Consider the following 57,671-nt stretch of genomic DNA (forward strand, 5'->3'; position numbering starts at 1 on the left):
CGGGGGTGTAGCTCAGTTGGTTAGAGCGCCGGCCTGTCACGCCGGAGGCCGCGGGTTCGAGCCCCGTCACTCCCGCCATCCTCTTCCGAGATTGTGTTATCTCACGGACTCCGCGGGGTGTATAAGGCACTTGGGCGGAGTCGACACCCTGCGGGGGTGTAGCTCAGTTGGTTAGAGCGCCGGCCTGTCACGCCGGAGGCCGCGGGTTCGAGCCCCGTCACTCCCGCCACTCCTCATCTTCATCGAAGAACTTGCCTGCACGCCAGAGGTGCCGTGCTGTCCGCTCCGGCTCGGCAGGCACCCCCAAGGGCCGAATGCGAGTCGGGGGCGGCCCGTCGTGGCATGCAGCCACGACAAGACAGGGCACCGCATCCGGCGCGGAACGCGCGAAGAATGAAGGGAAGGGTGGCCGAACGGATTCGGGCCCTGCCATTGCCCGGGGGAAGGCCCGCACGGCAGCGCGGGTCGCGGCCGGCGATGGCGAAGGGCGCTTCCGGTATGCGGTTCCTTCACCAAGTGGCCGGCGACATACGAACGCGGCACGATTGCGGCACCGCAGCACTTGCCACCCGGGAAACGCTGGGATAAGCCTCGCCGCGCACATGCGAACCGGTCTAAGGCGGGCGATTTCGCAGGATTTTCCTGCAGTTTCGTCGCCATGCCCGTCCCTGCATGGGGAATCGCATGCGCGCGTGTCGAGCTGCGCGACGTTCCGCGTCGAGCCATTCCAGCGAGTGCCGGATGCAGAGCCTTCTCTCCGACTATCTGCCTCTCGTGATCTTCATCGGCGTGTCGCTCGTCATCGGACTGGCGCTGCTGATCTCGCCGTTCATCGTGGCCTACTCGAAGCCCGATGCGGAGAAGCTGTCGGCCTACGAGTGCGGATTCAACGCCTTTGACGACGCGCGCATGAAGTTCGACGTCCGGTTCTATCTGGTGTCGATTCTGTTCATCATCTTCGACCTCGAAGTGGCCTTCCTCTTCCCGTGGGCCGTGACGTTCGGCGAGCTCGGCTGGTTCGGCTTCTGGTCGATGATGGTGTTTCTCGCCGTGCTGACCGTCGGCTTCATCTACGAGTGGAGAAAGGGAGCCCTGGAATGGGATTGATCGCCGAGACCCGCGGCCCTGCCGTCGCGCCGGCGGCCAGGGGCATCATCGATCCGAGAACCGGCAAGCCGGTCGGCGCCGATGATCCGTTCTTCGTCGGGCTCAATGACGAGCTCGCCGACAAGGGCTTCCTCGTCACCACGACCGACGACCTCATCCAGTGGGCGCGCACAGGTTCGCTCATGTGGATGACCTTCGGCCTGGCCTGCTGCGCCGTCGAGATGATGCAGCTCTCGATGCCGCGCTACGACGTCGAGCGCTTCGGCTTCGCTCCGCGCGCCAGCCCGCGCCAGTCGGACGTGATGATCGTCGCCGGTACGCTCACCAACAAGATGGCGCCGGCTTTGCGCAAGGTCTACGACCAGATGCCGGAGCCGCGGTACGTCATCTCCATGGGCTCCTGCGCCAACGGTGGCGGCTACTACCACTACTCCTATTCCGTGGTGCGCGGCTGCGACCGCATCGTGCCCGTGGACATCTACGTGCCCGGTTGCCCGCCGACCGCGGAAGCGCTGCTCTACGGCGTCCTTCTTCTGCAGAAGAAGATCCGCCGCACCGGCACCATCGAACGTTGATTTGCGAAGCTGAACGGACGCGATTGATGAGCGCGGATCTCGAAAGCCTCGGTGCGCATATCGCCGCCTCGCTGCCCGGCGCGGTGACCGGCACGAGCATCGCCTTCGGCGAGCTGACCGTGCAGGCCGAAGCCGCCGAGATCGTGCGGGTGCTGACCTTCCTGCGCAACGATCCGAAGTGCCTGTTCGTGAACTTCACGGACCTGTGTGGCGTTGACTATCCGCAGCGCGAGCGGCGCTTCGACGTCGTCTATCACCTCCTGTCGCCGCGCCATAACGTGCGCGTGCGCGTCAAGGTGCAGACGGACGAGGTGACGCCGGTGCCTTCCGTCATTTCGGTGTTTCCCGCGGCGAACTGGTTCGAGCGGGAGGCCTACGACTTCTATGGCGTCATCTTCTCCGGTCATCCGGACCTGCGCCGCATCCTGACCGACTACGGCTTCGAGGGGCACCCCCTGCGCAAGGACTTCCCGCTCACGGGTTTCGTCGAGGTGCGCTACGACGACGAGCAGAAGCGGGTGGTGTACGAGCCCGTGCGGCTCAACCAGGAGTTCCGCAACTTCGACTTCCTCTCGCCCTGGGAGGGCACGGACTACGTGCTCCCGGGCGACGAGAAGGCCAAGGCGAACTGATCGGGAGGGAGCCTTGGGAGAGCATCAGATCCGCAATTTCTCGATTAACTTCGGCCCGCAGCATCCGGCGGCGCACGGCGTGCTGCGCCTCGTGCTGGAGCTCGACGGCGAGATCGTCGAGCGTGTCGATCCGCATATCGGCCTCCTGCACCGCGGCACCGAGAAGCTGATCGAGTACAAGACCTATCTTCAGGCCGTGCCCTATTTCGACCGGCTCGACTATGTCGCGCCGATGAACCAGGAGCATGCCTTCGCGCTCGCGGTGGAGAAGCTCCTCGGCATCAAGGTGCCGAAGCGCGGCCAGCTCATCCGCGTGCTCTATTCCGAAATCGGCCGCCTGCTCTCGCATCTCCTCAACGTCACGACCCAGGCCATGGACGTCGGCGCGCTCACGCCACCGCTCTGGGGCTTCGAGGAGCGCGAGAAGCTGATGATCTTCTACGAGCGGGCCTCGGGCGCGCGCATGCATGCCGCCTATGTGCGTCCGGGCGGCGTGCACCAGGACCTGCCGCCGCAGCTCCTCGACGACATCTGGGACTTCTGCGATCCCTTCCTCAAGGTCTGCGACGATCTCGAGGGGCTCCTCACCGACAACCGCATCTTCAAGCAGCGCAACGTCGACATCGGCGTCGTCAAGCTGGAGGATGCCTGTGCCTGGGGCTTCTCGGGCGTCATGGTGCGCGGCTCGGGGGCGGCCTGGGACCTGCGCAAGACGCAGCCCTACGAGTGCTACGAGGAACTCGATTTCGACATTCCCGTCGGCAAGAACGGGGACTGCTACGACCGCTACTGCATCCGCATGGAGGAGATGCGCCAGTCGGTGCGCATCATGAAGCAGTGCCTCGAGAAGCTGCGCTCGCCCGAAGGGCAGGGCCCGGTGTCCACCGCCGACGGCAAGGTCGTGCCGCCGAAGCGCGGCGAGATGAAGCGCTCGATGGAGGCGCTCATCCACCACTTCAAGCTCTACACCGAGGGCTACCACGTACCGGCCGGCGAGGCCTATGCCGCTGTCGAGGCGCCCAAGGGCGAGTTCGGCGTCTACCTCGTGTCGGACGGCAGCAACAAGCCCTACCGCTGCAAGATCAAGGCGCCGGGCTTCGCGCATCTGCAGGCCATGGATTTCATGTGCCGGGGCCACATGCTGGCCGACGTGTCCGCGATCCTGGGCTCGCTCGATATCGTGTTCGGTGAGGTCGATCGCTGAGCCGCCGCCTCCGGGTCGGTTGCTCCTTTGATTGGGTGTTGGAATGGCTGTTCGCAGGCTCGCGCCGAAAGAGATCCAGCCCGACAGCTTCGCCTTCACGGCGGAGAATGCCGCTTGGGCGGGGCAGCAGATCGCCAAGTATCCGGAGGGGCGGCAGGCGTCCGCTGTCATCCCGCTCCTGTGGAAGGCGCAGGAGCAGGCCGGCGGCTGGCTGCCGGAGCCGGCCATCCGCATGGTCGCCGATCTCCTGAAGATGCCCTACATCCGGGTGCTGGAGATCGCGACCTTCTACACGATGTTCAACCTCGAGCCGGTGGGGACGCACTTCATCCAGCTGTGCGGCACCACGCCCTGCATGCTGCGCGGTGCCGAGGACTTGAAGAAGCTGCTCAAGGCCAGGATCGGCGATGAGAAGCACGTTACCCCGGACGGCAGGTTCTCGTGGATGGAGGTCGAGTGCCTCGGCGCCTGCTGCAATGCGCCGATGGTGCAGATCAACGCGGACTATTACGAGGACCTGACGCCCGACAGCCTCGGGAAGATCATCGACGACCTCGCCGCCGGGCGCCCGGTGAAGCCCGGGCCGCAGAACGGCCGGCGCGCCTCGGAGCCGGAGGGGGCGATCACGACGCTCTCCGATCCGTCGCTTTACGACGGCTCCCTCATCGGCGCCTGGCGCAAGCGTTTCGAGGAAGAGACGGTGAAGGCGAATGCCGTAGGCGCGCCCGCCGGTGATGCGCCCGCCAAGGACAAGCCCGCCACGGGCGCCGGCGAGAAGCCGAAGGAGTGAGCGGCCATGCTTGCCGACAAGGACCGCATCTTCACCAATCTCTACGGGCTGCACAGCCCGGGGCTGAAGGCCGCGCGCCTGCGCGGCGCCTGGGACGGGACGAAGTTCCTCCTCGACAAGGGCCGCGACTGGATCGTCGAGGAGATGAAGAAGTCGGGCCTGCGCGGCCGCGGCGGCGCGGGCTTTCCGACCGGCCTGAAATGGTCGTTCATGCCCAAGCAGTCAGACGGGCGGCCGCACTATCTCGTCATCAACGGCGATGAGTCCGAGCCCGGCACATGCAAGGATCGCGAGATCCTGCGCCACGACCCGCATCTGCTCATCGAAGGCGCAATGCTCGCCTCCTTCGCCATGGGGGCGCATGCGGCCTATATCTACATCCGCGGTGAGTTCATTGCCGAGCGCGAGGCGCTGCAGCGCGCCGTGGACGAGGCCTACGAGGCCAAGCTCATCGGCAAGGACAATGTCCACGGCTATCCGTTCGATTTCTACGTCCACCACGGCGCCGGCGCCTATATCTGCGGCGAGGAGACGGCCCTCCTCGAAAGCCTCGAGGGCAAGAAGGGCATGCCGCGGCTCAAGCCGCCGTTCCCGGCCAATATGGGCCTCTACGGCTGCCCGACGACGGTGAACAACGTCGAGTCGATCGCGGTTGCCGGCACCATCCTGCGACGGGGCGGGGCGTGGTTCGCGGGCCTCGGGCGCCCGAACAATACCGGCACCAAGCTCTTCTGCATCTCCGGCCACGTGAACAAGCCCTGCAACGTGGAGGAGGAGATGGGCATCCCCTTCCGGGAGCTCATCGAGCGCCATTGCGGCGGCATCCGCGGCGGCTGGGACAACCTGCTCGCCGTCATCCCGGGCGGTTCATCGGTGCCCTGCGTGCCGGCGAACGAGATCATCGACTGCCCCATGGACTTCGATAGCCTCCGGGCGCTCAAGTCCGGCCTCGGCACGGCAGCGGTGATCGTCATGGACAAGTCCACCGACATCGTCCGGGCGATCGCGCGGCTGAGCTACTTCTACAAGCACGAGAGCTGCGGGCAGTGCACGCCGTGCCGCGAGGGCACGGGCTGGATGTGGCGCGTCCTCAACCGCATGGCCGAGGGGCGCGCCCAGAAGCGCGAGATCGACATGCTTCTCGACGTGACCTACCAGGTCGAGGGTCACACCATCTGCGCCCTGGGCGATGCAGCCGCCTGGCCGGTGCAGGGTCTCATCCGGCACTTCCGGCACGAGATCGAGAAGCGCATCGACGACTATGCCGCGAACCCGCATCTGGAGCCGGTGCTCCAGGCCGCGGAGTAGCATTCATCGGCCCCCGGCCTCCCGGACGAACAATCCGGGGCCCGGAGCCTGGACGAAGAGAGTTCCTGCAGCCCGGACCGCATGCCCACGGGGGCGGCGGCCGGGATGACGAAAGACGAGAACGGACAGCGCGATGGCAAAGCTCATCGTCGACGGCAGCGAGATCGAGGTTCCGGCGGAGTTCACGCTCCTGCAGGCCTGCGAGCAGGCGGGCGCGGAGGTGCCGCGCTTCTGCTTCCACGAGCGCCTGTCGATCGCCGGCAACTGCCGCATGTGCCTCGTCGAGGTGAAGGGCTCGCCCAAGCCCGTCGCCTCCTGCGCCATGGCCGTGCGCGACCTGCGTCCGGGGCCGAACGGCGAGCCGCCCATCGTCAACACGCGCACGCCGCTCGTCAAGAAGGCGCGGGAAGGGGTGATGGAATTTCTCCTCATCAACCACCCGCTCGATTGCCCGATCTGCGACCAGGGCGGGGAATGCGACCTGCAGGACCAGGCCATGGCCTACGGCGTCGACTCCTCCCGCTTCCACGAGAACAAGCGCGCCGTCGAGGACAAGTACATTGGCCCGCTCGTGAAGACGGTGATGACGCGTTGCATCCATTGCACGCGCTGCGTCCGCTTCACCACCGAGGTCGCCGGCGTCTGCGACCTTGGCGCCATCGGCCGCGGCGAGGACATGGAGATCACGACCTACCTCGAGAGCGCCATGCACTCCGAGCTGCAGGGCAATGTGATCGACCTCTGCCCGGTGGGCGCGCTCACCTCCAGGCCCTATGCCTTCCAGGCGCGGCCCTGGGAGCTGAACAAGACCGAGTCCATCGACGTGATGGACGCGGTCGGCTCCGCCATCCGCGTCGATGCGCGCGGCCGCGAGGTCATGCGCGTCATGCCGCGCGTCAACGACGCAGTGAACGAGGAGTGGATCTCCGACAAGACCCGCTTCATCTGGGACGGGTTGCGCACGCAGCGCCTCGACCGCCCCTACCTGCGCGAGAACGGCCGCCTGCGCCCGGCCTCGTGGAGCGAGGCCTTCGCGGCGATCGCCGCCTTCGTGAAGGCGACGAAGCCCGAGCGCATCGGCGCCATTGTCGGCGATCTCGCCGCCATCGAGGAGAGCTTCGCCCTGAAGCTCCTCATGGAAGCGCTCGGCACGAAGAATGTTGACGGCCGCCAGGACGGGACGGCTCTCGATCCCCGCTTCGGCCGCGCGTCCTACCTGTTCAATGCGACGATCGCCGGCATCGAGCGGGCGGATGCCATCCTCATCGTCGGCGCCAATCCGCGCCGCGAGGCGGCGGTGCTCAACGCCCGCATTCGCAAGAACTGGCGGGGCGGACGCACGCCGATCGGCCTCATCGGCGAACGCGTCGACCTGACCTACGACTACGAGCATCTCGGCGCGGGCGGCGAGACGCTGGCGGGCATCGCGGCGGGCACGCATCCCTTCGCCGAGGTGTTGCGGCGCGCCGAGCGCCCGCTCGTCATCCTGGGGCAGGGGGCGCTGACCCGCGCCGACGGCCGCGCCGTGCTCGCGCTCGCGGCCAAGGCCGCGGTGGCTGTGGGCGCCGTGAAGGACGGCTGGAACGGCTTTTCCGTGCTGCATACGGCGGCCGCGCGCGTCGGCTCGCTCGATCTGGGCCTCGTGCCGGGCGAGGGCGGCCTCGATGCGAAGTCCATGGTTCAGCCGGGCGCGCTCGACCTGCTCTTCCTCCTTGGCGCCGACGAGGTCGAGGTCCCGGCAGGCCCCTTCGTCGTCTATCAGGGCACGCACGGCGACCGGGGCGCGCATCGCGCCGACGTCATCCTGCCGGGCGCGGCCTATACGGAGAAGTCGGGCACCTACGTCAACACGGAAGGGCGTGTGCAGCTCGCCAACCGCGCCGCCTTCCCGCCGGGCGACGCACGCGAGGACTGGGCCATCCTGCGCGCCCTCTCCGACGTCCTCGGCCACAGGCTTCCCTTCGACTCGCTACTCGAGCTGCGGCGCAAGCTCTATGCCGACTATCTGCACTTCGCCGGGATCGACGCGATTGCCGCCGGCGATGCGGCCGCCATTGCGGCCCTCGCCGGTCTGGATGGGGAGACGGACAGAACGCCCTTCGCCTCGGCAGTGAAGGATTTCTACCTGACCAACCCGATCGCCCGGGCCTCGGCGGTCATGGCCGAGTGCTCGGCGCTGGCCAACGGCGCCCTGCGCCAGGCGGCCGAGTAAGGAGTGCCCACGATGGAATGGCTGACCACCGTCGCGATCATCTTGGGCAAGAGCCTCCTCCTGCTCGTCGCGCTCCTCGTCTTCATCGCCTACATCCTCTATGCCGACCGCAAGATCTGGGCGGCCGTGCAGCTTCGCCGCGGCCCGAACGTCGTCGGCCCGTGGGGGCTGCTGCAGTCCTTCGCCGACCTCCTCAAGTTCGTGCTGAAGGAGCCCGTGATCCCGGCCGGAGCCAACAAGGGCATCTTCCTGCTGGCGCCGCTCGTCACCTGCGTGCTGGCACTCGCGGCGTGGGCTGTGATCCCTGTGGCGGAGGGCTGGGCGATCGCCGACATCAATGTCGGCGTGCTCTACATCTTCGCCATCTCCTCGCTCGGCGTGTACGGCATCCTGATGGGCGGCTGGGCGTCGAACTCGAAATATCCCTTCCTCGGCGCCCTGCGCTCGGCGGCGCAGATGGTCTCCTACGAGGTCTCCATCGGCTTCGTCATCATCACGGTGCTTCTGTGCGTCGGCTCGCTCAACCTCAGCGACATCGTGAAGGCGCAGGAGACGCGCGGGCTCGCCACCATGCTCGGCGTGCCTTGGCTGACCTTCCTCAACTGGTACTGGCTGCCGCTCTTCCCGATGTTCGTCGTGTTCTTCATCTCGGCGCTCGCGGAGACGAACCGGCCGCCCTTCGACCTGCCGGAGGCGGAGTCCGAGCTCGTCGCGGGCTTCATGGTGGAATACGCCTCGACGCCCTACCTCCTGTTCATGCTCGGCGAGTACGTGGCGATCATGACCATGTGCGCGCTGACCACCATCCTCTTCCTCGGCGGTTGGACCTCGCCCATCGGGATCGCGCCCTTCACGTGGGTCCCGGGCGTCGTCTGGTTCGTGATCAAGGTTTCGCTCGTCTTCTTCATGTTCGCCGTGGTGAAGGCGATGGTGCCGCGCTACCGCTATGACCAGCTCATGCGGCTCGGCTGGAAGGTCTTCCTGCCGCTGTCGCTCGCTGCGGTGATCCTTGTCGCCGCGGTCCTGCAGGTCACGGGCTGGGCGCCGGGCGTGTGAAGTTTCATGCGGCCTGCGCTCCGGTGGGCGCGGCCGCGATCGGATCGGGTGGCATGCGCCGGCCGGACGGCGGCGGATGCCGGGACATGAAAGACGGAGTCGGGCGGATGAGGCTCGATCAGGCCGCGAAATCGCTCTTCCTGAAGGAGTTCGTGTCGGCGTTCTTCCTGTCGATGCGCTACTTCTTCAAGCCGAAGGCGACGCTCAACTACCCCTTCGAGAAGGGCGTGCTCAGCCCGCGCTTCCGCGGCGAACATGCGCTGCGCCGCTATCCCAACGGCGAGGAGCGTTGCATCGCCTGCAAGCTTTGCGAGGCGATCTGCCCGGCCCAGGCCATCACTATCGAGGCCGGGCCGCGCCGCAACGATGGCACGCGCCGGACGACCCGCTACGACATCGACATGGTCAAATGCATCTACTGCGGCTTCTGCCAGGAAGCCTGTCCGGTGGACGCCATCGTCGAGGGGCCGAATTTCGAGTTCGCGGTCGAGACGCGCGAGGAGCTCTACTACGACAAGGATAAGCTCCTCGGGAACGGCGCGCGGTGGGAGCGCGAGATCGCGCGCAACATCGCGATGGATGCGCCATACCGGTGAGGATGGTGTCGTGGGAAACGGTGTTCACAGCCCGGCCGTCCGGCCGGCGCTGCAACTGACGGGGCTCGAAGCATGACGGTCGCTGCGGCCTTCTTCTATCTCTTCGCATGCGTCTGCATCGCGTCGGCCTTCATGGTCATCGCGTCGCGCAATCCCGTGCACTCGGTGCTCTTCCTCATCCTCGCCTTCGTCAATGCGGCAGGGCTGTTCCTGCTCATGGGCGCCGAATTCCTGGCGATGATCCTCGTCGTCGTCTATGTCGGCGCCGTGGCGGTGCTCTTCCTCTTCGTCGTGATGATGCTCGACGTCGATTTCGTGGAGCTTCGGCAGGGCTTCCTGCAGTACCTGCCCATCGGTGCCGCGATCGGCGTGATCTTCCTCATCGAGCTCCTGCTCGTCGTGGGGTCGATGGCCATCGACCCGAACATCCTGAAGTCGCCGGTCGCGGCCATTCCGCCGGCCGACCAGGTGACGAACACCGCCGCGCTGGGGCGCGTGCTCTACACCCAGTATCTCTACTTCTTCCAGGCCGCCGGCCTCGTGCTCCTCGTCGCCATGATCGGAGCCATCGTGCTGACGCTGCGCCACAAGGCAGGCATCAAGCGTCAGGACGTGGCGGCCCAGGTGGCACGGACGAAGGCCACGGCCATCGAGGTGCGGAAGGTGCCCTTCCGCCAGGGCGTCTGAGGCGCGGAGGGCAGGAGAGACCATGATCATCGGGCTCGCGCATTATCTCACCGTCGCCGCAGTGCTCTTCACGCTCGGCGTCTTCGGCATCTTCCTGAACCGGAAGAACGTCATCATCATCCTGATGTCGATCGAGCTCATCCTGCTCGCCGTCAACATCAATCTCGTCGCCTTCTCCACGCACATGGGCGACATCGTCGGGCAGGTCTACGCCCTCATGGTGCTGACGGTCGCCGCCGCGGAGGCTGCGATCGGGCTCGCCATCCTCGTCGTCTACTTCCGGAACCGCGGCACCATCGCGGTCGAGGACATCAACATGATGAAGGGCTGAGGCCGCCGATCATGTATCAAGCGATCGTTTTCCTGCCCCTCGTCGGCTTTCTGATCGCCGGCCTCCTCGGCCGGTTCATCGGCGCGCGCGCGAGCGAAGTCGTCACCACCTCGCTCCTCTTCGTCTCCTGCGCCCTGTCGTGGATCGCCTTCACCCAGGTCGGCTTCGGCGGCGGCACCACCCGCGTCCAGGTCGCCAACTGGCTTGTCTCCGGCGACCTCGTGGTCGACTGGGCGCTGCGCATCGACACGCTGACGGCGGTGATGCTCGTCGTCGTCACGACCGTGTCGTCGCTCGTGCATCTCTATTCCGTCGGCTACATGCACGAGGACACATCGCGGCCGCGCTTCTTCGCCTATCTGTCCCTGTTCACCTTCGCCATGCTGATGCTGGTGACCTCGGACAACCTGGTGCAGATGTTCTTCGGCTGGGAAGGGGTCGGCCTCGCGAGCTACCTGCTCATCGGCTTCTGGTACGACAAGCCGTCGGCGAACGCCGCAGCCATCAAGGCCTTCATCGTCAACCGCGTCGGCGATTTCGGCTTCTCGCTCGGCATCTTCCTCGTCTTCACCCTGTTCGGGACGATCGCCTTCGAGGGCATCTTCCCGCGGGTGGGCGAATTCGCGAGCCAGACCTTCCGTTTCCTCGGCTACGACTGGAACGCCCTGACCATCACCTGCCTGCTGCTCTTCATGGGGGCCATGGGCAAGTCGGCACAGTTCCTGCTGCATACCTGGCTGCCGGACGCCATGGAGGGCCCGACCCCGGTGTCGGCGCTGATCCACGCCGCGACCATGGTCACCGCCGGCGTCTTCATGGTGGCGCGCCTGTCGCCGCTCTTCGAGCTCGCGCCGACAGCGCTGTCGGTCGTCACCGTGATCGGCGCCACGACCGCCTTCTTTGCCGCCACCGTCGGCCTCGTGCAGAACGACATCAAGCGCGTCATCGCCTATTCGACCTGCTCGCAGCTTGGCTACATGTTCGTCGCGCTCGGCGTCGGAGCCTATTCGGCCGGCATCTTCCACCTCTTCACGCACGCCTTCTTCAAGGCGCTGCTCTTCCTCGGCGCCGGCTCGGTGATCCATGCGATGCACCACGAGCAGGACATGCGCCACATGGGGGGCCTGCGGAAGCACATCCCCTTCACGGCGGCGATGATGGGTATCGGCACGCTGGCGCTCACGGGCTTCCCCTTCACCGCAGGCTATTTCTCCAAGGATGCGATCATCGAGGCGGCCTATGCGGGCAAGGTGCCGGGGGCGAACTTCGCCTTCCTCATGACGGTTGCCGCGGCGCTGATGACGTCCTTCTACTCCTGGCGCCTCTACTTCATGACCTTCGAGGGCAGGCCGCGCTGGTCGCACAACGGCCATGCCCACGCCCACGGCCATATCGCCCCCGCGGCGGGCGGCCACGAGCACGAGCATGCCGAAGAGCACCACGGCCGCGCGCATGCCCTGCATGCGCCGCACGAGAGCCCGCTCGTCATGCTGATCCCGCTCGCCGTGCTGGCGGTGGGGGCGGTGGCCGCCGGCTTCCTCTTCAAGGAGGCCTTCATCGGCCATGACTACGATCACTTCTGGAAGGGCGCGCTTTTCACGGCCAAGGACAACCACATCCTGCACGACATGCACGAGGTGCCTGGCTGGGTCGTGGCCTCGCCTTTCGTGATGATGGTCGTCGGCTTTCTGGTGGCCTTCTGGTTCTATGTCATCGACCCCAAGAAGCCCGTGCAGCTCGCCAAGGCGAACCCGCTACTCTACCGCTTCCTCTTCAACAAGTGGTATTTCGACGAGCTCTACGACGTGCTCTTTGTGCGTTCGGCGAAGTGGCTCGGCTTCTTCCTCTGGCGCAAGGGTGACGGCTGGCTGATCGACGGTTTCGGACCGGACGGTGTTTCGGCGCGTGTCGTCGACGTGACCAACAGGGTCGTGCGCCTGCAGACGGGCTACGTCTACCACTACGCCTTCGCGATGCTCATCGGCGTTGCGGCTTTCGTCACCTGGTACCTCTTCGGGGGCGTGCTCTGATGTTCGGCCTCGGCATTCTCTCCGGCCTTCTCGTCCTGCCGCTCGTCGGCGCGGCCTTCATCCTGACGCTGCGCGGCGAGGAAGAGGCGGTGCGCTCCAACGCCCGCTGGGCGGCGCTCGTCACGACGGTCGCGACCTTCGTGCTCTCGGTTGTCGCCTGGCAGCGCTTCGACGGCGGCAATGCGGCCTTCCAGCTCGTCGAGACGCACGCCTGGCTCACGGATTCGATCCGCTTCAAGCTCGGCGTCGACGGCTTCTCGATGCCCTTCGTGCTGCTCACGACCTTCCTGATGCCCTTCTGCATCATCGCCTCGTGGCAGCCCATCGAGACGCGCGTGAAGGAGTACATGGTCGCCTTCCTCGTGCTCGAGACGACCATGATCGGCGTCTTCGTGGCGCTCGACCTCGTGCTCTTCTACCTCTTCTTCGAGGCGGGCCTCATCCCGATGTTCCTCATCATCGGCGTGTGGGGCGGCAAGCGGCGCGTCTACGCGGCCTTCAAGTTCTTCCTCTACACGCTGCTCGGCTCGGTGCTGATGCTGCTCGCCGTGATGGCGATGTACTGGGATGCCGGCACCACCGACATCGCGGTGCTGCTCAAGCACAGGTTCGCGCCGGCCATGCAGACGTGGCTGTGGCTCGCCTTCTTCGCATCCTTTGCGGTGAAGATGCCGATGTGGCCGGTGCACACCTGGCTGCCGGACGCCCACGTCGAGGCGCCGACGGCCGGCTCCGTCATCCTGGCCGCCATCCTCCTCAAGATGGGCGGCTACGGCTTCATCCGCTTTTCGATCCCCATGTTCCCGGACGCGTCGGTCTATTTCACGCCGCTCGTCTACGCCTTGTCGATCGTCGCGATCATCTACACCTCGCTCGTTGCGATGATGCAGGAGGACATGAAGAAGCTCATCGCCTATTCGTCCGTCGCCCACATGGGCTTCGTGACCATGGGCCTCTTCACGATGACGCCGCAGGGCATCCAGGGCGCGATGTTCCAGATGGTGAGCCACGGGCTCGTCTCGGGCGCGCTCTTCCTCTGTGTCGGCGTGGTCTACGACCGGCTGCACACGCGCATGATCGCCGACTACGGCGGCCTGGTGCACCGCATGCCGGTCTATGCAACCTGCTTCATGGTCTTCACCATGGCGAACGTCGGCCTGCCGGGCACGTCCGGCTTCGTCGGAGAGTTCCTGACGCTCACGGGCGCGTTCAAGGTCAACTCCTGGGTCGCCTTCTTCGCCACCACGGGCGTCATCCTGTCGGCGGCCTATGCGCTGTGGCTCTACCGGCGCGTGATCTTCGGCAAGCTCGAGAAGGAAAAGCTCAAGTCGATGCCGGATCTCAACTACCGCGAGGTGCTGGTGCTCGTGCCGCTCCTTCTCCTCGTGATCTGGTACGGCGTGCAGCCGGGCGCGGTGCTCGATGCCTTCGCCGCGCCCACCACCGAGCTCCTGAAGAGCACGCAAGCCGCCCTCTCGGCCGCGAAGACCGCGGCGCTGACGCTCCACTGAAGGCCTGACCGATGCCTGCCTTGACCGTGCCCGCCATCGCGCCCGCCCTGCCGGAGCTCCTGCTCGCCGCCGGCGCGCTCGTGCTCGTGCTGATCGGAGCCGTCCAGGGCGACCGTTCGCGGGGCCTCGTCGGCGCGCTCGCCCTGGCGCTGCTCGTCGCCGCCGGCCTTGCCGTGGCGATGCAGCCGGCCGGGCGCATCGAGACCTTCAACGGCGCCTTCGTCGTCGACGGCTTTGCGCGCTTCATGAAGCTGCTGACGCTTCTCGGCGCCGCCGCCTCGCTCATCCTGTCCTCCGACTATCTGAAGCGCGAAAGGCTCGATCGCTACGAGTATCCCATCCTCGTCGTCCTCGCGACGACGGGCATGCTGATGATGATCTCGGCGAACGATCTCATCGCGCTCTACGTCGGCGTCGAACTGCAGAGCCTCGCGCTCTATGTCATCGCGGCGATGGATCGGGACAATGCGCGCTCGAGCGAGGCGGGGCTGAAGTACTTCGTGCTCGGGGCCCTGTCCTCGGGCATGCTCCTCTACGGCGCCTCGCTGACCTACGGCTTCTCCGGGACAGTGTCTTTCCCTGGAATCGCCGCTGCGCTGCAGAACGGCCATTCGGCCGGCATCGTCTTCGGCGTCGTCTTCCTCGCTGCGGGCCTCGCCTTCAAGATCTCGGCCGTGCCGTTCCACATGTGGACGCCGGACGTCTATGAAGGCTCGCCGACGCCCGTGACGGCCTTCTTCGCGGCGGCGACCAAGATGGCGGCCATGGCCATGACGGTCAGGGTCTTCGTCGGCGCCTTCCCGGGCATCGTGCCGCAGTGGCAGCAGATCGTCGTCTTCATTGCCATCGCCTCGATGGTGCTCGGCGCCTTCGCCGCCATCGGCCAGCGCAACATCAAGCGCCTCATGGCCTATTCCTCGATCGGCCACATGGGCTATGCGCTCGTCGGCCTCGCGGCCGGGACGGAGCAGGGCGTCAACGGCGTACTCGTCTACATGGCGCTCTATCTCGCCATGACGCTCGGCGCTTTCGCCTGCATCATCGCCATGCGGCGCGAGGGCGGCATGGTGGAGGAGATCGACGATCTCGCCGGGCTCGCCCGCTCGCAGCCGGCGCTCGCCTTCTGCCTGGCGATGCTGCTCTTCTCGCTCGCAGGCATCCCGCCGCTCGCCGGCTTCTTCGCCAAGTTCTATGTCTTCGCCGCCGCCATCCAGGCAAAGCTCGTGACGCTCGCCGTCATCGGCATCGTGGCGAGCGTGGTGGGCGCCTACTATTACATCCGCATTGTCAAGGTGATGTATTTCGACGAGCCGCGCGGCGCCTACCTGCCGATGGCGCCCGGGTTGAAGCTCGTGCTCGGTGTGTCGAGCGCGGTCGTCGTCCTGTTCTGGCTCGCGCCGGCTCCGCTCGTCGGTGCCGCGGCGGCCGCGGCGAAGTCGCTCTTCTGATCCCGGCCGGCGATGGACAGGGCGGCGCTCGCAGCGGAGGCCCGGGACGCGGGCTTCCGCCTTCTGTCCCTCGATGCCACGCCCTCGACCAACGACGAGGCGTTGCAGCGCGCGCGTGAGGGTGATCCGGGCAAGCTGTGGATCCTGGCGCGCGAGCAGACGAAGGGCAGGGGGCGCCACGGCCGCGCCTGGGCCTCGCCACCGGGCAACCTCTACGCGAGCCTTCTCCTCGTCGAACCCTGCGACCTGACGGACGCACCACAGCTCGGCTTCGTCGCCGGGCTCGCGCTCTACGACGCCATCGGCGCCGTGGCTGGCCTCACCGCGCCACGGCTCACGCTGAAATGGCCGAACGACCTCCTGCTCGACGGCGCCAAGATTTCGGGCATCCTGCTCGAGGGACATCGCATCGGCACGCCACCGCGCTTCGTCGTCATCGTCGGCATGGGCCTCAACGTCGGCTTCGCCCCGAGCGACACGCCCTATCCGGCGACGAGCTTGGCGCAGGCGGTGGGACCCGTGGAGGTCGCGGCCGTCTTCTCCGCCTTGTCGGCGGCCTTCGCCACGCGGCTCGCACAATGGGACAAGGGCCTGGGCTTCGCCCGGCTGCGCGAGGCGTGGCTCGCGCGCGCCGCCGGCCGGGGACAGCGCGTCACCGTGCGCCTGCCGGGCCGGGAGGTGAGGGGAACCTTCGTTGGGATGGACTCGGCCGGGCGTCTCCTGCTTGATGGCGAGGCGGGGCGCGAGACGATCGACGCCGGCGACCTCTTCTTCGGTTCCCTGCGCTCGGCGTGAGCCGGTGCGCCAACAGCATTGCATAGAAACGGATTGTGATGGCGCCTCGCACGGACAGCCTCGTCTTCGTCGCTCTTGGCGGTCTCGGAGAGATCGGCATGAACGCCGGCCTCTACGGCTTCGGGCCGGAGGGGCGGCGCAAATGGCTCCTGGTCGACTGCGGGGTGAGCTTCGCCGGGGAGGATCTACCCGGCATCGACCTCGTGCTGCCGGACATCCGCTTCCTGGAGGAGGAGCGGAAGAACCTCGTCGGCATCGTCATCACGCACGCGCATGAGGACCACATCGGCGCGCTCGCGGAGCTGTGGCCGCGGCTCGAGGCACCAGTCTACTGCACGCCCTTTGCCGCGGGCCTGCTGGAGCTGCGCCGCCTGTCGGAGCCCGGCGCGCCCAGGATTCCGCTCAACGTCGTCGAGCAGGGCGGGCGCATCGCTCTGCCGCTCTTCGACGTGGAGTTCGTGCCCGTCTCCCACTCCATTCCGGAATCGAACGCGCTCGCCATCCGCACGCCACTCGGCATGGTCCTCCATACGGGCGACTGGAAGATCGACCCGACGCCGCGCGTCGGCCTGCCCACGGACGAGGCCCGGTTCAGGGCGCTGGGCGACGAGGGTGTGCTCGCCCTCGTCTGCGACTCGACCAACGTGGTGCGCGACGGCATCAGCCCGAGCGAGGCGGACGTGGCGGTGTCACTCGCCGACATCATCAAGGCCTCGCCCCACCGCGTCGCCGTCACCACCTTTGCCTCCAACGTGGCGCGTATCCGTGCGGTGGCGGAGGCGGCCATGGCCTGCGACCGGGAGGTCGTCGTCGTCGGCCGGGCGATGGAGCGCGTCATCGATGTGGCGACCGAATGCGGCTATCTCGCGGGCCTGCCGCCGTTCCGCGCTGCGGAGACCTACGGCTATCTGCCGCGCGACAAGGTGGTGGCGCTGCTCACCGGCAGCCAGGGAGAACCCCGAGCCGCCCTCGCGCGCGCCGCGCTCGACGAACATCCCGACATCGCCCTGTCGCCGGGCGACCGCGTGATCTTCTCCTCCCGCACCATTCCCGGCAACGAAAAGGCGGTCGGCCGCATCATCAACAACCTCATCCGCCAGGGCGTCGAAGTCATCACCGACCGAACCCATTTCGTGCACGTCTCCGGGCATCCACGCACGGGCGAGCTCGAGCAGATGTACGCCTGGACGCGCCCGCGCATCGCCATTCCGGCGCACGGCGAGGCGCTGCATCTCGACGAACATGCGAAATTCGCGCGGCGGCAGGGCGTGCCTTCGGTCGTCAAGGCGGCCGACGGCGATCTCGTCGAGATCGCCCCGGGCAAGCCTGGCATCGCTGACGACGTGCCCACCGGCCGCCTCTACAAGGACGGCATACTGCTCGTCGGAGCGGGCGAGAAGACCGTGCCGGAGCGCCGGCGCCTGTCCTTCGCCGGCGTCGTGTCAGTGGCGATCGCCGTCGACGACAAGGGCAATATTGCCGGCGATCCGGAGATCGCGCTCACCGGCCTGCCGCCGCGCACCCGCGCCGGCGAGGCGATGGACGCACTCGTGAGCGATGCTGTCGCCGACGTCCTCGACGGGCTCCCGAAGGCCAAGCGTCGCGATCCCGACGCGATGGCGCATGCGGTCGAGCGGGCCGTGCGCGCGGAAGTGCAACATGCCTGGGGCAAGAAGCCCACGTGCCACGTGCTCGTCGTCGCGATATGAGGGGCCGCAGCGCTACGGGAGGAAAGGAATGATCGGTCGGCTCAACCATGTCGCCATCGCGGTCAGGGACATCGCGGCCGCGTCCAGGATCTACCGCGATACGCTCGGCGCACGGGTCTCCGAGGCGGTTGCACAGCCGGAGCATGGCGTGACGACAGTCTTCGTCGAGCTGCCGAACACCAAGATCGAGCTGCTCGAACCGCTCGGCGACGGGTCCCCGATCAACAAGTTTCTCGAGCGCAATGCTGACGGGGGCATTCACCACGTCTGCTACGAGGTGGACGACATCCTCGCCGCACGCGACCGCCTGCTGGCTACGGGCGCGCGCGTGCTCGGCTCGGGCGAGCCCAAGATCGGGGCACACGGCAAGCCCGTGCTCTTCCTGCACCCGAAGGACTTCTGCGGCACGCTCGTGGAGCTGGAGCAGGCCTGAGGCTGAGACCGTGCGACCCGAAGCAGGGCGAGAGAGATGATGACCGTTTCGGGCGCACTCGCCCTTTATTTCGTGATCTGGTGGATCGTGCTGTTCGCCGTTCTGCCGTTCGGCGTCAGGAGCCAAGCCGAATCGGGCGAGGTGACACATGGCACGGAGCCCGGGGCACCCGTGCGCCCGGGGCTCTTGCGCAAGGCGCTGATCACCACGGCGATTTCGGCGGTGATCTTCGCCATCGTCATGGTGGCGATCAACACGATCGAGCTTTGATCGGCGAAAGCGGGGCGCTGCTCGCGCGCAGGTTGCGGTTGCTGCGGCCCAAGAAAAAAGCAAGGCCATAAGCCTTGCTTCAAGTCTTCCTCTCGAACCCTTCCCGCCTTACCGCCACTTGCGGCCGGGGCACTCGTGCACCTCTCGCGCGGGTCTGATGGGCTTCCTCCCGAGACCTGGACCGCCGCCCGCGCCGTCACTTCCTGCAGCGCCTGGGACAATCAGCCGCAAAATTGTTAGTCGATCATTGGGGGCTTGTCATCATTTAGTGCAGATGCAGCCTCTCTTTTTTGCAGGGTGGCCCAAAGGCGGTCGCGACTTGGGCAAGGGGGCCCCGGGGACGGCACACCTGCGCTTGTCTTTTCGAAGCGGTCGGTGTTGTCTCAGCGGCCGACTCGCCCGTCGAAAATCCCGGCAATCCCAAGGTTCCGATGCGCCTCAGCCGCTATTTCCTGCCCATTCTCCGCGAAACCCCGAAGGAGGCGGAGATCGCCTCCCATCGGCTGATGCTCCGCGCCGGCCTCCTGCGTCAGCAGGCCGCGGGCATCTATTCCTGGCTGCCGCTCGGTCTCAGGGTGCTCAACAAGATCACCACCATCGTGCGCGAGGAACAGAACCGGTCAGGCGCGGTGGAACTGCTGATGCCGACCATCCAGTCGGCCGAGCTCTGGCGCGAGTCCGGGCGCTACGACGCCTACGGCAAGGAGATGCTGCGCATCCGCGACCGCCACGACCGCGAGATGCTCTATGGCCCGACCAACGAGGAGATGATCACGGACATCTTCCGGGCCTACGTGCGCTCCTACAAGGACCTGCCGCTCAACCTCTACCATCTGCAGTGGAAGTTCCGCGACGAGATCAGACCGCGCTTCGGCACCATGCGCTCGCGCGAGTTCCTGATGAAGGATGCCTATTCCTTCGACCTCGACCAGGAGGGTGCGCGCCACTCCTATAACAAGATGTTCGTGGCCTACCTGCGCACCTTCGCACGGCTCGGCCTCAAGTCGATCCCGATGCGGGCGGACACGGGACCGATCGGCGGTGACCTGAGCCATGAGTTCATCATCCTCGCCGCCACGGGCGAGAGCGAGGTGTTCTGCCACAGGGACGTGCTCGACACGCCGATCCCGCCGGCGGACACTGACTTCGACGACGTCGCGCATCTTCAGTCCATCGTCGACAAGTGGACCTCGGTCTATGCCGCGACCTCCGAGATGCACGACGAAGCGGCCTTCGCGGCGATCCCCGACGACAAGAAGGTTTCCGCGCGCGGCATCGAGGTCGGCCACATCTTCTACTTCGGCACGAAATATTCCGAGCCGATGAAGGCCACCGTCACCGGCCCCGATGGGCACGAGCGGCCCGTGCACATGGGATCCTACGGCATCGGCCCGTCGCGCCTCGTGGCTGCGATCATCGAGGCGAGCCACGACGAGGCGGGCATCGTCTGGCCCGACCCGGTCGCTCCCTTCGACGTGGCGCTCCTCAATCTGAAGCCCGGCGACAGCGCGACCGACGACGCCTGTGGGCACCTCTACCGTGCGCTCGGCCTGCGCGGCCGGGACGTGCTTTACGACGACCGCGACGAGCGTCCCGGCGCGAAGTTCGCCACCGCCGATCTCATCGGCGTGCCGTGGCAGATCCTCGTCGGGCCGAGGAGCCTGTCAGAGGGCAAGGTGGAGGTGAAGCGCCGCGCCACCGGCGAGCGCGAGCTCCTGTCGATCGAGGACGCGGTCGTTCGCGTCGCCGGCTGAAGGGACCCGGATGAAGCTGTGAGGACGCGGGTACGAGCATGAGCGGAGCGGCGCATACCGGTTCGACGAAGCCATTCGCGCCTTTCGAATGGATGCTCGCGCTGCGCTACCTGCGCGCCCGACGAAGGGAAGGCTTCATCTCGGTCATCGCCGGCTTCTCCTTCCTCGGCATCATGCTCGGCGTCGCGACGCTCATCGTCGTGATGTCGGTCATGAACGGCTTCCGCCAGGAGCTCCTGAGCAAGATCGTCGGCGTGAACGGCCACATCTTCGTGCAGCCGATCGACAAGCCGCTGACCGATTATGCCGAACTGTCGGAACGTCTCGGCAGGATGCCCGGCGTCGCGCTGGTCGTGCCAATGGTGGAGGGGCAGGCGCTCGCCTCCTCGCCCTATAACAACAGCGGCGCGCTGGTGCGCGGCGTGCGCGAGACGGACATCGCCCGCATCCCGTTCATCGCCAACAACGTCAGGCAGGGCACACTCGATGGCTTCGACGTGAAGGGCGGCGTCGCAATCGGCCGGCGCATGGCCGAGTATCTGAGCCTGCGCGTCGGCGACAGCTTGACCGTCGTCTCGCCCAGGGGCGCCGCCACCCCCTTCGGCACGGCGCCACGCATCAAGTCCTATCCGATCGTCGCCGTCTTCGAGATCGGCATGTCGGAATTCGACGGCTCCTTCGTCTACATGCCTCTGGCGGAGGCGCAGGCCTATTTCAACCGCGATGGCGACGTCAGCGTCATCGAGCTCTTCCTCGACGACGCCGACAAGGTCGACGAGGCGCGCCAGCGCATCGAGGAGGGGGCTGAACGCCCCCTGATGCTCGTCGACTGGCGCCAGCGCAACCGCACCTTCTTTTCGGCGCTCGAGGTCGAGCGCAACGTCATGTTCCTCATCCTCAGCCTCATCGTGCTGGTGGCGGCGCTCAACATCATCTCGGGCCTGATCATGCTCGTGAAGGACAAGAGCGAGGACATCGCCATCCTGCGCACCATGGGCGCGACGCGCGGCGCCGTCATGCGCGTGTTCCTCATCACCGGTGCCTCCATCGGCGTCGTCGGCACCATCGCCGGTTTCGGCCTGGGTGTGGCACTCGCGGCCAACGTCGAGGCCATACGCGCCTTCCTGTCGCGCCTCACCAATTCCAACCTGTTCCCGGCCGAGCTCTATTTCCTGAGCCGCCTGCCGGCGAAGATCGACGTCGGCGAGGTCACGACCGTGGTCGTCATGGCGATCGCCCTGTCGCTCGTCGCGACGCTCTATCCGAGCTGGCGCGCGGCCAAGCTCGATCCCGTGGAAGCGCTGCGCTACGGCTGAGGCGGATCGATGGCTACACCACATCCCGCTCTCTTCCTCTCCCGCGTCGAGCGCCGCTACATCCAGGGCGATGCGACGCTCGAGATCCTGCGCGGCGCCGACCTCGCCGTCTGGCCCGGGGAGATCGTCGCGCTCATCGCCCCATCCGGGACTGGCAAGTCGACACTGCTCCACACCGCCGGCCTCCTTGAGCGCCCCGACGGAGGAGAGGTCTACGTCGCGAGCCAACCGACGGTCGCCCTCGATGATGGCGGTCGCACGCGGCTGCGCCGCCTCGAGATCGGCTTCGTCTATCAGTTCCACCACCTCCTTGCCGACTTCTCGGCGCAGGAGAACGTCGTCCTGCCGCAGCTCATCCGGGGGTTGCCGCGCAGGGAGGCCGAGCGGCGCGCCGGGGAACTGCTGTCTTTCCTCGGTCTCGGGGAACGGCTGCATCACCGGCCGGCGGAACTGTCGGGCGGCGAGCAGCAGCGGGTTGCGATCGCCCGGGCCGTGGCCAACGCGCCACGGGTCCTGCTCGCCGACGAACCGACCGGCAATCTCGACCCGAAGACGGCCGACCATGTCTTCTCGACGCTGATCGCGCTCGTGCGTGCGTCCCGCCTCGCGGCCGTCATCGCCACGCACAATCTCGATCTCGCAGCGCGCATGGACCGCTGCGTCACGATCCGCGACGGCATCATCGTGCCGCTCGACTGAGACCGGCGACCGCAGGGCGATCGGTGGTCGCCTGTGGCCCTTCGCGCCGGGTCCCGTTCCCGGTCGCGACCTCACTCAACGATCGCCGGCGCCGCGTCTTCGTCGTGGCATCGCTCCGCGGGCCAAGGCGAAAGCCTCGGGCGACGGCCACTCCCTTGCGCTGACAACATTCCCCGGGGTGCAAGGCCGGGGACCAGGCGTCCCCACCCGGCGGCAACCTTAACCACGATTGCCTCTTGCGCGAGAACAAAAAATGAACATCATTGAACATACAAGGAACACGGAGGCCGCCCATGATCAAGCTGCTTCTCGCCAGCGTCGTCGAGCTGGCGTCGCTCGGCGTCTTTGTCGCGATGATTGGACTCTGGGCGGCCATCGCCGGCGGCAGCGTCTGATTCAATCCACAGGATGGCGGCGCGCGGGCTCGACGCTCACGCCGAGGATCGCGATAGTGCGGAAGGAATCCACCGAGATCGCCAGGCCAAAGATCGCTTCGCCATGACCCGTATTCTGCGCGACGTCGGCTTCGTGCACCTGCACGTTCACTCGTCCTACTCGCTGCTCGAAGGCGCGATGACGATATCGACGTTGGCGAAGCTTGCGGCGGCCGACCGCATGCCGGCGCTCGCGCTCACCGATACGAACAATCTGTTCGGTGGGCTCGAGTTCTCTGAGAAGCTCGCCGGCAGCGGCATCCAGCCGATCGCCGGCGTGCAGCTCTCGGTGGCCTTCGAGGAGCCGGAGGCGCCGGGCCGCGGGCCAGTGATGCGCGACACGCCAAGTATCGTGCTGCTGGCTGCGACCGAGGCCGGCTACGGCAATCTGATGCGTCTCGTCAGCCGCGCCTATCTCGACAATCCGCTGGGCGAGCCGCCGTCGGTGTCGGTCGACACGCTCGCAGGCCATACACAGGGACTGATCGCCCTCACGGGCGGGCCGAACGGACCGCTCGACAAGGCGTTCCGCAACGGTCAGGTCGACATTGCCACGACGCGTTTTTCTCGTCTTCGCAATATATTCGGCAATAATCTTTACATTGAACTCCAGCGCCATGGCCTCGATGGCGAGGCCCTGATCGAGGGCGAGCTCTTGCGGCTCGCCTACGAAGCGGGAGTGCCGCTCGTCGCCACCAACGAGCCCTATTTCGCCACGCCCGGGGATTTCGAGGCCCATGACGCACTGCTCGCCGTCGCCGAGGGCCGCTTGCTCTCGGACGAGAACCGCAGGCGGGTCACGCCGCAGCACGAGTTCAAGACTCGCGCGCAAATGGCTGAACTGTTTGCAGATATCCCGGAAGCGATCGCCTCGACCTGCGAGATCGCGCTGCGCTGTTCCTATCGCATCGGCAAGCGCAAGCCGATCCTGCCGCGCTTCGGTGCGGGCGAAGGCGATGCCGCGACGGACGAGGCGACCGAGCTGAAGCGGCAGGCCCGGGAGGGGTTGGCGCGCCGGCTTGCCGCCCACGGCCCCGCTCCAGGCCTGACGGTGGAGGATTACGAGAAGCGTCTCGATTACGAGCTCTCGATCATCGAGGGCATGAAGTTCCCCGGCTACTTCCTCATCGTGTCGGATTTCATCAAGTGGGCCAAGGCGCACGATATTCCGGTGGGACCGGGGCGCGGCTCGGGCGCGGGGTCGCTCGTGGCTTACGCACTGACCATCACCGACCTCGATCCGTTGCGCTTCGGGCTGCTGTTCGAGCGCTTCCTCAATCCCGAGCGCGTGTCGATGCCGGACTTCGACATCGACTTCTGTCAGGACCGGCGCGAAGAGGTGATCGCCTACGTGCAGCGCCACTACGGCGAAGAGCGCGTGGCGCAGATCATCACCTTCGGCACGCTGCTCGCCCGCGGCGTCCTGCGCGACGTCGGCCGCGTCCTGGAGATGCCCTACGGCCAGGTCGACAAGCTCACCAAGCTCGTGCCGCAAAACCCGGCCAACCCGGTGACGCTCGCCAAGGCGATCGAGGACGAGCCGCGCCTGCAGGCGGCAGCGGAGGAGGAGCCCGTGGTGGCACGGCTGCTCGCCATCGCCCAGAAGCTCGAAGGATTGCATCGCCACGCATCGACGCACGCCGCCGGCGTCGTGATCGGCGACCGGCCGCTCGAGGAACTGGTGCCCCTCTATCGCGATCCGCGATCGGGCATGCGGGTGACCCAGTTCAACATGAAGTGGGTGGAGCAGGCCGGCCTCGTGAAGTTCGACTTCCTCGGCCTCAAGACGCTCACGGTGCTCACGACGGCGGTCGCCCTCATCCGCCAGCGCGGCATCGACATCGACCTGTCGCGCATTCCCCTCGACGACAGGAAAACCTTCGAGCTTCTGGGGCGCGGCGAGACCGTGGGCGTGTTCCAGGTGGAAAGTGCGGGCATGCGCAAGGCGCTCGTCGAGATGCGCGCCGACCGCCTGGAGGACCTCATCGCGCTCGTGGCGCTCTACCGCCCCGGACCGATGGCGAACATCCCGGTCTATTGCGAGCGCAAGCACGGGCAGGGCGAGCCGGAGGACAAGTGGTACCTTCACCCGAAGCTTCGCCCCATCCTGCAGGAGACCTTCGGCATCATCATCTACCAGGAGCAGGTGATGCAGGTGGCCCAGGCGCTCTCCGGCTATTCGCTCGGCGAGGCCGATCTTCTCCGCCGCGCCATGGGCAAGAAGATCAAGGCGGAGATGGACACCCAGCGCGCCCGCTTCGTCGACGGCGCCGTCGAGCGCGGCCTCGGCAAGGATCTCGCCGACGAGATCTTCGATCTCCTCGCCAAGTTCGCCGACTACGGCTTCAACAAGAGCCACGCGGCAGCCTACGCGCTCGTCTCCTACCAGACGGCCTATCTGAAGGCGAACTATCCGGTCGAGTTCCTCGCCGCGTCGATGACGCTCGATCTGGACAACACCGACAAGCTCGCGGAATTTCGCCGCGAGGCCGAGCGCCTCGGCATCCGCGTCGAGCCGCCGTCGATCAACCGCTCGGGCGTGGTCTTCGAGGTGCATCACGAGGCCGACGGCACCGGCGTCATCCGCTACGCGCTCGCGGCCGTGAAGGGCGTGGGCAAGCAGGCGGTTGAAAGCATCGTCTCAGCCCGCGCAGACAAACCGTTCAAGGATCTCGCCGATTTCGCCGCGCGCATCAATCCGAAGCTCATCAACAAGCGCACGCTCGAGGCGCTGATTGCGGCCGGCGCCTTCGACATGCTCGAGCCCGATCGCGCCAGAGCGACGGCGGCGATCGACGCCGTCATGGGTATCGCCAATCGCACGGCGGCAGCGGAGGCCAACGGACAGGCGGATATCTTCGGCGGCGCGATGGCAATGCCGGAACCGCTGCGGATCCCGGATCACGCGCCGTGGCTGCCGGCCGAGCGCCTGCAGAAGGAATACGATGCGATCGGCTTCTTCCTGTCGGGCCATCCACTCGACGAATACGGCGCGCTCCTCGAGCGGGTCCGCGTGCAACGCTGGGCGGATTTCGCCAAGGCGGTCAAGGGCGGTGCGACCATGGGGCGGCTCGCCGCGACGGTTCTCGACCGGACCGAACGGCGCACCAAGAGCGGCTCCAAGATGGGGATCGTCGCGCTGTCGGATCAGACCGGGCATTTCGAGGCGATCATCTTTTCCGAAGGTCTGCAGCAGTTCCGCGACCTCCTGGAGCCCGGGAGGGCCGTGATCCTCGTTGTCCAGGCAGCCGCGGAGGGCGACGAGGTGAGGGCCCGCATCCTCTCCGTCGAGGCTCTCGATGCTGCCTTGTCGAAGCACCAGAAGGGCCTGCGGATCTTCCTGCGCGACGAGAGGCCGCTCGCGAGCCTTTCCGAGCGGCTGAAGGAGCGCGGCGATGGCGACGTCTCGCTGGTGCTGCTGCTCGACGGGCGGCGCGAGGTGGAGATGAAGCTGCCGGGTCGCCACGCCACGACACCGCAGATCGCCAGTGCCATCCGCGCGATTCCGGGCGTCGTGCACGTCGACCTCCATTGAGCCGTGTCGCGGGCGCGCGCGGCGCTCGGGAGCGGCGGCCGGCGGTTGCCAAAGGGCCACGACAGGCTTGCGCAAACCGCACGCCGCTTCTATAAGCGCGCGCATTCCACACGCGGGGCGAGCTGCAAGGCATCCGGTGGCCAGGGACCACCCGGCCGGAGCCCCGCGGAGGCTCGAACCGGAGAACTGTCATGGCGCTTCCCGATTTCTCGATGCGCCAGCTGCTCGAAGCTGGCGCCCATTTCGGCCATCAGGCCCACCGCTGGAACCCGAAGATGGAGCAGTTCATCTTCGGCACGCGCAACAACATCCACATCATCGACCTCGCCCAGACCGTGCCGATGCTCTATCGGGCCCTGCAGGCCGTGTCGGACACGGTCGCAGCCGGCGGTCGCGTGCTGTTCGTCGGGACGAAGCGCCAGGCGTCGGACGCCGTGGCTGACGCGGCCAGGCGCTCGGCCCAGTACTATGTGAATTCCCGCTGGCTCGGCGGCATGCTGACCAACTGGAAGACGATCTCCGCCTCGATCCAGCGCCTGCGCAAGGTCGACGAGATCCTGGCCGGCGGCGCCCAGGGTCTGACCAAGAAGGAGCGCCTGATGCTCGCCCGCGAGCGCGAGAAGCTCGAGCGCGCGCTTGGTGGCATCAAGGACATGGGCGGGACGCCGGATCTCCTGTTCGTGATCGACACGAACAAGGAGCAGCTCGCCATCAAGGAAGCGCAGCGCCTCGGCATCCCGGTGGCCGCCATCGTGGACTCGAACTGCGATCCGGACGGCATCACCTATCCGGTGCCCGCCAACGACGACGCCGGCCGCGCCATCTCGCTCTACTGCGATCTCGTCGCCCGCGCCGCCATCGACGGCATCTCGCGCGGTCACGGTGAGCTCGGCGTCGATCTGGGTGCCTCCGAGGCACCCATGATGGAGGAGGTCCCGGCGGCCGAGGCTGTTGAGATCAGCGAGGCCTTCGAGCTGCTCGACGCGCCGCGTGGCGCTCCCGACGACCTCACCAAGCTGACGGGCGTCGGCCCGCAGCTCGAGAAGAAGCTCAACGAGGCCGGCATCTTCCACTACTGGCAGGTCGCCGCCATGAGCCCTGAGGACGTCGCCAAGGTCGACGCCGAGCTGAAGCTCAACGGCCGCATCGAGCGCGACGGCTGGATCGGCCAGGCCCGCACGCTCATCGAGGCGGTCTGAGGTCCGTCTCACACGTGTCGCGACGCGCGACACGATGAAACACCGATGATTCTGCCGGCCCGGCGCCTCTCACGAGCGCCGGGCCGCGCCCATCCGAGACCCGAGAGGACGATCATGGCGAACATCACCGCCGCGATGGTGAAGGAGCTCCGCGACAAGACGAGCGCGGGCATGATGGACTGCAAGGCCGCGCTCGCCGAGACGAACGGCGACATCGAGGCGGCCGTCGACTGGCTGCGCAAGAAGGGCCTCGCCAAGGCCGCCAAGAAGTCCGGCCGCGTTGCGGCGGAAGGCCTGGTGGCGGTCGAGTCGTCGGGCCATACGGCGGCCGTCGTGGAGGTGAATTCCGAGACCGACTTCGTCGCCCGCAACGACCAGTTCCAGGCCTTCGCCCGCGAGGCGGCGAAGATCGCCCTCATGGGCGATGGCACGGTCGAGGCCCTTGAGACCGCCCGCTTCCCGGGCTCGCAGACCACTGTCAAGGAGCGCCTGCAGGAGCTCGTCGGCACGATCGGCGAGAACATGACCATCCGCCGGGTTGCCAAGCTCTCGGTCGCAAAGGGCGTGATCGCGAGCTACGTGCACAATGCGGTCGCCGACGGCCTCGGCAAGATCGGCGTGCTCGTCGCCCTCGAATCGACCGGCGACGTCAGCCAGCTTTCGACGCTCGGGCGCCAGATCGCCATGCACGTCGCCGCCACCAACCCGGTTGCGCTCGACGCCTCCGGCGTGCCCCAGGAGACGGTGGAGCGCGAGAAGGCGATTCTCGGCGAGAAGCACGCCGGCAAGCCCGCCAACGTCATCGAGAAGATCGTCGAGAGCGGGCTGAAGACCTACTTCAAGGAGGTCACGCTCCTCGAGCAGGCCTTCATCCACGATCCGTCGAAGAGCGTCGCCCAGACGCTGAAGGAGGCCGAGGGCAAGGTCGGTGGTCCGATCAAGCTCACGGCCTACGCCCGCTTCGCCCTCGGCGAGGGGATCGAGAAGGAAGAAACGGACTTCGCGGCGGAGGTCGCCGCGGCGGCCGGCGGACAGGCCTGATCCTGACCGAAAAGGCGGCGCCGGGCGCCGCCTTTTTTGTGAGAGGATCAAACACTGGCCAAGGAGGGCGAGGCAGATGCAGACGAAGCGGGCGCTCATCAAGTTGTCCGGCGAGGCGCTGGCCGCACCGGACGGCTACTGGCTGCACCCGCCGACGCTCTCGACCCTCGCAGAGGATATCGCCGCGGCCGCCCGCAGCGGTGTCGAGATCGCCGTCGTCATCGGCGGCGGCAATGTCATCCGCGGCGCCCGGGTGAGCGCGGCCGGATGGATTGACCGGGCGACCGCCGATTCCATGGGCATGCTGGCCACGGTCATGAACTCCATCGCGCTCGAAAGCGCGATCAATGCCGCCGGCGTCTCGGCGCGCACCATGTCCGCGGTCTCCATGCCGACGATCTGCGAGACCTATGCGCGTCAGCCTGCCCTGCATCATCTGGCGCGCGGCCACGTCCTCATCCTGGCTGGCGGCACGGGCAATCCGTTCTTCACCACCGACACGGCCGCGGTGCTGCGTGCGGCCGAGCTCAAGTGCGACACGGTGATGAAGGCGACCAATGTCGACGGCGTCTATACGGCCGACCCGAAGAAGGACCCGACCGCCAGGCGCTACGACCGCCTGACCCACGACGAGGCCATCCAGGGCAATCTCAAGATCATGGACACGGCGGCCTTCGCGCTGGCGCGCGAGGCGGGCCTGCACATCGTCGTCTTCTCCATCCAGGAAAAGGGTTCGATCAGCGCCGTGCTGGGCGGGCAGGGCCGGGCGACGACGGTCGCGCCCTGACGAGGGAGCCGCGCGGCTGCCGCTCGGCATATCTTTGCGGCGAGCCCCCTTGACCCGAGGCGCGGTGCGCGCTCAACGTCCCTTTCGACGAATAATCGACCACGGGTAAGCGTGATGAGTCAGACTTTCGATCTCGCCGACATCAAGCGTCGCATGCAGGGCGCGGTGCAGGCGCTGCGGCACGATCTCGGCAGCTTGCGCACCGGCCGGGCCTCGGCTTCGCTCGTCGAGCCCATCACGGTGGATGCCTATGGCGCCGCGATGCCGATCAACCAGGTCGCGACGATCAGCGTTCCGGAGCCGCGCCTCATCAGCGTGCAGGTGTGGGACCGCAGCATGGTGGCGGCGGTCGAGAAGGCGCTGCGCGAATCGGACCTCGGCCTCAATCCGCAGACTGAGGGCCAGGTCATCCGCCTGCGCATTCCCGAGATGAACGAGCAGCGCCGCAAGGAGATGGTCAAGGTTGCGCACAAATATGCGGAGGAGGCGCGCATCGCCGTTCGCCACGTCCGCCGCGACGGCCTCGACCTTCTGAAGAAGCTCGAGAAGGACGGCGAGATGAGCCAGGACGAGCATGCTCGCCATGCCGACCAGGTGCAGAAGGCCACCGACCAGGCGGTCGCCGAGGTCGACCAGGCGCTCGCCGCCAAGGAAAAGGAAATCATGCAGGTCTGACGACCTGCATCGAGGGGCTCATGACCACAGCGACACATAGACCGGTGACCACACCGGAAGAGCCGCTGGGCGGGGCTCCGAGCGACAGCGGTGCAGTGGTTCCCGCGCACGTCGCCATCATCATGGACGGCAACGGGCGCTGGGCCGTCCGTCGCGGCCTGCCGCGCGCAGAGGGGCACCGCCGGGGTGTCGAGGCGCTGCGCCGTACGGTGAAGAGCGCGATCGAGCTCGGCATCCGCTATCTCACCGTCTACAGCTTCTCTTCGGAAAACTGGCGGCGGCCGGCAGCGGAAGTCGCCGACCTGATGGGGCTCCTGAAGCTCTTCGTTCGGCGTGACCTGGCGGAACTGCACCGCAACAACGTGCGCGTGCGCATCATCGGGGCGCGCGAAGGGCTGGCGCCCGACATCGGCGGCCTTCTCGAGGAGGCGGAAGCGCTCACCCGGAACAACACCGGTCTGACCCTCGTTGTCGCGTTCAATTACGGCTCGCGAGACGAGATCGCGCGCGCCATGCGGGCGCTCGCGACAGATGTCGCCGCGGGGCGCCTGCAGCCGGAGGCGATCGACGCGGACGCCATCGCCACCCGCCTCGACACGGCCGGGATCCCCGATCCGGATCTCATCATCCGCACGTCCGGCGAAGAACGTCTGTCGAACTTTCTTCTGTGGCAGGCGGCTTACGCGGAACTCGTCTTCATGCCGATTCTCTGGCCCGACTTCGACCGCGATGCGCTTGCCGAGGCGCTGGATCTGTTCCGCCAGCGCGATCGCCGCTTCGGCGGCCTGAGCGCACAGACGGGCTGAACGCATGGCGAGCCAGGGGCCACCGGGCACGCCCGGTCTTGCCGGGTCGGAGCTCGGTCTGCGCGTCGCGTCGGCGCTCGTCCTCGGTGTCGTTGCGCTCGCCACCGCCTATTGGGGCGGGCTGCCGTTCGTTTTCGTCTGGACGGGAGCCGCTGCGGCGATCGCCCTCGAGTGGCTGTCGCTTGCCCGCGTCGAGCCGGAAACGGCCGAGAAGGCGGTCGTCGGAACGGGCGTCGGCCTCACGGGCCTCGCAGCCGGAACGACATCCGACCCGAGGCTCGCCGCCGTTGCTCTTCTCTTGACGCTCGCTGCCGCCGTCCTCGTCGGTCGCAGCCGACGGGATCGACTGTGGGCCGCCGGCGGTGCGCTCTATGCCGCCGTCATCGCCCTTGTGCCGATCCTGGTCCGGCAGGCGCCCGGGCTCGGCCTGGCGGTGCTGCTCTGGATGTTCGCGGTGGTCTGGGCGACGGACATCGTCGCCTATTTCACCGGACGCTCGCTCGGCGGCCCCAAGTTGTGGCCGCGGGTGAGTCCGAAGAAGACCTGGTCGGGTTTTGTCGGCGGGACGCTCGCAGGCACGTTCGCGGGCGCCATGGTCGCGGCGGCTGCGCAAGGCCGCGGAATTGCCGTGCCCCTGGGGTACGGGACCGTCGTTGCCCTCTCGGCGATCGCTTCGATCGCTGGTCAGTTCGGCGATCTTGCGGAATCGGCGCTGAAGCGGCGGGCCGGGGTCAAGGATTCCGGCCATCTCATCCCAGGCCACGGCGGCGTGATGGATCGCCTCGATGCCTTCTGGGCCGTCGCCGCCATCGTCGCACTGGCATCGGCCGCGTTGCAACTGAGTGCGCCCTGAGGGCGTTGTGCCGCACGCTCTATCGCAGCATTGTCGCTTTGGCATGATCACACGCATCACAATCCTCGGCGCCACAGGCTCGGTCGGTCGGTCGACGGCCGATCTGCTGGCGGAGCATCGGGACCGCTTCAGGGTTTCGGCCGTCGTCGGCGGCTCGGACGCGGTGGCGCTCGCGGATGTGGCGCGTCGTCTGGACGCCGAGTTCGCGGCCGTGGCCGACGAGCGCGCCGGCCGCGCGCTCTCCGAGGCGCTGGCGGGCACCGGGATCGCCTGTGGAGCGGGCAGGTCAGCCGTCTGCGATGCCGTCGACCGGGAAACCGATGTAGTCGTCGCCGCGATCGTCGGAACGGCGGGGCTCGAGCCGACGCATGGGGCGATCCGTCCCGGCCGCAGCATTGCCCTTGCCAACAAGGAATCGCTCGTCTGCGCAGGCGCGGCCTTCATGCGCGACGCGCGCGCCGCCGGTGTCCCCGTGCTGCCGCTCGACTCCGAACACAATGCGCTCCTGCAGGCACTGGGGACGGCCGCGACCTCCGACGTGGAGCGGATGATCCTCACAGCTTCGGGGGGGCCGTTCCGGACGTGGACAATCGAGGAGATCGCGCGTGCCACGCCCGAACAGGCACTCGCGCATCCCACCTGGTCGATGGGCGCCAAGATCACGATCGATTCGGCGAGCCTGATGAACAAGGGGTTGGAGCTGATCGAAGCTCACCATCTGTTCGGGATCGAGGCGGAGCGCCTCGACGTGCTCGTCCACCCGCAATCGATCGTGCACGGGCTCGTGGCCTTCCGCGATGGGGCCGTGTCCGCCGGCCTCGCCATTCCCGACATGCGGGTGCCCATCGCCCATTGTCTGGGGACGGGGCAGCGCCTGACCACGACGGCGCGCCGCCTCGATCTGGCCGCGATCGGGACATTGACTTTCGAAGCGCCGGATCTGGCGCGCTTTCCGGCGTTGAAGGCCGCGCGGCAGGCCCTGGCGGCGGGGGGGGCGATGCCGACCGTGCTGAATGCTGCAAACGAGATCGCGGTCGAGGCGTTCCTGGCGCGGCGCCTGGGCTTCGCGCAGATCGCGGCGCTCGTAGAGGAGACCTGCGCGCGGTTCGCCGGACGCGGCACCGGCGCGCCGGCGAGCGTTCACGACGCACTCGCGATCGATCACGAAGCACGGCGGACCGCGACCGAGATCTTGTCGTCCGGAAGGCGGGCCGCAAGTTGACGGGTCACGCCACCCGTCGATTCCATTGAAACGGGGGGTGCGCCCAACATATTAGTTCCTGAGCATTCTCGCGGATGAGGCCCCTGCCGGGCAGCATGTCCGCGGAGTCGAAATGCTCGGATGGGCAAGGGGCGCCGGAAGCGAGGATGGAAAGATGGACATCGTGAGCGCACTCGGCGTCGCGGCCTGGTCGCTTCCAGGCTACATCGTGCCCTTCCTGTTCGTGCTGAGCGTGGTCGTCTTCTTCCACGAACTCGGCCATTTCCTCGTGGCCCGCTGGTGCGGCGTCGAGGTCCAGGCCTTCTCGATCGGCTTCGGCAGGGAACTCTTTGGCTGGAACGATCGGCGCGGCACGCGCTGGAAGATCTCGCTCATACCGCTGGGCGGCTACGTCAAATTCGCCGGTGACGCGAATGGCGCAAGCGTGCCCGACCACGAGGCGCTCGAGCACATGAGCCCCGCCGAACGGGCGGGAAGCTTCTTCCACAAGACGGTGGGGCAGCGCGCGGCAATCGTCGCCGCCGGCCCCATCGCCAATTTTCTCCTCGCGATCGCGATCTTCGCCGGCTCGGTCTATCTCTACGGTCGCCAGGTTCTCATCCCGCGCATCGAGGCGGTGCAGGCGGAGAGCGCGGCCGAGCGGGCCGGCTTTGCCCCGGGAGACCTCGTGCTGTCCATCGACGGCCAGGCCGTCGGCAGTTTCGCCGACATGCAACGGATCGTCGGTGCCAAGGCCGGCGAACCGCTCCGCGTCGTCGTCGAAAGAGGGGGCAGGGAGGTGTCGCTGACCGCCACCCCCGACCTGCGCGAGCTGGCGACGCCGTTCGGCAAGCAGCGCATCGGAGTGCTCGGTCTGCAGGCTTCGCGCGACAAGGCCGACTGGAAGCTGGAGCGCTACGGTCCGATCGAATCGCTGCAGATCGGCGTGGTCGAAACCTGGTACATCGTCGAGCGCACCTACGACTATACCGCCAAGCTGATCACCGGCCGCGAATCCACGGATCAGCTTTCCGGCCCGATCCGCATCGCCCAGGTGTCGGGCCAGGTGGCCTCGCTCGGCGGCATCGCGGCGCTCCTCAATCTCGCCGCCGTGCTCTCGGTGTCGATCGGCCTGATCAATCTCGTGCCCATCCCCCTTCTCGACGGCGGACATCTACTCTATTACCTTCTCGAGGCGGTCCGCGGGCGGCCGCTCAGCGAACGGGCGCAGGAAATCGGTTTTCGCATCGGCCTTGCCATCGTCATGATGCTCATGCTCTTCGTCACGTGGAACGACCTTTCGCATCTCGGTGCGAGCTTCGGTTTCCGGGCTACGTGACCCGAAGGCAACGGCTGTTGGAAAAATGATTCCTTCACCGTGTTTCGACGTTCCCACGTACGTTGAAACTTTGTAGAAGCGGGCGTCCTACGATCCCGGTGAGCGACTTCTGGTCCTGTTTCGGGACAAAAAACAACGAGGGCGGGCACTTGATGAGCCTTACAACGACGAACCGCCGAGTGAAGGCGGCAAAAAGGTCCCGCGCCATGCTCCTGGCCACGGTGGCCATGGTGGCGGGCGCCGACATGGCTTACGCCCAGGCGGTCGTCGTGCAGGGCAATCGGCGCGTTGAGGCAGAGACCATCCGCTCGTACCTGACCGGGCGCGGCGCCGGCTCGGTGGAAGAAGCGCGGCGCGAGTTGCTCGCGACCGGCATGTTCCGGGACGTGCGGATCAACCGTCGGGGCAGCACCACTGTCGTCACCGTCGTCGAGAACGAGCTCATCAACCGCGTCGTTTTCGAGGGCAACAAGAAGATCAACAAGGACGTGCTCCTCGGCGAGGTGCAGTCCAAGGCTCGCGGCGCGTTCAGCCAGGCGACCGTCAACGCCGACATCGAGCGGATCAAGGACGTCTATCGTCGTTCCGGCCGCGGCCTCGCGACCGTCACGGCGCGCACCGTCGACCTGCCGAACGGTCGCGTCGACGTTGTCTTCACCATCGACGAGGGTGAGAAGACGGGCGTCAAGGCGATCAACTTCGTGGGCAACCATGCCTTCTCCGCCTCGAAGCTGCGCGGCCTGATGACCACGACGGAGATGAACTTCCTGTCGTGGCTCAAGACGTCCGACGTCTATGATCCGGACCGCATCAACGCAGACCTCGAGCTCATCCGCCGCTATTACCTGAAGAACGGCTACGCGGACTTCCGCGTGGTGTCGTCCGACGCCGTGTTCGATGCGGCGCAGGGCGGCTATATCGTCACCATCACGGTCGACGAGGGTGAGCAGTATCGCGTCGGCGACGTGCGCGTCGAATCGCAGATCGCGGACATCGACTCGGCTCAGATCCAGGGCCGCGTGAAGACCGCGGCGGGCGACGTGTACAGCGCGGAGGCGGTGGAGAAGTCGCTGCAGGCGATCACCACGGAAACCGGCAAGCGCGGCTACGCCTTCGCGCAGGTCCGTCCCGTCGGCCAGCGCGACCCGGCCTCGCGGACGATCAACATTGCCTATGTCGTTGAAGAGGGGCCGCGCGTCTACATCGAGCGCATCAACGTGCGCGGCAATACGCGCAGCCGCGACTACGTCGTGCGCCGCGAGTTCGACATCGGTGAGGGTGACCCCTACAACAAGGTGCTCATCGACCGGGCCGAGCGCCGCCTCAATAATCTCGGCTACTTCAAGAAGGTCCGCATCACGAACGAGCCCGGCTCGACGCCGGACCGTGTCATCGTGAACGTGGACGTCGAGGATCAGTCCACCGGCCAGTTCTCCATCTCGGGCGGCTACTCCACGGCCGATGGCTTCATCGGCGAAGTGGCGGTGTCGGAATCGAACTTCCTCGGCCGTGGTCAGTACGTGCGCGTCGCCGGCTCCTGGGGCCAGCGGGCGCAGGGCGTGGACTTCTCCTTTACCGAGCCGTACTTCCTCGGCCAGCGCATGGCCTTCGGCGTCGACCTGTTCTCGAAATATACGGACAACACCAACTACGCCCGTTACGAGAACCGGGTGACAGGCGGCCAGCTCCGGCTCGGTCTGCCGATCACGGAAGAGTTCACGGTCACCTGGCGCTATTCGCTGTACCAGTCGAACCTCAAGGTGCCGAACACCGCGAGCAAGCCGTACAACGACTGCTCGGTGCCGATCTCGGGCGTCACGCCGCTCAATCCTAACGGTTCGGCGATGTATCCGAACTGCACCTACAACGGCGAAGCGTCTGTCGCGATCAAGGAAGCGCGCGGCGACACCCTGACCTCGCTCGTCGGTGCGACGCTCAACTACAACACGCTCGACAACATCCGGGATCCCCGCTCCGGCTTCTTCGCCGAAGTGAAGCCGGAAGTGGCTGGCCTGGGCGGCGACTCGCGCTTCATTCGCGCCACGGCCGAAGCCCGGTACTATCACGAGATCTGGGACGACATCGTCGGCATGCTGAAGGTGCAGGGCGGCCACATTGCCGGCTTCGGCGGCCGCGACCTGCGCATCGTCGACAACTTCTTCCTCGGCCCGTCGCTCGTGCGCGGCTTCGCCCCCTCGGGCATCGGCCCGCGCGATCTGAACGGTGGGGACGCGCGTTCGAACGCCCTCGGCGGCACGACCTATTTCGGCGCGACGGCGGAAGTGCAGTTCCCGATCTTCGGCCTGCCGCGCGAGCTCGGCCTGCGCGGCGCGCTCTTCGCCGATGCCGGCACGCTCTACGGCTACAAGGGCAAGAGAGCGTTCGACCTGAACGGCAATGGCAGCTTCAACTGCCCGGGCAACGCGGGCTTCAACCCGAGTGCGGAGCCCGAGTGCATCAACCTGAAGGACGACAAGACGATCCGCTCGTCGGTGGGCGCGAGCCTCCTGTGGTCCTCGCCGCTCGGGCCGATCCGCTTCGACTACGCCTTCGCGCTCAGCAAGGCCGACGGCGACCGTACGCAGGCGTTCCGCTTCTCGGGCGGCACGCGCTTCTGACCAATGCTTCCGTGGCGGGGCGCCCTTCGGGGCGCCCCCTGCTTCCTGTGTGACCTGTGTTCTGAATGTCCGATCCCGTCTTTTTTCCACGCGCGGCGACCCCGACCCTCGGCGAGATCGCGGCGCTGGCCGGCGTTTCTCTGCCTGACGGGGTCGATCCCCATATCGCGATCACCGGGGCGGCTTCTGTCGAGCGCGCCGATCGTGGGGACCTCGCCTATATGGACAACCCGCGCTATGGCGAGGCCCTCGCGGCGACACGCGCCACGGCCTGCCTCGTGTCGAAGCGCTTTGCCGCCAAGGTGCCCGCCACGACGGTCGCGATCGTTACGCCGCAACCCTACAAGGTGTTCGCGGCCGTCCTCGCCACCATGTATCCGGCGGCCGTGCGGCCGGGATCATCGTTCGATGCGACGGGGGTGTCGCCCGGGGCTTATGTGCATCCCCAGGCGCGCCTTGAGGCCGGCGTGACCGTCGATCCTGGCGCGGTCGTCGGCCCGGGCGTCGAAATCGGCACGGGCACGATCATCGGCGCCAACGCGGTGATCGGCCCGCAGGTGCGGATCGGCCGCGGCGCCTCGATCGGTGCCAATGTCTCGATCCACAATGCCTTGATCGGCAATCGCGTGATCCTGCACGGCGGGGTGCGCGTGGGCCAGGACGGCTTCGGCTTCGCCATGAGCGGGCAGGGGCATACCAAGGTGCCGCAGATCGGCCGCGTCATCATCCAGGACGATGTCGAGATCGGCGCGAACTCCACCATCGACCGCGGCGCCAGCCGCGATACGGTGATCGGCGAGGGCACCAAGATCGACAATCTGGTGCAGATCGGACATAACGTCGTCATCGGACGCCATTGCGTGATCGTCTCGCAAGTGGGCATCGCCGGCAGCGTGACGATCGAGGATTTCGTCGTTCTCGGCGGGCAGGTCGGTGTGGTTGGCCACCTGCGGATCGGCGCCGGCGCGCAGATCGCCGGATCGAGCAACGTCGCCAGCGACGTTCCGCCCGGAGCACGCTGGGGCGGCACGCCGGCCAAGCCGATGCGCGAATGGTTTCGCGAACTGACGCTTCTCAAGAAGCTCGCCGCGCGTCGCGATCTCCCTGCCGACGAGGCCGATCCCGCCTCGTGAGCAAGGGCGCGACGTCGTGTCATTGTGATTGGGGGGAGTACCGTTTCATGAGCGATGTGCCCGCGAGCCTGGGAACTGCGGACATCCTGCAGATCCTCGACTATCTCCCGCACCGCTACCCGTTCCTGCTCGTCGACAAGATCGTCGCCATGGACGGCGACAACAGCTGCATCGGCATCAAGAACATCACCTACAACGAGCCGCAGTTTCAGGGGCATTTCCCCGCGCGGCCGCTCTACCCGGGCGTGTTCATCATCGAGGGCATGGCACAGACCGCCGGCGCCATCTGCGTGGCCTCCAAGCTTGCCGCCAGGGCGAGGCCCAAGGAGGTCTATTTCATGACCATCGACAAGGCGAAGTTCCGCAAGCCGGTCGGCCCCGGAGACGTGCTCGAGTATCACATGAAGAAGCTCGCCAACCGGCGCAACATGTGGTGGTACCGCGGCGAGGCGAAGGTTGGCGGCGTGCTCGTGGCGGAAGCCGAGGTGAGCGCCATGCTGGTAGTCGAGTGACGAGAATGGGCGGCATCCACCCGACAGCCATCGTCGAGGACGGCGCAATCCTCGGCGAGGGCGTACGCATCGGTCCCTACTGCCACGTGGGCCCCGAGGTGCGTCTCGGCGACGGCTGCGAACTGGTGAGCCATGCGGTCGTCGCCGGCAGGACGACCATAGGCCCGCGCACCCGCATCTTCCCCTTCGCCTCCATCGGCCACCAGCCGCAGGACCTGAAGTACCACGGCGAGCCCTCCACCCTGACGGTCGGGGCAGACTGCATCATCCGCGAAGGCGTGACGATGAACCCGGGCACCGAAGGGGGCGGCCTCGCGACGGTGGTCGGTGACCGCTGCGCTTTCCTGGCCAACTCGCACGTCGGTCACGACACGCGCGTGGGCAGCAACGTCGTGCTGTCGAACAACGTGATGCTGGCGGGCCACGTGACCGTGGGCGACTACGTCATCATCGGTGGCGGCGCCGCCGTCATCCAGTTCGCGCGGGTAGGGTCCCACGCCTTCGTCGGGGGCATGTCGGGGCTCGAGAACGACCTCATCCCCTACGGCATGGCCCTTGGCAACCGCGCCCATCTGTCGGGGCTCAACATCGTCGGCCTGCAGCGGCGCGGCTTCTCGCGCGAGGATATTCACAACCTGCGCCGCGCCTATCGCCTGCTTTTCGCCGACGAAGGCACGCTCATGGAGCGTGTCGAGGACGTCGCGAGTGAGTTCGAGCAGCATCCGATCGTCCATGAGATCCTCGACTTCATCCGGGCCGGCGGCAGGCGGTCGATCTGCACGCCGCGCGAGACGCACGAGAATTGAGCGTGGCGGCGGCCTCGCACGGGCCGGTGGTGATCCTCGCGGGCGGCGGTGCCCTGCCGGAGAGATTGGCGCGCGCGCTGCAGGGGCGCGGGCGCGAGGTGCGCATCATCGCCTTCCGGGGCTTCACGGCATGGCGGCTGTCGCGCCGCGCCGATGCGGTTGTCGACCTGCTCGACATTCGCCGCGCTCTCAATCTGCTCGCCTCCTGGTCCCCCGCCGAGGTCGTCCTCGCCGGTCCGGTGCAGCGGCCGGGGCCGGCGGCGGCCCTCGGGGCGCTCGCATCCTTCCGCAACCGCGACGAGATCGCCTCGCTCCTCGCCTCGGGTGATGACAGGCTCCTCACGTCCGTCATCAGGCTGATCGAGGAGCAGGGGCATCGGGTGTCGGGAATCGACGGCCTGGCCCCCGAGCTGCTCGCCCCCGCCGGCGTGATGAGCACGGTCACGCCCGACGACGAACAGCGGCAGAGCATGGCGCTCGGATTCTCCCTGCTCGGCAGCCTGTCACCCTTCGATGTCGGCCAGGCGGCGGTCATCGCAGGCCGGCGCGTTGCGGCCATCGAGGGCCCCGAGGGTACCGATGCCATGCTGAAGCGGGTTCGCCGCCTGTGGGGAACACGCCGGCTGCCGAAGAGCCACCACGGCATGGTTCTCGTGAAGACGGCGAAGGAGGGGCAGGACCTGCGCGTCGACCTGCCGGCCATCGGTCCGCGAACCGTGATCCGCGCGGCGGCGGCCGGCGTCAATGGCATCGCCGTCGGCGCCGGCAGGACGCTCGTCATCGACCCGGAAGAGACCCTGCAGGAAGCGGAGCGCCGACGCTTGTTCCTCGTCGGCGTTTCCCCGCGAGGAGCAGCGTAATGATCGTGTCTGGAGCCGAGGCCGCCGGTGATCGGCCTTTGAAGATCTTTCTGGTGGCCGGCGAGGAGTCCGGCGATCAGCTCGGCTACAAGCTGATGCGGGCGCTGAAGCATCGTCTCGGGCCCGCTGGCGTGACCTTCGCCGGCGTTGGCGGCCACGCCATGGAAGGGGAGGGCCTCGCCAGTCTCTTCCCGCTGTCCGACATCGCCGTGATGGGCTTCTCCGCGGTCTTCGCCCGCCTGCCGACGATCATCGCGCGCGTGCACAGCACGGTCGATGCGGCCGTTGCCGCGGCGCCCGACATCATGGTCGTCATCGACAGTCCCGATTTCACCCACGCGGTCGCCAAGCGCGTGCGCAAACGCCTGCCAAGCCTGCCCATCGTGGACTATGTCAGCCCGAGCGTCTGGGCCTGGCGGCCGGGCAGGGCACGCAAGATGCGCGCCTACGTCAACCACGTCCTCGCGCTCCTGCCCTTTGAGCCGCAGGCACATGCGCGGCTCGGCGGCCCGGCCTGCAGCTACGTCGGCCACCCGCTCGTCGAGCGTCTCGACGAGTTGCGGCCGGGCGCGAGCGAGCGCGGCGCGCAGAGTACCGGGGGCCCGGCGACGGTGCTCGTCCTGCCTGGCAGCCGACGTTCGGAAATCACCCGGCTGCTGCCGGTCTTCGGCGAAACGCTGGCGCGCATCGACGCTGCCGCACAGCGGCCGATCCGTTGGGTGCTGCCTGCCGTGAGGCATCTTGCGGACGACATCCGGGCGAGCGTCGCGAGCTGGCCGGTCAAGCCGGAGGTGACGATCGGGGAGGAGGCAAAGCTCGCGGCCTTTCGGCAGGCAACAGCGGCCCTTGCCGCATCGGGCACGGTGACGCTCGAGCTCGCCCTTTCGGGGGTGCCCATGGTCGTCGGCTATCGCGTCTCCTGGCTCGAGTCCCAGGTCCGCCACGTGCTCACGGTCTCGACCATCACACTCGCCAACCTGATCCTCGGCGAGAACGTGATCCCGGAGCGACTGCAATGGGACTGCACGCCGGACAAGCTGGCGGCGACGCTTCTGCCCCTGCTCTCCGACACGCCCGAGCGGCGCGCTCAGCTCGCGGGATTCGAACGCCTGCTCGGTGCCATGAGCACGGGCGACGAAACACCCAGCGACAGGGCTGCCCGGATCATCCTCGACACGGTGCGACGCAGCGCCGAGGTGCCGGCGACCTGATCCGCACGCGGCGGTCGGCCGACGCGCGGCATCACTCCATGACAAAAGGGGGCCGCGAGGCCCCCTTCTGCTTCAACCTCCATCCGCCTCAGGCGCGCTGGGCGATCGGCACGTAGTCGCGCTTGGGCGCGCCCGTGTAGAGCTGGCGCGGCCGCCCGATCTTCTGGGACGGATCCTCGATCATTTCCTTCCACTGGGCGATCCAGCCGACAGTGCGCGCCAGCGCGAAGAGGACCGTGAACATCGACGTCGGGAATCCCATCGCCTTGAGCGTGATGCCCGAGTAGAAGTCGATGTTCGGGTAGAGCTTCTTCTCGATGAAATATTCGTCGTGCAGGGCGATGCGCTCGAGCTCCATGGCCACGTCGAGCAGCGGGTCGTCCTTGATGCCAAGCTCGTTCAGCACCTCGTGCGTCGTGCGCTGCATGATCTTGGCGCGCGGATCGTAGTTCTTGTAGACCCGGTGGCCGAAGCCCATCAGGCGGAACGGGTCGTTCTTGTCCTTCGCCTTGGCGATATACTGCGGGATGCGCTCGGGCGTGCCGATCTCCTCGAGCATCTTCAGAGCCGCTTCGTTGGCGCCACCGTGCGCCGGGCCCCACAGGCAGGCGATGCCGGCGGCGATGCAGGCGAAGGGATTGGCACCCGACGAGCCGGCCAGCCGCACCGTCGACGTCGAGGCGTTCTGCTCGTGATCGGCGTGCAGGATGAAGATGCGGTCAAGCGCACGCGCCAGCACCGGATTGGAAGTGTACTCCTCGCACGGCACGGCAAAGCACATGTGCAGGAAATTTGCCGTATAATCGAGGTTGTTCTTCGGATACATGAACGGCTGGCCGACAGAATACTTGTAGGCCATGGCCGCGAGGGTCGGCATCTTCGCGATCATGCGCATGGACGCGATCATGCGCTGCTGCGGGTCCGAAATGTCCGTCGAGTCGTGATAGAAGGCCGAGAGCGCGCCGACCGAGGCCACCATGACCGCCATCGGGTGCGCGTCGCGGCGGAAGCCCTGGAAGAACCTGAGCATCTGCTCGTGCACCATGGTGTGGCGCGTCACGCGATAGTCGAAATCGGCCTTCTGGCTGGCGGTCGGCAGCTCGCCGTAGAGCAGGAGGTAGCAGGTCTCGAGGAAGTCGCCGTGTTCGGCGAGCTGCTCGATCGGATAGCCGCGATAGAGGAGAACTCCCTCATCGCCGTCGATGTAGGTGATCTGCGACTCGCAGCTTGCGGTCGATGTGAAGCCCGGATCATAGGTGAACATGCCGCTGTTCTTGTACAACGCGGCGATGTCGACGACGCTCGGTCCGATCGTGCCCTCCCTGATGGGAAGGTCGATCGACTTGCCTTCAACGGCAATCGTGCTCGTCTTCGCGCTCATGCATGATACCCCTTACGTTCGGGCGACCGCGCGAAAACCGGGACTGGCCGGTGGGCGCGAGGGGCGCGATTTTCCGCCGGCTGTCTGCGGTTTTCGATCCGATCCGGATGAGACCGCGGGTTGCGTAGCCCATTCCCCGCGGTCGTTCAAGCACGCCTAAGGGCGGTGAGCCCCGCGCCGGCGGCGGAGCTCACCGAGACCTCATGCGAGCTGGTCGCGCAGGCGCGACAGGCTTTCGTCCCGGCCGAGAACCGCCATCACGTCGAAGAGCCCTGGCGAGGTCGCGCGGCCCGTCAAAGCCGCCCGCAAGGGCTGGGCGAGCTGGCCGAGCTTGAGGCCGGTTTCCTCCGCCACGCCGCGCACGGCGGCCTCTGTCGTCTCCGCCGACCAATCGGCGATGGCTTCAAGCCGAGGCAGGACGATGGCGAGTCGCCCCCGCCCGTCGTCGCCGAGCAGGCCCTTCGCCTTCTCGTCGAGCGCCAGCGGGCGGCGGGCATAGAGATAGGAAGCGCTGTCGAGGAGCTCGACGAGCGTCTTGGCCCGCTCCTTCAGGCCAGGCATGGCCGCAAGGAGCTTCCGCCGCAGGGACGGATCGAAGGTGGTGCCAAGCCCGCGGGAGGGACCGAGCTCCGGCAGGATGGCCTCGATCGCCCGGATCAGATCCTCGTCGTCGGCGAGGCGCATGTAGTGGCCATTGAGATTTTCGAGCTTGGCGAAGTCGAAACGAGCCGGCGAACGGCCGACGCTGGCCAGGTCGAAGGCCGCGATCATCTCCTCGGTCGAGAAGATCTCCTGATCACCGTGGCTCCAGCCGAGGCGCACGAGATAGTTGCGCAGCGCCGCCGGGATGTAGCCCATGGAGCGGTAGGCATCGACGCCAAGCGCGCCGTGGCGCTTCGACAGCTTGGCGCCGTCGGGGCCGTGGATCAGCGGAATATGCGCGAATCTCGGCACGTCCCAGCCCAGAGCGTCGTAGATCTGCTTCTGGCGCGCCGCATTCGTGAGGTGATCGTCGCCACGGATGACGTGGGTCACCGCCATGTCGTGATCGTCCACGACGACAGCGAGCATGTAGGTCGGCGTGCCGTCCGAGCGCAGCAGAACGAGATCGTCCAGATCCTTGTTCTGCCACGTCACGCGACCCTGGACCTCATCCTCGATCACGGTCTCGCCATCGGTCGGCGCCTTGAGACGGATGACCGGCTTGACCCCCGCCGGTGCCTCCGACGGGTCGCGGTCGCGCCAGCGCCCGTCGTAGCGCATGGGCCGCCCTTCGCGGCGGGCCTGCTCGCGCATCTCCTCGAGCTCCTGCTGGCTGGCATAGCAGTAGTATGCCTTGCCCGCGCGCAGGAGCTGCTCGGCCACTTCGCGGTGCCGAGCGGCACGCGCATATTGGTAGACGACATCGCCATCCCAGGTGAGGCCAAGCCAGGACAGACCGTCGAGGATCGCCTTGATTGCCGCCTCGGTGGACCGTTCGCGATCGGTGTCCTCGATGCGCAGCAGCATCTTGCCACCGTGCCGGCGGGCGTAGAGCCAGTTGAACAGCGCCGTGCGCGCGCCACCGATGTGGAGGAATCCGGTGGGCGAGGGGGCGAAGCGAGTAACGACCGTGTCGGACATCGGTTCGATGCATCCGCGAGCGAGAAACGACGACGAATGCGGTCGCTTTGCGACCGCCGCGCGTCGTGTAGCATGGGAGCGAGGCCCGCGTTAAGGGACAGACCGCGTCACGACGATGCAGCCTTCGCACACGCCGCCACGCCCACGCGCAGCGGTCGCCGCGCCGCTCGGGCGCCACGCGGGCCGGCTCACGGCGTCGGGGTTCGTCGCCAGCGCCATCGAGGACCTGCGTGGGGTTGTGCCGCGTCTCTGGTGGACAGAGGTCGAGAGGCGGCGGCTCTTCCTGTGGCTGCCCGTCTTCTTCGGCCTCGGCATCCTCCTCTATTTCGCCGCTGACCGTGAGCCGCAGCTCTGGGCGCCGGTGTCGGCCACGCTCGCCGCAGGCTTGGCCGCTCTTCGCCTGCGCGCACGCTGGCCCGCATATGTCGCCTTCACCGCGCTGGCCTTTCTGTTTGCCGGCTTCTCCGCGGCCGCGCTGCGCACCCGCGCCGTCGCGGCGCCGATCCTGCCGCGCGTCATGGTCGGTTCGTTGACCGGCTTCGTCGAAAGCGTCGAAGAGCGTCGGCAAGGGGCGCGCATCGTCGTCGCGCTGGTCGGCTTCGCTGACCTGGCCGTGGGCGACCGACCGTCGCGCGTGCGCGTCACCCTGCGCCCGGGCACGGCCGTGAAGCCGGGAGACTTCATCGAGGCCACGGCCCGTCTGCTGCCTCCGCCCGAACCGGCGCGTCCAGGAGGCTACGACTTCGCCCGCGAGGCCTTCTTTCGCAGTACCGGAGCCGTCGGCTCCATCAGCGGTGCCGTCCGGGTGCGGGCTCCGCCGGTCGAGCCGCCGGGGACACTGGCGCTTGCCACTCGCATCGACCAAGCGCGCAACGCGCTCACCCGCCGTATCGCTGATGCCGCGGGAGGGCAGGCGGGTGCGGTCGCGGCGGCTCTGGTCACAGGCAAGCGCGGGCTCATCAGCGAGGAGACCAACGCTGCCCTGCGCGCGGCCGGCATCTATCACATCGTCTCCATCTCGGGGCTGCACATGGTGCTTGCCGCGAGCACCATCTTCGGCGCCGCGCGTGCCCTGCTCGCCCTCTTTCCCGGAGCGGCCCTGCTCTGGCCAACGAAGAAGATCGCCGCCGTCATCGCCATGTTCGGCGCGACGGCCTATTGCATCTTCTCGGGCTCCGAGGTCGCCACCGAGCGCTCGCTCGTCATGACGCTCGTCATGCTGGCGGCGATCCTGGTCGACCGCCCTGCGCTCGCCATGCGCAACCTCGCGGTGGCGGCCCTCATCGTCCTCGCCCGAGAACCGGAGACCCTGCTCGGCCCGAGCTTCCAGATGTCCTTTGCCGCTGTCGCCGGGCTCGTCGCTTTCTGCGAAGGCGCGCGACCGGCGAGCGCGGAAGCCTCGGCGACCGGGGGCGGCTGGCCATCGCGCGTGGGGCGCATGGCCGCCAGAGCCATCATCGCCCTCTTCGTCACCACGCTCGTCGCATCGATCATGACCGCGCCGTTCGGCGCCTATCACTTCCAGACGCTCAATCCGTTCGGCCTCATCGGCAATGCGCTCGCCGTCCCGTTCGTCTCGCTCCTCGTCATGCCGGCGGCGGTCCTCGGGACCTTGGCCTATCCCTTCGGCCTCGATGCCCCGGTCTGGTGGGCCATGGGCCTCGCCACGCGGCCGGTGCTCGCCGTCGGGGCCTGGGTCTCGGGGTTCGAACGGGCGACCACGGTCATCCCCGCATTCGACACCGCGGTGCTCCTGCTCTTCACCCTGGCGCTGCTGCTCGCGACGCTCTGGAGCACCGCCCTTCGCTGGCTCGCACTGCCGCCGGCGCTGCTCGGCATTGCGCTCGCTGCCAATCCCGTGGTGCCGGACATCGTTGTCGAACGCTCCGGGGCGGCGGCTGCCGTCCGCCAGGAAGACGGCCGTCTCGCCGTCGTCGGACGCGCATCGCGCTTCACGCTGGAACACTGGCTGCGCGCGGACGGCGACGCGCGGACAATCGACGATGCCACCTTGAAGACCGCTGCGGGTTGCGACCCCTGGGGCTGCGTCGCTCCGCTCCCCGGCGGGCGGTACCTCGCCGTGATCCGCGACAAGCGCGCCTTCGCCGAGGATTGCCGACGGGCCGCGATCGTCATCTCGAGCCTCAAGGCCCCGGAGACGTGCAAGGCCGAGCTGGTCCTCGACCGCTCGCGCCTTGCCGCGACGGGAGCCGTGCATCTTGTGTCCGAAGACGGGCGCTTTCGGCTCGTGCGCGCGCGGCAGGAGAACGGCGAGCGCCCGTGGCTGCGGCGGCTCGCGACGCCACCCGCCCGGGCTCAGCGAGCGCAGGGCTCGCCCTCACAGCTCTCCATCCCCGATCCGGAGGCCCACGATGACGAAGTCGATGCCGCTCAGTAACGGCGCAGGAGGCTGACGAGCTTGCCCTGGATCTTGACCCGGTCAGGCCCGAGCACACGCGTCTCATAGGCCGGATTCGCGGCTTCAAGCGCGATGGAGGAGCCGCGGCGGCGCAGCCGCTTCAACGTCGCCTCCTCGTCGTCGATCAAGGCGACGACGATGTCGCCCGTATCCGCCGTTTCCTGCCGGCGGATGATCACCGTATCGCCGTCCAGGATACCCGCCTCAACCATCGAATCGCCGCGCACCTCGAGCGCGTAGTGCTCGCCGCTCGACAACAGGTCGGGCGGAAGCGACAGGGTATTGCTCCGGGTCTGGATCGCCGAAATCGGCGTGCCGGCGGCAATGCGCCCCATGACCGGGATGGCGATCGTCCGCGCGGGCCCCTCACTCTCGTCGGGCACGACCGGTCGTGAACGGCCGAGCCCGCCTTCAACGACACTCGGAGTGAAGCGGCCTCGCGGGGCAGTGCCGGCCGAGGATTCGGGCAGGCGGATCACCTCCAGGGCACGCGCCCGGTTCGGCAAGCGCCGGATGAAGCCGCGCTCTTCCAGCGCCACGATGAGGCGATGGATGCCCGACTTGGACTTGAGATCCAGGGCCTCCTTCATCTCGTCGAAGGACGGCGGAACGCCGGTCTCGCGCAGCCGCTCGTGGATGAAGCGGAGAAGCTCGCCCTGCTTACGCGTCAACATCTCGGCCCACCATTCCGCCCGACACCGGGCATTGCGATTCCGAAACAAATCGGGAACGACGATAGCTGTTCCCGATGTGTTCCGCAAGGTGGGCGCAAGGCAGGCGGATGCCCTTGGTTCTCGCCGCTTCAAGGACTGTGCGAGGCGCTCCGTCGGTGGCTGTGGGGCGTCGCCCTCGCGCGGGCGCGTTCCGAACATCATCGAATCGGAAAATGCGTCCGCCAGCTCGACCATAGAACAGCTTGTCGCCGCCAGCCTGCGGCTGCTCGCGCGCCGCCGGCCTGTGGCGGAGCGCACCCGATGGAACGTCCGTTTCGCGTCTCGACGGGAGGCGGCGACAGATCAGACGGCGATGCCGTGCAGGTCGTAATCGTCCGATCGCTCGATCTTCACGGTGACGATGTCGCCCACGCGCAGCGGGCGCCGCGATGCGACATAGACGTTGCCGTCGATCTCGGGGGCGTCCCACTTGGAGCGTCCCTTCGCCACGGTCGCGCCCGGCTCGTCGATGATCACCGGAATGCGGCGGCCGACCTTCGTCTTCAGGCGCTGGGCGCTGACGGCGGCCTGCGTCTTCATGAAGCGATGCCAGCGCTCGTCCTTGAGCTCGTCGGGCACCGGCGCGGCGATGTCGTTGGCGGGCGCCCCCTTCACCGCCTCGTAACGGAAGCAGCCGACACGGTCGAGCTTCGCTTCCTTCAGCCATGCAAGAAGGAATTCGAAGTCCTCGTCCGTCTCACCGGGGAAGCCGACGATGAAGGTGGAGCGGATGGCGAGGTCCGGGCAGGTGTCGCGCCAGCGGCGGATGCGCTCCAGCGTCTTCTCCTGGTGGGCGGGGCGGCGCATGGCCTTCAGCACATTCGGCGCCGCGTGCTGGAAGGGGATGTCGAGATAGGGCAGGACCAGCCCATCCGCCATCAGCGGGATGACCTCGTCGACATGCGGATAGGGATAGACGTAGTGAAGGCGCGTCCACGCACCGAGCTCACCGAGCTCCTTGGCGAGATCGTAGAAGCGGGCACTGACCGCGCGGTCCCGCCAGGGGCTCGCCGCATATTTCAGGTCGAGGCCGTAGGCGCTCGTGTCCTGCGAGATGACGAGCAATTCCTTGACACCCGCCCTCACCAGGCGCTCGGCCTCGCGCAGCACGTCCGCCGCCGGGCGGCTGACGAGATCGCCGCGCAGCTTCGGGATGATGCAGAAGGTGCAGCGGTTGTTGCAGCCCTCGGAGATCTTCAGATAGGCGTAATGGCGCGGCGTGAGCTTGATGCCCTGCGGCGGCACCAGATCGACGAAGGGATCATGCGCCGGCGGCGCCGCCTCGTGCACGGCGCCAAGCACGCTCTCGTACTGCTGCGGGCCTGTGATGGCGAGGACGCCCGGAAAGCGCCCGCGGATCTCGCCTGGCTCCGCGCCCATGCAGCCCGTGACGATGACCTTGCCGTTCTTGGCCATGGCATCGCCGATGGCCTCGAGCGATTCCGCCTTGGCGGAGTCGAGGAAGCCGCAGGTGTTGACGATGACGAGATCGGCACCCTCGTGCGTCCGCGTCAGTTCGTAGCCCTCGGCCCGCAGATGCGTGATGATGCGTTCGGAGTCGACGAGCGCCTTGGGGCAGCCGAGGGAAACGAAACTGATCTTGGGAGCGGCCTCGGCCATGACGGACGGTTCCGTTGCTTGACGTCGACGGGAGTTCGTGAAATCGGCGGCCCGATTGGCACGAAACGCCGGCCGACGCAACGCGCGCCGTGTCGCGCCCAGCGTCCGGCGAGTGAACCCGGGCGTCCGATCGCCTCAGGAGGCCCAGTTTTCCTTGAAGTCGCCGTAAAGGGTCAGGCCGCCGCAGGCGAAGAGCGTCTGGCCGGTGACATAGCGCGCTTCGTCGGAGGCGAGGAAGGCGAAGACGGGCGCGATGTCCTCCGGCTCGGCTGCGAAACCCATGGGAATGTGGCTTTCGACCGCCGCGCGGGCCTGCGCATCCCCGGCCCACGCCCTGTTGATGTCGGTGACGACCGCGCCGGGGCCGACTGCGTTCACCCGGATGCCGCGATCAGCATATTCGAGTGCGAGCGTCCTCGTCAGATTGCCGAGCGCGCCCTTGCTCAGGGAATAGGCGAGGAAGGAAGGCTTCGGCACGACCTCGTGCACGCTCGACGTGTTGACGACCGCACCGCCTCCCGGCCGCGACAGGAAATGGCGGATGGCCGCACGCGCACAGAAAGCTGCGCCGTTGAGATTGACAGCGAGGATACGCGCGAAGGTCGCCTCGTCGAACGTGTCTCCCGGTGTCGGGGCCTGGACGCCGGCGTTGTTGACGAGAATGTCGAGCCGTCCCCAGGCGGCGACGAGCTCGGCGATCATGCGCTCGACCTCCGCGGCGGAGGACACGTCCGCCGGCGCGATGCGATGCGAGCGGGGAGGGTGCCCGCCTTCCTGCGAAGCGGCGGCGACGGCCGCGAGGGCCTCCTCGGCAGCACTGTCGTCACCGATATGATTGACGGCCACGGTTGCCCCCTCGAAGGCGAAGCGTTCGGCGACCGCGCGGCCGATGCCGCGGGAAGCGCCCGTGACGAGCGCGAAACGACCGCTCAGGCGGTGCGGGTCCATCATCGTCCTCCCGATGGTGCAGGCGATGCGCCAGCCGCGCCGTCAGCGGGCGGGGCGCGTGGCGCCTTGCGTGTTGAGGTAGACGGCATAGAGCGAGGTGGTGGCGCAGATGAAGAGCCTGTTGCGCTTCGGGCCACCGAAGCAGACATTGGCGACCACCTCCGGCACGCGGATCTTGCCGAGGAGCGTGCCGTCGGAGGCATAGCAGTGCACGCCGTCGCCGGCGCTCGTCCAGAGGTTGCCGTGGACGTCGACACGGAAGCCGTCGAAGAGACCGAAGCTGCAAACGGCGAAGATCTCTCCACCGGTCAGCCGCATCCCATCACGTGACAGGGTGAAGCGGCGGATGTGCCGCGGCCCGTCGGGCAGATGGGTCGCCCCGGTGTCGGCCACGTAGAGATGCCGCTCGTCCGGCGAGAAGGCGAGGCCGTTCGGCTTCACGAAATCCGTGGCGACGGCCGCAACCGTTCCCGTCGCGGGGTCGAAGCGGTAGACGTGCGAGGCCCCGATCTCGGAGGGTGCCGCATCGCCCTCATAGTCGGAATCGATGCCGTAGGTCGGGTCAGTGAACCAGATCGTGCCATCCGACTTCACGATGACATCGTTCGGCGAGTTGAGCCGCTTGCCATCGACATGGCTGACGAGCACCGTGCGCGAGCCGTCGTGCTCCGTGCGCGAGACGCAGCGACCGCGATGCTCGCAGGAGACGAGGCGCCCTTCGCGGTCCATCGTATGGCCGTTGCTGTTGTAGGCCGGGGCGCGAAACACGGAGACCGAGCCGTCGGTCTCGTCCCAGCGCAGGATGCGGTCGTTGGGAATATCGGACCAGACGAGGTAGCGGCCGGCGGCGAAATAGGCCGGTCCCTCGGCCCATCGGCTCCCCGTCCAGAGCTTTTCGAGATGCACATTGCCAAACACGAGGCGCGAAAAGCGGTCGTCGAGAAGCTCGAAGCACGGGGTCAGCATGAAACATCACCTCGCAATCCGATGGAGCCGCCTCGAACGGCGATACTCCCGGCCGATGCAACCGATTTAAACGGTCCGGATCAAGCCCGCCATCCGGCACGTGGGCCCATGGCGCCTGCGCGTCGGGCCAGACCGGGCGCTTCGCCTTATTCTCGGCTAGGATCGCTTACATTCTTGCTGGGTCCCGCAAGACAAGGAGGATGGCATGCACGCTGAACTCCACAAGCCCGCCCGCCTGCAATACTGGTCCGCCGGGCACACCGCCGACGAGCGCGGCATCATCGAATTCGACACGCTCGAGGACGCCATCACCTTCGCGATGACGCAGAACCCCGCGAACCGCGAGCTGGCCTGGGCAAGGACGGCGAGCGGACAGGTCCTGTCACCGGAGCAGATCGCGGCTCTCTGGGAGGTCAGCGTCTCGCATTAGCAGGTTGCTGAAAAGGCGCTTTCCATCAGCGCCGCGGCGTGATTCCGTCTTCTGGTAGGGACGGAGTGGTTCGATGCGCGGTACGGACGAAAGAGCGGGCTCCCTGTTCTGCTACCTCGACCTGGAGAGCCGGATCCCGCTGAAGCATCCGCTGCGGGCGATCCGGGCGATCGTGAACGAGGCGCTGGCGACGCTCGATCCCGCCCGAGCAACGGCTCCGGGCCACGCCGCTGCAGTTGTTCCACGCTAGATTGAGGACATGCCACCCGAGATCATCGCACTGATCGAGAAGCCCCCACCTGCTCATTGCTGTTCTGGCAGCGGGTGCCTTCTTCGGCATGACGGTTGAACAATTTGCGGCCCAGATGCGCCGGCAGGCTTGGCGGGAGAGGAACCGTAGTCGCTGGACCAACAAGGGCCGCGGGGGGCAAAGTTGCGAGCGGCCCTGGCTCGCGGAACCAAGCCCAACCGCGCTGAAACAACCTGATGCCGCTGACCAGTTGCGGATTGTGATGGGTGCGGACTTCACGGCCCGGGCGCTCCTAAACAAGAGTGAAGCGAGGGTGTTCAAGGAGCTGGACCGGATAGTGATCGGCTGCAATCCCGGTTGGCAGGTGATGGCACAAGTTTCCTTGGGCGAGATCCTCCGCAGCAAGGACGCGGAAGCCTGCGGATGCATTAACTCGAAGCGGGTGGATTTTCTCCTGGTTGATGAGGACTGTCAGCCAAGGCACGCCATTGAACACCAAGGCAGGGCGCATCATCAGGGGACCGCAGCCGCTCGCGATGCAGTGAAGAAGGAAGCGCTACGACGCGGGCATCGGTTACCACGAGGTTGTGGCGGGCCACAGGACCCCGTCCGAACTGCGGCGATTGGTCGAGAGACTCGTTGTCAAGCCGACGGAGGCTGAACTGGAACCGAGGCACGCCTTCGGGGCTACGGATGAGCTACATGCGCCCGGCGCCAAGCGACCCCCACCACCCCGAGATGACGCCGTGTAGCAGGTGCGGCGGGGCAGGCTGAACCATCGCTCAGTGTTGTATTTGTTGGCGGACGGGGTGGGATTCGAACCCACGAGGGACTTGCGCCCCTGGCGGTTTTCAAGACCGCTGCCTTCAACCACTCGGCCACCCGTCCGGTGGCGCGTTTCTGCCGCCCGCGCCCGGACTTGGCAAGAGGCGATCCCGGTCGCGATGCGATCACGCCCTCCGGCGATGGCACGTTCCCGACCTGGACCGCCAGCGCGACACCATGCGGGCGTCAGAACAGCTGCCCGCCAGCCCCCGGGGGCGCCGCCCTCGGACACATGACCACCTCCGCTGGCCCGCACCGGCGCGAGGGCAGGGGCACGTCCCGTTCGACCAACCGCAAAGATCCTGCGCGGGACGGCGGTTCCACCGATCGATCAGATCGCCCGATCCGGCGAATCGTCGTCGATGTCGATGTCGTCGCCCGTTAACCCTGTCTTTCGTGCAGCATTGCCGAGATCTAATCAGGGCAAGGCTTTCATAGGGCCGCCCCATTTCGGACGCAATTGCACGGCTCGACTTGCTGCGGGCTTGGGGAGCCGAAAAGTCACGCGACCCTCTTGCGGGTTCCTTCGCGCCGACTTAACGGTCTCTTCACAGGGTACTCGGACACTCGGTCGACACGTTCCGCCAAGGTGTCGGACGGCGACTTCGCCGCCGCGCCATGTCGCGAAGAGACCGAGCGGGGCAAGACGGGGCGAGCCAATGTCGATTGGAAGACTGCCGATATGCGCTGAAGTGGACCGGCCGTCGACCGTCGAGAATATTGCCCCCCCTTCCAGCAGACCGAATTCGGCGATGGCTCTGGCGCTGCGCGTGGCGGGAGTGTCCGCCCTGGCGCTCGTCGTCGCCAATTGCAGCGCGCAGAAGACCGTCGGCAAGATCGATCCCAAATACGGCGTCGCGCCGAGCCCGCGCGTGGTCGAGCCTGGCCAGCCTGTCCCCAAAGGGGGCGGCCGTGAGCTCGTGGGCAAGCCGTATACGGTGGCGGGGCGCGTCTACACCCCACGCGAAAACCCGAACTACACGGCCGTCGGAACGGCATCCTGGTACGGCAGCGCCTTCCACGGCCGGCTGACGGCGAACGGCGAGGTCTTCGACAGGGGCTCGGTGGCCGCGGCGCACCCGACCCTGCCGCTGCCGAGCTATGTGCGGGTCACGAACCTCTCGAACAATCGCTCGATGGTGGTGCGCGTCAATGATCGTGGCCCGTACCACGGCAACCGCCTGATCGACGTGTCCCAGCGCGCTGCCGAGGCGCTCGATTTCCACCGCATGGGTACGGCGAGGGTCAAGGTCGAGTATCTCGGGCGGGCTTCGCTGCGCGGCAGCGACGACCGCAAGCTGCTCGCGACGCTGCGCATCGACGGCACTCCCGCGAACCTGCCGGGCGGAACGGCCGCGCCGATCATGGTGGCCAGCGCCGAGGACACGAGCCCGGCACCGGAGATCTCGGCGACGCCGGCGGTCGCCCTGTCGGCTGCGGGCGCACCTGCCGCCACGGCGGCCTCGCTCGTGCCGCTGGCGCCGCGGCAGGCTGCGCCGCTCGTGACCGCCGCGGCGATGAATGCCGGCGGGGAGGCGATCGTCGGCCGACCGGTAACCGGCATCCCGCTGCCGCCGGAGCGCCCCTTCGATCTCGGCACCATTCCGAACGCCGGCGTGCCGGTCGCCGTGGCGGTGCCTACGTCGGGCGCCGGGCGCTCGGCGGCGATCTCGGGCACGCGCCCTGTCGTTGCAAGCCTGTTCTACGCGCCGGCGGAGGCGCCCGCCGTGCAATTCGGGCGGAACGATCCGATGGCTGGCCTCAAGCCACAGCGCTTCGTGGCCTTCAAGACCCACACCATCGAGAACTGAAGGCCTGCCGTGCGTGGCAGTCGGCGGGTGCTCCCGCCGGGAGCGGCGAGCTTGGTCCGCCGCACGAAGGCCGACGGCCTGGACCTGCCCGAGAGATGACCGGCGACGCCGGCCGTAAGGCGCCCATTGCGTCCTGCTGACGTTGATTTCCGTTGGCCTGCGACGCACATTGGGCGCGAATGCAGCAGGGGACGGCAGGTATGTGGCGCAGCAACGCCCGGGCAAGGCCGACAGGCTGGGCGAGCGCCCGGCGCGTGGCGGCCTGTTTGTACTCCCTGGCGACGCGAGTCAGCCTCGCCCTCGTCGTCCTGGCGGGCGCCGCGCAGGCGCAGGGATTCCAGACCTCGGCGCCGCACGCCATTCTGATCGACGTGGCAACGGGAGCCGTGCTCTTCGAGAAGGCGGCAGACGATCCGATCGCGCCTGCCAGCATGGCCAAGATCATGACTGCGGCGGTCCTCTTCGAGGAGATCCGCCAGGGGCGCCTGAAGCTCGACGACGAGTTCGGCATCTCGGAGAATGCCTGGCGCAAGGGCGGGGCGCCGTCGGGCGGTTCTGCGATGTTCGCCCAGCTCGGCAGCCGGGTGAAGATCGTCGATCTCATCCAGGGCATCGTCGTCCAGTCGGGCAACGACGCCTCGATCGCCGTGGCCGAAGGCATCGCCGGCAGCGAGGACAACTTCGCCAACCTGATGACGAAGCGCGCCCGCGAACTGGGCCTGACGAAATCCGTGTTCCGGAACGCTACCGGCCTCGGCCATCCGGAGCAGAAGACGACCGCCCGCGAGCTGGCGAAACTCTCCCAACATGTGATCGAGACCTATCCAGATCTCTACAAGTATTTCGGGCAGCGCGAGTTCACCTGGAACAAGATCCGCCAGCAGAACCGCAACCCGCTCATCGCGATGGACATCGGCGCGGACGGATTGAAGACCGGCTACATTGAGGAGTCCGGCTACGGATTGGTGGGCTCGGCGGTGCAGAACGATCAGAGGCTGATCGTGGTCGTCGCCGGCCTCAAGACCGCCCGTGACCGGGCAACAGAGGCTCGCAAGCTGCTCGACTGGGGGTTCCGCTCCTTCGAGGCGCGCATGCTTTTTGCTGCCGGCGAGGAGGTCGGCGACGTGCGGGTCTACGGCGGCGAGAAGGGCAGCGTCGCCGTCGCGGCCAAGGTGCCCGTCAAGGTGCTGATGCAGCGCGGGTCGAGCGAGAAGCTCGTCGCACGCATCGTCTACATGGGGCCTCTGCGCGCGCCGGTCGAGCCGGGGCAGGAGGTGGCGCGCCTGCGGGTCACGCGCGGCGACACCCAGGCGCTCGACCTGCCGCTCTACAGCACTGCCGCGGTTGCGCGCGGCAGCCTCTCGCAACGCGCCTTCGACGGGCTCATCGAACTCGGCGTGGGGCTCGCCCGCCGCGCCTTCGCCAAGATCTGAGGTGGCCTTGACGCGGGGACGTTTCATCACCTTCGAAGGCGGGGAGGGGGCCGGCAAGTCCACGCAGGTGCAGCGCCTCATGGCGCGCCTGGACGCCGCCGGCATCCGCGCCATGGCCACGCGCGAGCCGGGTGGCTCGCCGAGGGCCGAGGAGTTCCGCAAGGTGCTGCTCTCGGGCGCAGCCAAGGAACTCGGCCCCATGGCCGAAGCGCTGCTGTTCTCCGCCGCTCGCTCCGACCACCTGGAACATACGATCCGCCCGGCGCTGGCGCGCGGCATCTGGGTCGTATGCGACCGCTTCGCCGACTCCACGCGCGCCTACCAGGGGGCATTGGGCAATCTTGAGCCCGCAGTCATACGCGCCATGGAGCGCATCGTGGTCGGCTCCACCTATCCCGACCTCACCCTCATCCTCGACCTGCCGCCCGAGCTCGGCCTCGCACGCGCGGAGGCCCGCCGCAATGCGCGCAACGAGGGAACGGACCGCTTCGAGGCCGAGGACGTCGGCTTCCACCGCGTGCTGCGCAAGGCTTTTCTCGATATCGCGGAGGCTGAACCGGAGCGCTGCGTGGTGATTGATGCGAGCGCTGCGCCCGAGATCGTCGAGGAGCGTGTCTGGGAGGCGGTGAAGACGCGCCTGGCACCGGCGACAACGCGCATCAAGGGGAAGGATGGCGTCCGTGGCGGCCACTGAGGGCGAACTGGAGGCGGATCGCCTGCCCGGTGCCCCGCACCCGCGCGAGCGAGCGGTGCTCTTCGGTCATCAGGAGGCGGAGGCGGCTTTCCTCGAAGCGTATCGGAGCGGCCGGCTCCATCATGCCTGGCTCCTGGGCGGGGCCGAGGGCATCGGCAAGGCGACCTTCGCCTACCGTGTCGCGCGCTTTCTCCTCGCTCATCCCGATCCTGCGGCGCTGGAGGTCCGGCAGGCACAGGACCTCTCCGTGCCGGCCAACCATCCTGTGGCCCACAAGGTGGCTGCCCTGTCGCACCCTGACCTGACGGTGCTGCGTCGGGCGCCGGGCACGGAGAAGAAGGGACCATCGAGCATCATTCCCGTCGACGCGGCGCGCCGGGCGCTGACGATGTTCGGCTCCACCGCCGGCGTTGATGGCTACCGCATCTGCATCGTCGACAGCGCCGAGGATCTCAACCTGTCGAGCGCCAATGCGCTCCTCAAGGTCATCGAGGAGCCACCGCCGCGTTCGCTGTTCCTCATCGTGGCGCATGCCCCCGGGCGGACCTTGGCAACCATCCGCTCGCGCTGCCGCCGTCTGATGTTGCGGCCGCTCACCCAGCCCGATGTCGTGCGGGCGCTGCGATCCCTCGGCCCGCCGTGGGACCGGGCGGAAACGGCAGTCATCGAGCACGCTGCGGCCCTCGCCGAAGGTTCCGTGCGTCGGGCCGTCGGGCTCCTCGACGCCGAGACCATCGCACTTGTCGAGCGCGTCCGGGCCGTGCTCGAACGCTTGCCCGAACAGGATCTCGCGGGGCTCTACCTTCTTGCGGAGGATCTGGCGGGACGCGACGCCGAGGACGATTTCGCCGTTGTGCTCGAAACCATTGCCGATTGGATCGCCACCACAGTGCGGGGGAGGGCGGGCGAAGGGGCCTCGCGCCTTGCGCCCCTCGTGGAGGTGTGGGAGAAGAGCGCCCGCGCGGCGCGCGAAGCGCAAGTTCTCAACCTCGATCGCCGCCCGCTCGTACTCGCGATCTTCGGCGACCTCGCGGAGGCCGTGCGGCGTTGTCGCGCCGCTTGACCGCGGCGCTGTCTCGGACGCT

The 57,671-nt window shown here is 67.4% G+C and carries 47 protein-coding genes, 3 tRNA genes and 3 pseudogenes; 46 read left to right on the forward strand and 7 right to left on the reverse strand.

The genetic code is table 11. The features are described 5' to 3' along the window. Position 1 precedes the first annotated feature (1 nt). The 38 genes and pseudogenes from QNA08_RS00595 (at position 2) to lpxB (ending at position 41,473) form a co-directional block, all read left to right on the forward strand. Positions 2-78 (forward strand) — tRNA-Asp (locus QNA08_RS00595). Between the two features lie 74 nt (positions 79-152). Further along, positions 153-229 (forward strand) — tRNA-Asp (locus tag QNA08_RS00600). A gap of 512 nt (positions 230-741) precedes the next feature. Next, complete coding sequence (locus QNA08_RS00605) at positions 742-1,107, forward strand: NADH-quinone oxidoreductase subunit A (RefSeq protein ID WP_283738746.1); 366 nt, start codon at positions 742-744, stop codon at positions 1,105-1,107. Then, positions 1,098-1,682, forward strand: a complete 585-nt coding sequence (locus tag QNA08_RS00610) for a NuoB/complex I 20 kDa subunit family protein (RefSeq protein WP_283738747.1) — start codon at positions 1,098-1,100, stop codon at positions 1,680-1,682. The genes QNA08_RS00605 and QNA08_RS00610 overlap by 10 nt, the downstream gene beginning before the upstream one ends. Positions 1,683-1,708: 26 nt before the next feature. Further along, entirely contained in the window at positions 1,709-2,314 is a 606-nt protein-coding gene (locus QNA08_RS00615) for an NADH-quinone oxidoreductase subunit C (protein WP_283738748.1), read from the forward strand. Positions 2,315-2,327: 13 nt separating this feature from the next. Continuing rightward, complete coding sequence (locus tag QNA08_RS00620; RefSeq protein WP_283738749.1) at positions 2,328-3,518, forward strand: NADH-quinone oxidoreductase subunit D; 1,191 nt, start codon at positions 2,328-2,330, stop codon at positions 3,516-3,518. 43 nt (positions 3,519-3,561) lie between these two features. Next, positions 3,562-4,302 (forward strand): annotated as a pseudogene (gene nuoE / locus QNA08_RS00625) (NADH-quinone oxidoreductase subunit NuoE); the annotation flags it as partial. A gap of 12 nt (positions 4,303-4,314) precedes the next feature. Continuing rightward, a complete protein-coding gene (nuoF, locus tag QNA08_RS00630) occupies positions 4,315-5,616 on the forward strand; it encodes an NADH-quinone oxidoreductase subunit NuoF (RefSeq protein ID WP_283738751.1) in 1,302 nt (433 codons plus the stop codon). A 133-nt stretch (positions 5,617-5,749) separates the two neighbouring features. Next, entirely contained in the window at positions 5,750-7,828 is a 2,079-nt protein-coding gene (gene nuoG / locus QNA08_RS00635; RefSeq protein WP_283738752.1) for an NADH-quinone oxidoreductase subunit NuoG, read from the forward strand. A 12-nt stretch (positions 7,829-7,840) separates the two neighbouring features. Further along, positions 7,841-8,884 carry an NADH-quinone oxidoreductase subunit NuoH gene (gene nuoH / locus QNA08_RS00640; protein WP_283738753.1) on the forward strand — a complete coding sequence of 348 codons (1,044 nt, stop codon included), beginning with the start codon at positions 7,841-7,843 and terminating at the stop codon, positions 8,882-8,884. Between the two features lie 107 nt (positions 8,885-8,991). Beyond that, entirely contained in the window at positions 8,992-9,480 is a 489-nt protein-coding gene (gene nuoI / locus QNA08_RS00645; RefSeq protein ID WP_283738754.1) for an NADH-quinone oxidoreductase subunit NuoI, read from the forward strand. Between the two features lie 72 nt (positions 9,481-9,552). Continuing rightward, positions 9,553-10,167 carry an NADH-quinone oxidoreductase subunit J gene (locus QNA08_RS00650; protein ID WP_283738755.1) on the forward strand — a complete coding sequence of 205 codons (615 nt, stop codon included), beginning with the start codon at positions 9,553-9,555 and terminating at the stop codon, positions 10,165-10,167. A gap of 22 nt (positions 10,168-10,189) precedes the next feature. After that, the gene (gene nuoK, locus QNA08_RS00655) at positions 10,190-10,498 is read left to right on the forward strand and encodes an NADH-quinone oxidoreductase subunit NuoK (protein WP_283738756.1); all 309 of its coding nucleotides are present in this window, start codon (positions 10,190-10,192) and stop codon (positions 10,496-10,498) included. Between the two features lie 11 nt (positions 10,499-10,509). Beyond that, positions 10,510-12,528 (forward strand): NADH-quinone oxidoreductase subunit L, encoded by a 2,019-nt coding sequence (gene nuoL, locus QNA08_RS00660; protein ID WP_283738757.1) that lies wholly within the window; start codon positions 10,510-10,512, stop codon positions 12,526-12,528. After that, positions 12,528-14,039 (forward strand): NADH-quinone oxidoreductase subunit M, encoded by a 1,512-nt coding sequence (locus QNA08_RS00665; RefSeq protein ID WP_283738758.1) that lies wholly within the window; start codon positions 12,528-12,530, stop codon positions 14,037-14,039. Before nuoL ends, QNA08_RS00665 begins: the two co-directional genes overlap by 1 nt. Positions 14,040-14,050: 11 nt before the next feature. Then, positions 14,051-15,487: an NADH-quinone oxidoreductase subunit NuoN gene (nuoN, locus tag QNA08_RS00670; RefSeq protein ID WP_283738759.1), complete on the forward strand. Its 1,437-nt coding sequence runs from the start codon at positions 14,051-14,053 to the stop codon at positions 15,485-15,487. Between the two features lie 12 nt (positions 15,488-15,499). Beyond that, positions 15,500-16,282 (forward strand): biotin--[acetyl-CoA-carboxylase] ligase, encoded by a 783-nt coding sequence (locus QNA08_RS00675; protein ID WP_283738760.1) that lies wholly within the window; start codon positions 15,500-15,502, stop codon positions 16,280-16,282. A 38-nt stretch (positions 16,283-16,320) separates the two neighbouring features. Then, positions 16,321-17,991 (forward strand): ribonuclease J, encoded by a 1,671-nt coding sequence (locus QNA08_RS00680; protein WP_283738761.1) that lies wholly within the window; start codon positions 16,321-16,323, stop codon positions 17,989-17,991. A gap of 28 nt (positions 17,992-18,019) precedes the next feature. Then, positions 18,020-18,424, forward strand: a complete 405-nt coding sequence (gene mce / locus QNA08_RS00685) for a methylmalonyl-CoA epimerase (RefSeq protein ID WP_283738762.1) — start codon at positions 18,020-18,022, stop codon at positions 18,422-18,424. A 39-nt stretch (positions 18,425-18,463) separates the two neighbouring features. Then, on the forward strand, positions 18,464-18,694 hold the full coding sequence (locus QNA08_RS00690) for a DUF1467 family protein (protein ID WP_283739288.1): 231 nt from the start codon (positions 18,464-18,466) through the stop codon (positions 18,692-18,694). 431 nt (positions 18,695-19,125) lie between these two features. Further along, on the forward strand, positions 19,126-20,448 hold the full coding sequence (gene proS / locus QNA08_RS00695) for a proline--tRNA ligase (RefSeq protein ID WP_283738763.1): 1,323 nt from the start codon (positions 19,126-19,128) through the stop codon (positions 20,446-20,448). Between the two features lie 38 nt (positions 20,449-20,486). Next, a complete protein-coding gene (locus QNA08_RS00700; RefSeq protein ID WP_283738764.1) occupies positions 20,487-21,764 on the forward strand; it encodes a lipoprotein-releasing ABC transporter permease subunit in 1,278 nt (425 codons plus the stop codon). A gap of 9 nt (positions 21,765-21,773) precedes the next feature. Next, entirely contained in the window at positions 21,774-22,463 is a 690-nt protein-coding gene (locus tag QNA08_RS00705) for an ABC transporter ATP-binding protein (RefSeq protein ID WP_283738765.1), read from the forward strand. Positions 22,464-22,961: 498 nt separating this feature from the next. Continuing rightward, positions 22,962-26,432: a DNA polymerase III subunit alpha gene (dnaE, locus tag QNA08_RS00710; RefSeq protein ID WP_283738766.1), complete on the forward strand. Its 3,471-nt coding sequence runs from the start codon at positions 22,962-22,964 to the stop codon at positions 26,430-26,432. Between the two features lie 191 nt (positions 26,433-26,623). Then, positions 26,624-27,631 carry a 30S ribosomal protein S2 gene (locus QNA08_RS00715; RefSeq protein ID WP_283738767.1) on the forward strand — a complete coding sequence of 336 codons (1,008 nt, stop codon included), beginning with the start codon at positions 26,624-26,626 and terminating at the stop codon, positions 27,629-27,631. A 114-nt stretch (positions 27,632-27,745) separates the two neighbouring features. Continuing rightward, complete coding sequence (tsf, locus tag QNA08_RS00720) at positions 27,746-28,672, forward strand: translation elongation factor Ts (RefSeq protein ID WP_283738768.1); 927 nt, start codon at positions 27,746-27,748, stop codon at positions 28,670-28,672. A 76-nt stretch (positions 28,673-28,748) separates the two neighbouring features. Then, positions 28,749-29,459, forward strand: a complete 711-nt coding sequence (gene pyrH / locus QNA08_RS00725) for a UMP kinase (protein WP_283738769.1) — start codon at positions 28,749-28,751, stop codon at positions 29,457-29,459. Between the two features lie 114 nt (positions 29,460-29,573). Beyond that, on the forward strand, positions 29,574-30,134 hold the full coding sequence (frr, locus tag QNA08_RS00730; protein ID WP_422679828.1) for a ribosome recycling factor: 561 nt from the start codon (positions 29,574-29,576) through the stop codon (positions 30,132-30,134). Positions 30,135-30,154: 20 nt separating this feature from the next. Beyond that, positions 30,155-30,940 (forward strand): isoprenyl transferase, encoded by a 786-nt coding sequence (locus QNA08_RS00735; protein ID WP_283738771.1) that lies wholly within the window; start codon positions 30,155-30,157, stop codon positions 30,938-30,940. Positions 30,941-30,944: 4 nt separating this feature from the next. Continuing rightward, positions 30,945-31,793, forward strand: coding sequence for a phosphatidate cytidylyltransferase (locus QNA08_RS00740; RefSeq protein ID WP_283738772.1), 849 nt, complete (start codon positions 30,945-30,947; stop codon positions 31,791-31,793). 43 nt (positions 31,794-31,836) lie between these two features. Further along, entirely contained in the window at positions 31,837-33,015 is a 1,179-nt protein-coding gene (dxr, locus tag QNA08_RS00745; RefSeq protein WP_283738773.1) for a 1-deoxy-D-xylulose-5-phosphate reductoisomerase, read from the forward strand. Positions 33,016-33,169: 154 nt separating this feature from the next. Continuing rightward, positions 33,170-34,333: an RIP metalloprotease RseP gene (gene rseP, locus QNA08_RS00750; RefSeq protein ID WP_283738774.1), complete on the forward strand. Its 1,164-nt coding sequence runs from the start codon at positions 33,170-33,172 to the stop codon at positions 34,331-34,333. 149 nt (positions 34,334-34,482) lie between these two features. After that, positions 34,483-36,951, forward strand: a complete 2,469-nt coding sequence (gene bamA / locus QNA08_RS00755) for an outer membrane protein assembly factor BamA (protein ID WP_422679829.1) — start codon at positions 34,483-34,485, stop codon at positions 36,949-36,951. Between the two features lie 65 nt (positions 36,952-37,016). Further along, a complete protein-coding gene (gene lpxD / locus QNA08_RS00760) occupies positions 37,017-38,084 on the forward strand; it encodes a UDP-3-O-(3-hydroxymyristoyl)glucosamine N-acyltransferase (protein ID WP_283738776.1) in 1,068 nt (355 codons plus the stop codon). A 47-nt stretch (positions 38,085-38,131) separates the two neighbouring features. Next, entirely contained in the window at positions 38,132-38,596 is a 465-nt protein-coding gene (fabZ, locus tag QNA08_RS00765; protein ID WP_283738777.1) for a 3-hydroxyacyl-ACP dehydratase FabZ, read from the forward strand. A 5-nt stretch (positions 38,597-38,601) separates the two neighbouring features. Beyond that, positions 38,602-39,402 (forward strand): acyl-ACP--UDP-N-acetylglucosamine O-acyltransferase, encoded by an 801-nt coding sequence (gene lpxA / locus QNA08_RS00770; protein ID WP_283738778.1) that lies wholly within the window; start codon positions 38,602-38,604, stop codon positions 39,400-39,402. Positions 39,403-39,404: 2 nt separating this feature from the next. Further along, positions 39,405-40,262, forward strand: a complete 858-nt coding sequence (locus tag QNA08_RS00775) for an LpxI family protein (RefSeq protein WP_283738779.1) — start codon at positions 39,405-39,407, stop codon at positions 40,260-40,262. Then, complete coding sequence (gene lpxB / locus QNA08_RS00780) at positions 40,262-41,473, forward strand: lipid-A-disaccharide synthase (RefSeq protein ID WP_283738780.1); 1,212 nt, start codon at positions 40,262-40,264, stop codon at positions 41,471-41,473. The genes QNA08_RS00775 and lpxB overlap by 1 nt, the downstream gene beginning before the upstream one ends. An 88-nt stretch (positions 41,474-41,561) precedes the next feature. Here the strand turns inward: lpxB and gltA are convergent, their stop codons facing one another. Both gltA and gltX read right to left on the reverse strand, forming a co-directional pair. After that, entirely contained in the window at positions 41,562-42,854 is a 1,293-nt protein-coding gene (gltA, locus tag QNA08_RS00785) for a citrate synthase (RefSeq protein ID WP_283738781.1), read from the reverse strand. Between the two features lie 201 nt (positions 42,855-43,055). Continuing rightward, positions 43,056-44,477, reverse strand: a complete 1,422-nt coding sequence (gltX, locus tag QNA08_RS00790; RefSeq protein WP_283738782.1) for a glutamate--tRNA ligase — start codon at positions 44,475-44,477, stop codon at positions 43,056-43,058. Positions 44,478-44,592: 115 nt separating this feature from the next. On the opposite strand from gltX, the gene QNA08_RS00795 reads away from it, so the two are divergent. After that, positions 44,593-46,875, forward strand: a complete 2,283-nt coding sequence (locus tag QNA08_RS00795) for a ComEC/Rec2 family competence protein (protein ID WP_283738783.1) — start codon at positions 44,593-44,595, stop codon at positions 46,873-46,875. Here the strand turns inward: QNA08_RS00795 and lexA are convergent. From lexA to QNA08_RS00815, 4 genes are all read right to left on the reverse strand, one after another. Continuing rightward, positions 46,869-47,570 carry a transcriptional repressor LexA gene (gene lexA, locus QNA08_RS00800; protein ID WP_283739289.1) on the reverse strand — a complete coding sequence of 234 codons (702 nt, stop codon included), beginning with the start codon at positions 47,568-47,570 and terminating at the stop codon, positions 46,869-46,871. The two genes, QNA08_RS00795 and lexA, sit on opposite strands and share 7 nt — an antisense overlap. Positions 47,571-47,912: 342 nt before the next feature. Next, positions 47,913-49,229 (reverse strand): 30S ribosomal protein S12 methylthiotransferase RimO, encoded by a 1,317-nt coding sequence (gene rimO, locus QNA08_RS00805; protein WP_283738784.1) that lies wholly within the window; start codon positions 49,227-49,229, stop codon positions 47,913-47,915. Positions 49,230-49,364: 135 nt separating this feature from the next. Next, positions 49,365-50,180 (reverse strand): glucose 1-dehydrogenase, encoded by an 816-nt coding sequence (locus QNA08_RS00810; RefSeq protein WP_283738785.1) that lies wholly within the window; start codon positions 50,178-50,180, stop codon positions 49,365-49,367. Between the two features lie 39 nt (positions 50,181-50,219). After that, positions 50,220-51,143, reverse strand: coding sequence for an SMP-30/gluconolactonase/LRE family protein (locus QNA08_RS00815; protein ID WP_283738786.1), 924 nt, complete (start codon positions 51,141-51,143; stop codon positions 50,220-50,222). A gap of 205 nt (positions 51,144-51,348) precedes the next feature. Between QNA08_RS00815 and QNA08_RS00820 the strand changes: the two genes are divergently transcribed. From QNA08_RS00820 to QNA08_RS00830, 3 genes and pseudogenes are all read left to right on the forward strand, one after another. Further along, on the forward strand, positions 51,349-51,573 hold the full coding sequence (locus QNA08_RS00820) for a hypothetical protein (RefSeq protein ID WP_283738787.1): 225 nt from the start codon (positions 51,349-51,351) through the stop codon (positions 51,571-51,573). 73 nt (positions 51,574-51,646) lie between these two features. Then, positions 51,647-51,772: pseudogene (locus QNA08_RS00825) on the forward strand (IS5/IS1182 family transposase); the annotation flags it as partial. 100 nt (positions 51,773-51,872) lie between these two features. Continuing rightward, positions 51,873-52,473 (forward strand): annotated as a pseudogene (locus QNA08_RS00830) (DUF2726 domain-containing protein); the annotation flags it as partial. Between the two features lie 148 nt (positions 52,474-52,621). Here QNA08_RS00830 and QNA08_RS00835 read toward each other — a convergent pair. Continuing rightward, a tRNA-Ser gene (locus tag QNA08_RS00835) sits at positions 52,622-52,711 on the reverse strand. A 689-nt stretch (positions 52,712-53,400) separates the two neighbouring features. Between QNA08_RS00835 and QNA08_RS00840 the strand changes: the two genes are divergently transcribed. The 4 genes from QNA08_RS00840 (at position 53,401) to QNA08_RS00855 (ending at position 57,649) form a co-directional block, all read left to right on the forward strand. Continuing rightward, positions 53,401-54,459, forward strand: coding sequence for a septal ring lytic transglycosylase RlpA family protein (locus QNA08_RS00840; RefSeq protein ID WP_283738788.1), 1,059 nt, complete (start codon positions 53,401-53,403; stop codon positions 54,457-54,459). Between the two features lie 200 nt (positions 54,460-54,659). Continuing rightward, a complete protein-coding gene (locus QNA08_RS00845; RefSeq protein WP_283738789.1) occupies positions 54,660-55,892 on the forward strand; it encodes a D-alanyl-D-alanine carboxypeptidase family protein in 1,233 nt (410 codons plus the stop codon). A 7-nt stretch (positions 55,893-55,899) separates the two neighbouring features. After that, complete coding sequence (gene tmk, locus QNA08_RS00850; RefSeq protein WP_283738790.1) at positions 55,900-56,586, forward strand: dTMP kinase; 687 nt, start codon at positions 55,900-55,902, stop codon at positions 56,584-56,586. Beyond that, positions 56,564-57,649 carry a DNA polymerase III subunit delta' gene (locus tag QNA08_RS00855; RefSeq protein ID WP_283738791.1) on the forward strand — a complete coding sequence of 362 codons (1,086 nt, stop codon included), beginning with the start codon at positions 56,564-56,566 and terminating at the stop codon, positions 57,647-57,649. The genes tmk and QNA08_RS00855 overlap by 23 nt, the downstream gene beginning before the upstream one ends. The last annotated feature ends 22 nt before the right edge of the window (positions 57,650-57,671 follow it).

Origin of the sequence: Chelatococcus albus, assembly GCF_030067675.1 — a bacterium.
GTDB lineage: Bacteria > Pseudomonadota > Alphaproteobacteria > Rhizobiales > Beijerinckiaceae > Chelatococcus_A > Chelatococcus_A albus.

Excerpts from the sequence above, each read along its gene's own strand:
- QNA08_RS00605 (WP_283738746.1), top strand. The coding sequence starts at position 742 with ATGCAGAGCCTTCTCTCCGACTATCTGCCTCTCGTGATCTTCATCGGC.
- QNA08_RS00610 (WP_283738747.1), top strand. The coding sequence starts at position 1,098 with ATGGGATTGATCGCCGAGACCCGCGGCCCTGCCGTCGCGCCGGCGGCC.
- QNA08_RS00615 (WP_283738748.1), top strand. The coding sequence starts at position 1,709 with ATGAGCGCGGATCTCGAAAGCCTCGGTGCGCATATCGCCGCCTCGCTG.
- nuoF (WP_283738751.1), top strand. The coding sequence starts at position 4,315 with ATGCTTGCCGACAAGGACCGCATCTTCACCAATCTCTACGGGCTGCAC.
- nuoG (WP_283738752.1), top strand. The coding sequence starts at position 5,750 with ATGGCAAAGCTCATCGTCGACGGCAGCGAGATCGAGGTTCCGGCGGAG.
- nuoH (WP_283738753.1), top strand. The coding sequence starts at position 7,841 with ATGGAATGGCTGACCACCGTCGCGATCATCTTGGGCAAGAGCCTCCTC.
- nuoI (WP_283738754.1), top strand. The coding sequence starts at position 8,992 with ATGAGGCTCGATCAGGCCGCGAAATCGCTCTTCCTGAAGGAGTTCGTG.
- QNA08_RS00650 (WP_283738755.1), top strand. The coding sequence starts at position 9,553 with ATGACGGTCGCTGCGGCCTTCTTCTATCTCTTCGCATGCGTCTGCATC.
- nuoK (WP_283738756.1), top strand. The coding sequence starts at position 10,190 with ATGATCATCGGGCTCGCGCATTATCTCACCGTCGCCGCAGTGCTCTTC.
- nuoL (WP_283738757.1), top strand. The coding sequence starts at position 10,510 with ATGTATCAAGCGATCGTTTTCCTGCCCCTCGTCGGCTTTCTGATCGCC.
- QNA08_RS00665 (WP_283738758.1), top strand. The coding sequence starts at position 12,528 with ATGTTCGGCCTCGGCATTCTCTCCGGCCTTCTCGTCCTGCCGCTCGTC.
- nuoN (WP_283738759.1), top strand. The coding sequence starts at position 14,051 with ATGCCTGCCTTGACCGTGCCCGCCATCGCGCCCGCCCTGCCGGAGCTC.
- QNA08_RS00675 (WP_283738760.1), top strand. The coding sequence starts at position 15,500 with ATGGACAGGGCGGCGCTCGCAGCGGAGGCCCGGGACGCGGGCTTCCGC.
- QNA08_RS00680 (WP_283738761.1), top strand. The coding sequence starts at position 16,321 with ATGGCGCCTCGCACGGACAGCCTCGTCTTCGTCGCTCTTGGCGGTCTC.
- mce (WP_283738762.1), top strand. The coding sequence starts at position 18,020 with ATGATCGGTCGGCTCAACCATGTCGCCATCGCGGTCAGGGACATCGCG.
- QNA08_RS00690 (WP_283739288.1), top strand. The coding sequence starts at position 18,464 with ATGACCGTTTCGGGCGCACTCGCCCTTTATTTCGTGATCTGGTGGATC.
- proS (WP_283738763.1), top strand. The coding sequence starts at position 19,126 with ATGCGCCTCAGCCGCTATTTCCTGCCCATTCTCCGCGAAACCCCGAAG.
- QNA08_RS00700 (WP_283738764.1), top strand. The coding sequence starts at position 20,487 with ATGAGCGGAGCGGCGCATACCGGTTCGACGAAGCCATTCGCGCCTTTC.
- QNA08_RS00705 (WP_283738765.1), top strand. The coding sequence starts at position 21,774 with ATGGCTACACCACATCCCGCTCTCTTCCTCTCCCGCGTCGAGCGCCGC.
- dnaE (WP_283738766.1), top strand. The coding sequence starts at position 22,962 with ATGACCCGTATTCTGCGCGACGTCGGCTTCGTGCACCTGCACGTTCAC.
- QNA08_RS00715 (WP_283738767.1), top strand. The coding sequence starts at position 26,624 with ATGGCGCTTCCCGATTTCTCGATGCGCCAGCTGCTCGAAGCTGGCGCC.
- tsf (WP_283738768.1), top strand. The coding sequence starts at position 27,746 with ATGGCGAACATCACCGCCGCGATGGTGAAGGAGCTCCGCGACAAGACG.
- pyrH (WP_283738769.1), top strand. The coding sequence starts at position 28,749 with ATGCAGACGAAGCGGGCGCTCATCAAGTTGTCCGGCGAGGCGCTGGCC.
- frr (WP_422679828.1), top strand. The coding sequence starts at position 29,574 with ATGAGTCAGACTTTCGATCTCGCCGACATCAAGCGTCGCATGCAGGGC.
- QNA08_RS00735 (WP_283738771.1), top strand. The coding sequence starts at position 30,155 with ATGACCACAGCGACACATAGACCGGTGACCACACCGGAAGAGCCGCTG.
- QNA08_RS00740 (WP_283738772.1), top strand. The coding sequence starts at position 30,945 with ATGGCGAGCCAGGGGCCACCGGGCACGCCCGGTCTTGCCGGGTCGGAG.
- dxr (WP_283738773.1), top strand. The coding sequence starts at position 31,837 with ATGATCACACGCATCACAATCCTCGGCGCCACAGGCTCGGTCGGTCGG.
- rseP (WP_283738774.1), top strand. The coding sequence starts at position 33,170 with ATGGACATCGTGAGCGCACTCGGCGTCGCGGCCTGGTCGCTTCCAGGC.
- lpxD (WP_283738776.1), top strand. The coding sequence starts at position 37,017 with ATGTCCGATCCCGTCTTTTTTCCACGCGCGGCGACCCCGACCCTCGGC.
- fabZ (WP_283738777.1), top strand. The coding sequence starts at position 38,132 with ATGAGCGATGTGCCCGCGAGCCTGGGAACTGCGGACATCCTGCAGATC.
- lpxA (WP_283738778.1), top strand. The coding sequence starts at position 38,602 with ATGGGCGGCATCCACCCGACAGCCATCGTCGAGGACGGCGCAATCCTC.
- lpxB (WP_283738780.1), top strand. The coding sequence starts at position 40,262 with ATGATCGTGTCTGGAGCCGAGGCCGCCGGTGATCGGCCTTTGAAGATC.
- gltA (WP_283738781.1), bottom strand. The coding sequence starts at position 42,854 with ATGAGCGCGAAGACGAGCACGATTGCCGTTGAAGGCAAGTCGATCGAC.
- gltX (WP_283738782.1), bottom strand. The coding sequence starts at position 44,477 with ATGTCCGACACGGTCGTTACTCGCTTCGCCCCCTCGCCCACCGGATTC.
- QNA08_RS00795 (WP_283738783.1), top strand. The coding sequence starts at position 44,593 with ATGCAGCCTTCGCACACGCCGCCACGCCCACGCGCAGCGGTCGCCGCG.
- lexA (WP_283739289.1), bottom strand. The coding sequence starts at position 47,570 with ATGTTGACGCGTAAGCAGGGCGAGCTTCTCCGCTTCATCCACGAGCGG.
- rimO (WP_283738784.1), bottom strand. The coding sequence starts at position 49,229 with ATGGCCGAGGCCGCTCCCAAGATCAGTTTCGTTTCCCTCGGCTGCCCC.
- QNA08_RS00810 (WP_283738785.1), bottom strand. The coding sequence starts at position 50,180 with ATGATGGACCCGCACCGCCTGAGCGGTCGTTTCGCGCTCGTCACGGGC.
- QNA08_RS00815 (WP_283738786.1), bottom strand. The coding sequence starts at position 51,143 with ATGCTGACCCCGTGCTTCGAGCTTCTCGACGACCGCTTTTCGCGCCTC.
- QNA08_RS00820 (WP_283738787.1), top strand. The coding sequence starts at position 51,349 with ATGCACGCTGAACTCCACAAGCCCGCCCGCCTGCAATACTGGTCCGCC.
- QNA08_RS00840 (WP_283738788.1), top strand. The coding sequence starts at position 53,401 with ATGGCTCTGGCGCTGCGCGTGGCGGGAGTGTCCGCCCTGGCGCTCGTC.
- QNA08_RS00845 (WP_283738789.1), top strand. The coding sequence starts at position 54,660 with ATGTGGCGCAGCAACGCCCGGGCAAGGCCGACAGGCTGGGCGAGCGCC.
- QNA08_RS00855 (WP_283738791.1), top strand. The coding sequence starts at position 56,564 with ATGGCGTCCGTGGCGGCCACTGAGGGCGAACTGGAGGCGGATCGCCTG.